Below are 57,671 nucleotides of genomic sequence, written 5' to 3' on the forward strand. Positions count from 1 at the left end.
TCGGGGTGGCAGGATTCGAACCTGCGGCCTCCTGCTCCCAAAGCAGGCGCGATAACCGGGCTACGCTACACCCCGAGATCAACTAACGTTGATAACTTACATTAACTTGTAAGCGGCTGCAAATATAAGAAAGAACTTTAGTTTCCGGTTCAATTCTACTTCTTTTTTGAAATTTTTTAGCCTGGGCGAATTTACCTCAAAAAAGTATTATTTATTTTAATCAGTAAATTTTTATCAGATAGTAAAAACCCCGCAACTGCGGGGCTTCAAAAATGTCATTTCAGACACACTATTTTTCTAAAATCTATTGCTTCTTGAATTCAGCGTCAACGTCGATGACCACTTTGTCGCTCAAGACAGCTTCAGGAAAATCTGGTCCCAGGTTAAAATCCGATCTACTCACATCGCCAGTAATCTCGAACCCGGAAACTAGTTCCCCATTTTGATTTGTAATGGTGCCCCGATGCCAAACATCAAGCGTTACAGGTTTTGTGATTCCGTGGAAAGTCAGATCTCCCTTTACTTTATATTTCCCTTCTCCCACTTTTTTTGAAGAAGTACTCACAAATGTCATTTTTGGATACTTTTCAGCATCAAAAAAGTCGCCACTTTTTAAGTGACTGTCTCTTTTTTCAACTCCGGTGTCAATAGAAGGCACCTGAATTTCTACCGTATATTTTGCATCACTAAGATCTTCTTTTGAAGTTTCTATAGTAGCATCAAATTCATTGAAACGGCCTTCCACTTCCGAAATTCCAAGGTGAGTGATCCCGAAAGAAACCTGAGAGTGGGCCTTATCGGCTTTCCAGGTGGTTTGAGCAGAAATAGTTGTGCTTAAAAAAGCGATAAATAGAAAAGAAAATATTTGTTTCATTTTGTTGGGTTTAATTGTTAATGGATTTATTGTTTGTCATTCATTGCCTTTTCGAGGGTCTGTAAAAAAGCTTCTGTGGGTTGTGCTCCCGAAACAGCGTAGCGATCATTAAAGACAAAGAAGGGAACGCCTGTTACCCCAATATTTCTCGCCTCCATTTCATCCTGCTTAACCTCATAATCAAAATCATCAGATTCAAGCATCTGTTTCACTTCAACAGCATCCATCCCAATAGAAGCAGCTATTTCAACCAGAACTTCGGGATTATCAATATTTTTTGCATCTTCAAAATGTGCTTTAAACAAAGCTTCTTCTATTTCGTCGCCCAAACCTTCAGATTTAGCCATCTGGATCAACTTATGCGCTCTAAAAGAATTTGCCAGCACAGAATCTTCGAGGTTAAAATCCAGCCCCACTTCCTTAGCCATTTGAGTAGCCCCGCTAAACATTTGTCTCGCCTGCTCTTTGGAAACACCTTTTGCTTCGACGAAATAATCGATAGAATTCATATCTGCACGTGTTTCCAGCGTCGGGTCTAACTGAAAACTTTTCCAGGTGATCTTTACCTTATCTTTTTCGGGAAATTGCTCCAGCGCAGCCTCAAATTTTCTTTTGCCAATGTAACAGAAAGGACATCTAACGTCCGACCAAATTTTTACTTCCATAATTACTCTTTTCGATGATAACCTGCAGTTTCAAAAAATTTCTGCACGGCTTCTTTTGCTTCTTTGTTCCTCCCAAAAATATGAAAATCTGAATCTATTATTTCCAACTCTACCACCCTGGAATAGAGCAGCAAGTCCTGAAAACATAGTTTTTCATTCCCCAACTTCCCGTAATGAGAGATTACCAGAACAATTTTTTGCGTGGAAACCTGCTTTATCCTTTCTAAAAGTTTGGGTTCGATATCCCAGGGTTGGATAAAAACGATAGCATCGGCCTCCCAGCAACCTTCTTTTTCACAAGTTGTGAATTCAACTTCGGCCGGTACATCCAAATCCCGCAGCCGGTTCTTTAATATTGATTTTTTTGTTTCATCGCGGGAGATGAACAGCAGGCGCAAGTCCTGCTGCACAGCTGCTTTTAACAAAGCAGGACAAAATTCCCCGCTTTCTCCAATAATTGCCACTGTCTTCTTCCCCATCTTACTAATTTCTTTCAGAAAGAAGTTTTCTCCCTCTGCGATGTGAACTTATGCTACTTTTACGAACTGTACCTCAACATTTATTTTGATCTGGTCTCCCAAAACCACGTTTCCTGCTTCGGTAACTGCATGATAGGTCAAACCGAATTCTTTTCGGCTAATTTTCCCCGATACAGTAAGTCCGGCTTTGGTTTGTCCGTAAGGATCTACAACTTCCCCTCCATATTCAACATCAAAAGAGACAGTTTTTGTTACGTCCTTAATTGTAAGCTGTCCTTCAACTGTATCGTCATTCACATTGAAACTGTCGGCTTTAAAAACAAGGTAAGGATGGTTTTCCACCTCAAAGAAATCCCCAGATCTAAGGTGCTCATCTCTTTGATCATTGCTGGTGTCTATAGATTTTACATCTGCCTTAAACTCAATGTCATTAACCTTTTTAAATTCCTCTCCTTCACTCTCGCCCGATCCTTCAAAAACCTTGAATTTCCCGGTAACAGTTGAGATCATTAGGTGCTTAACTTTAAAAGTCACTTCACTGTGAGTTGGATCAATATTCCATTTTGTACTTGCCATATTCTGTGTTTTATATGTTAATGATTAATTACAGGACAAATTTACAAGCACAGTTTCCCGTGGCCAATGACCTATGATAATAAATGAATGTGATCTATGTCACGGTTTCAATAAAAATTACTGATATACAATGGTTTGGATTTTCTTCGGAAGGAGAGGTGCCAAAAATGGCTTTTTCAAGAGGTTTTTTACGAGCCTGAAGTGATCTGGCTGCGAATACGGCTAAGAGTCTCCCGTGTTACCCCAAGATAGGAAGCAATCATATGAAGCGGCACCCGCTGAATAACATCGGGGAATTCTTTGAGCATTTTTTGATAGCGCTCCTCGGCCGTAGCACTAAAGGTGCCCATCAACCGGCGTTGCGTGGCGATAAGATTATTTTGTATGAGGATTCGAAAGTAACGTTCAAAGGCAGGAACTTCTTTAAGCAGTTGATCCCAGGACTCTTTGGTAATGAGCAGCAATTCACTATCCTCCAAAGCTTCAATATTATATTCTGAAGGTTCTCCGGTTAAAAAACTGTAGAGATCCCCACTCCACCAGCCCTGCATGGCAAACTGCAAAATGTGCTCACTTCCCTTTTCATCAATTGTATAGCTCCTTAGAAGACCTTTTTCGACAAAAGTGGTATAAATACAAGGTTCCCCCTCTTCAAATAAAAAACGTCTTTTTCGCAGTTTCTTCGGAAGGAATAGCGTTTTAGCATATTCAAATTCCTCCTCACTAATTGAGATAGTTTCATTGACTTTTTGCTGCAGAAAATCGAACATGGAAAAAGAAAAATTTAGATCATAAAGATATCTATTATTTCCGAAGACTTTTAACCTGCTTATCTCTTCCTCTTATTGAAGAATAAGCTTCTCAAATGGTTTTTTAAGTCTTTAATGCCGCACTTACACCCGGGTATTTTAGAGGAAGGCACCTAAAGTTAAGGAAGTTATCCAAATGAGTAAACAATCTTGAGATCAGAATATTATTTCACTTCAATTTTCTCCTTCAAAGTCACCCCTTTCCCGGCAGAAGTGAATCCTTCAAGAACTATTTCAAATTCCCCTTCAACATCTGAAGTGTAAAACTCGATGCTTCTGCTTTCAGGATCGAAAACCGGGTTCCATAATAATTGTCTTCTAAAGTCTGGAATGCGTTCATTCCTTTGCCCTTCGCTATACTTTTGTTGAAAATATTCTTTTTCTGGTTGCGGCCTCATCAAATGAGTCTTAAAGAAATCTTTACCATTTTTTTCGAGGAAATCTTTCTCTACTGTTTCCACATTGATTATTCCTTGGAAAACTTCAGGTCCATAAAAATATTTATCGCGCAATACCCCAATACTCTGAATACGACGGGCAGGAAAATTAATAAATTTCGAATGATCCTGTATTATAACTCCGTCAACGATCAACAAAGGTGGCATCCTGGAATCCACAAGGGAGTTGTAGCCTCTAATCCTCAACATGTCGCCCGAGGTGGTAATTTCACGCACAATCTCGACAAAAGTCTCCTTAAGAGTATTGAATCGCGTATAATCGTCGAGATCATAGGTCAATATCCTTTTTCCGTAAAAGGGCAATTCCTGTTCAGGAAGCTTCACCGTATCAGGCTTTATAGAAAAATATCCATTCTCGATCTGGTTATAAATACTTTCCTCAACGAGCAGATCTTCCATATCACGGGTTAGCTGAAAATTTCCGAAGTCAAGATCTGCAATCTGTAATTCAGGATGAGGATCTATAACAATCTTAAACTTTCCTTTTTCTTCGTTTAAAACCTGAAGGATCACTTCTTCGGCCAGGTTTTGCTTCTCCACATTAAAGAAGAATTCCCCATTGGCATTGGTCCTGGCGATCTTAAAGATAAAATTTTGTCCGGGAATGGAAAGTGCTACTTTTTTGTTTTCTACAGAAGTTTGTTGATTACCTTTTGCATCTCTAAGTTTTCCTGAAAAGAGTTCACCTCTTAATTCCGGAAGATAAAATCTTTTCCCCGGCTCAATTTTGAAAAATTTGCCTTTTCCCGAAATATCTTCTGAAACTACCATTTTTGGAACCTGAATATTATGAAGCTTCCTGACCGAAACCGAGTAATTACCTTTAGGATCCATTTCTTGCATTCCGTCTATGTTCAACGCCACCCGCTCTCTTTTACCGTAAGTCGGGAGGTTTTTGGAATTACCGGGCCTGTTTGCAATAGTTGAAGTACTTTTTAAAGTATCCTTAAGCATTCCCGCCGACCCTTCTTTATCGACAGAAGCTAAAAGCCCTTCATTATTCCTGGTGTATGGATTTACTATGACTACATCGGCCTGGAAGAAGTTATTCAATTCCCCATTCAGCATCCAACGGGTGTAGCCGAATAACTTATAATTTCCGGAAAGAACATTGGTAGAAATAAAAAAATCCCCTTCGCCTGTACCATTTTCAAGGGCAATTTTATGCCTAAAAATAACTTCTCCATCCTTACCTCGCAGTTCTACATACGCTACGCTGCTAAGGTCACCGGGTACCAGAGTTTGATGGTCAAGAACGTAAATCTTGTAATACAGGTACTCCCCGGCCAGAAGAAAGGAGCTGTTGAAATGAACAAACACTTTTTCCTGCGGACTCTCATTTACAACGGCAATTTTTTCTTTGTCCTGGATCACAATTTGACCACTGCAAATAAAAGGCAGAAAAAAAAGCAGGCCCAAGAGTAGAATATTTTTTGTTTTCATCATTAACTGCTTATCTCTTCGTTTATTCCTCCCAGAACTCCGGTACCTCATTTGTTCCATAGACTGTGCAATCCATACATCGTGTTGGGACCACCCGGTAAGGACCGGAACCTTCATCATCGGGTGCTGCAGGAGCCTGTATTCGCTCAAGGAATTTTACACTTCCATCTTCCACCAGTTGGATTAATTTTGATAATTCAGGTCTTTGAATTATACAATTCTTCGCCAAAGAGCCTTTCCCTTCTGTAGGATCAAAGAATTCTTCAAAGCTAAAAAAAGTCCTTTTTGAAGTTTCAGAAGCAACACTAAAGAAACCAATAACAGGCTCATCTGGATTACTCACAGAGTAAATATTCCCATTTAGAAAACCAGGCTGGTTCTGTGAAAACAGGCTCTCCGATTGCGAAAGCTCCTTCAAGGTGTTGTAAAAGGCGTAAGCCTGCTGCGAAATCACAAACTGTTTTACAAGCATACTGTAGCGGTGGGCAATTTTTGGATCCTCCCTTTCAAAAAATTTGATCACATGACCATCAACTCTATTTTGACTAAAGGAAGAGGTATTCACAACATTTATATCTATAGATTGGTCCTGCCCAAAACAGATATACTCTTGTTCGACCTTGGGAATCATGGTTATTTCTCCATCTACAATCTCCAGATTATAACCTGCAGTCATAGGAGACTGGATCTTGAAATCCTCCTCATATTCATATCTGAAGAAGGACGCCTCTCCAGGTAATTCATTGCTGTACACCTGAAGCGCAACTCCTGTCTCCCCTTGGTTGTTTATTACTTTTGTGGCGGTAATTTCTTCTATTTGAGACTCTTTTGTAAGCATTTCCGGTTCAGATTCATATAATTTCCCTCCTGCTGTCTCGATCTTTAACTGATATTCAGAACCAGGTGAGGCTCTAAATTCCTCACTGGAGAGATAAAGTCCGGGCTCTGTTTCTTCAAAGAGATACTCTTGTTGGCCGGTCAGCACGCTTACCCGTGCATTACTTTCGGCTGTTGGGTCATTCTCTTCAAACCTGTAAGTTCTGGTGAGGCTTACGCTGTGTCTCTTTAATTGATTTGTAATCCTTCCATCCACCACCAAAGCACTTTCAAAAGTCTCTGCCTCAAACTCGTAAGGTTCGATACAGGATTGTACCCATAAGACAGACAACAGCACTAAAGTTAATTTAGTAAATTTCCCGATCTTCATTCCTAATGTAATTTTATTTTTCCGCATTAGAATTTCAAGTTATAGGTAATGGTTGGTACCGGAATGGAAAATATGGAGCTCTGCAGAGCCTTCACCTCTCCGCCTTCGGTTATGAAAAAGACCGAGTAAGGATTATTCCTTCCAAGCACGTTATAAACCGAAATATTCCAGAAGCTATGAGCCAGTTTCGCGATCTTGTGGTTTCCTTCAATGTTTAGGCTCAGATCCAAACGGTAATAATCTGGAATACGGAATTCGTTTCTATCGCTGTAGTGCACATATTCGGACCCGTTAAATATGTATTTCCCAACAGGAAAGGTAACAGGCCGCCCTGTTTGATACACGAAATTGGCAGAAAAACTAAACCTCTTGGTCATCTTGTAATTACCTACAAAACTGAAGTCATGCGGTTTATCAAAATTGGAAGGAAAGTATTCCCCGCCATTTACCTGTTCTTCATTAAAGTCTCCATCGAGTTTTAAAAGCGACCTGTTATAACTGTAACCAACCCAGCCGTTAAGTGCTCCCCTGGATTTCTTGAGTAAGAATTCAATACCATAAGCTCTTCCTTTTCCCTGCAGGACTTCGGTTTCAATGTCTTCATTTAAAAAAAGCTGCGCCCCAACTTTAAAATCGAGAGTGTTCCTGGTAGTCTTATAGTATCCTTCAACGCTAAGCTCGTAGAGGTTGCTATCAAAATTTTTGTACAAGCCAAGGGTATATTGGTTTCCCCTTTGAGGTTCAATGTTAGCATCAGACAATTTGTAAGTATCTGTGGGTGACATTGTGGTATTATTGGTAAGCGTATGAATGTATTGGTAGGTGTTGTTAAAACTCGCCTTTGCCGATAGGTTGGGAAGTAGAAAATACCGGGCAGAAATTCTTCCTTCAAGACCTCCATAGGTTTCCATTACTTCATTGGCACCATATTCTTCCCGGTCAATAAGGCTGGCCTCACTTTTTGGAACACCTTTCTCGTATACATTCACTATTCCTTCTCCAACGGCAGCATAAAAGGAATATCTTACTCCTGTATTGATAAGCAACTTTTCATTTACCGTAAAATTATCGGTAAAATATGCTGCCGACTCGACGCCTTTTTCCTGCGGAATAGAAAGCGCCTGCACCACAGATTCCTCATCCAGTGGTTCCACGTCTCCCGGACTCACTATGTAAAGCTTTGAGGAAACCCCGTAATCAAATCGATGTGCAGCACTGTAAAGGTGAGTCAGGTTTATTTTTAATTCCGTTTCATTGATCCTGTAACCCGAGGAAAAATTATTATTCCCCAAATAACCTGCATAATCAATGTTGAATTGATAATCGCTATTACTTAGAATGATACTTCCGCGGTTCTTTTCATTCAGGCTGCGGTTATACCTTAGAGTAGCAAGTCTGTTGTTATAGCTGAACAAAGAATCTGATGTGATACTAAACTTGTCCCGGCTAAAATAGCCTGTCGCCTCAAATTCATTTTTATTATTAATTATATGGTTGTATTTGGCAATTACATCAAAAAATGTAGCTGTACTGTTCTTAAGAGACTCCTCATCCAAGGATCGCAGGATCCAGTCTGAATAGGTACTACGTCCTCCCACCATCAATCCTGCCTTGTCTTTAATAACCGGCATTTCCAGAGTAAGGTTACCGGTAACAGGACCTATAGAAGCCTCCCCCCCAAACTTCTGTGTGCTTGCATCCCTTGTTCTAATATCGAAAACCGAAGATAGACGTCCACCGTATTCTGCGGGCATGTTACCCTTGTAAATCTTCACATCTCCCGAAGTAAAAGGGTTTAAAGCTGAAAATAATCCAAAGAAGTGAGAGGGGTTATAAATCACCGCATCATCTAATAAGATCAGGTTTTGATCTGCCTTTCCGCCTCGAACATTAAATCCTGAAGAGCCTTCCCCTGCAGTCGATATACCCGGTAAGGTTGTGGCCACTTTAAGAATATCGCGTTCCCCCAGTACAAGAGGAATATTTTTTATCTCCCGTACGTTGATCTGTTCCACTCCCGTATTTGCCTCTTTTACATTGCTGCGGGCATTGGCATCCAACATTACCTCTCCCAACATCTCGAGACTTTCTCCAAGGGCAATGTCCATTTGACCATCATTGAATACAATAACCCTTTTCTTATAAGACTCGGTCATAATGGACTTTGATTCCAGAATATTTTCCCCGGCAGGAAGTCTAATTTCATAATTCCCTTCCACATCGGTTACAGCTCCAAGATTTGGTTTCCCTTCTACTACAAGAGCTACCCCAGATAAAGGATCGCCCGTCTCCTTATCTGTGATCTTTCCGCTTAAAGTGAAGAATTTCCTGCGGTTTTCCCGGGTCTCTTTTCCAATACGCACAGTTCCCAGCTCTTTGCTTTCACTGGCTTTTTTGGCTCCCGAGAAAACAGGTGTAGCCTCCTCCTCACTTTCATAGGCTTGCACAACTGCATTCTGAATTTCAAAATATCCTTCCGGCAATTCACCATAAATGAGCACATTACGAATAAGAACAACCCTTTCGCCCTGCATAAAGAAATAATTTATAAGGGTGTTTTCAAAGATCTGTTCCAAGACCTTTTCCACTGCAACCTGTTCAAAGTTTCCAGAGATAGTAAGATCACTTACCCATTCTTCAATAAAAAAGAAGTGAAGACCTGTTTGTCTTTCAATTTCCTCTAGGGCGTCGGGGACTGGTGTGTTTTGTAAGTTTAGAGTAACAGAAGTATCGGATTGTGCTGTGATCAACTGAAAAGTCAGGAGAAACATCATAAGAAGTAATTTCCTCCTCATATTTCAATATTTTGTTTTTGAATTAGTTGAGAAATTTCCTTGAATAGGCTGATCATAAATTCATCTGGATTGGATCTTCTTAAAGCTCTCTCTGAAGAATATATGTCCCTGATTTCCTTTTTGAGGCCGGAAAAAATCTTCATTACATCTCTTCGAGAGCTTATTTCATAGTACTCGTTGTTGTACTTTATCTCGTAATCCTTATTCTGCGGCTTAAATTCATAATGAACAAATTTCCTGTCCTTTAATTCATTCATATATCGGGAATGTTCCTTTAGGACTAATATTTGCTCATTTTCAAAAAGCACCTCGTAAAAACCTTGTACTCTTGAATGAGACCCGCTCCTGACATTTATAAACTTGTGACCTCCCAATTCAAAACCGTCGACTTTATTATTAATAAGCTGAAATAAAGATTCCTTTGAATTCACAATGAGCACTTCATCAAAGACATTGTATTTTAAAAGCTGGGAAAAATATGGCTGCCCGTCGTAATAAAGCGTACCCAATATGAAATCCCTGCTAAGGAAAAACTTATGATTTTCATTAATGTTACGGTGTTGTTCAACGTATTGCACGCCGTTATACAAACTTGTGTTAGTTACTCCTACGGCTTCATCAAACCAGGAATATGTTTTGACCTCCTGGGCTGTGAGGCTTTGGGAGAGAAAAAGACAAACCAGAATTGACGTAAAGCCTGATTTTAAATTTTTGGGAAACCTCATGAGCAATTGAAGTAGAGTTTTTAATATTCCTGCACCTAAAATTTCCAAAACTAAAACAATTAACACATTTAACAATTTATTAGTAAGAATTTTTTGAACGGTCTGAATATATTTTTACCCAAATCTGTGCTTTAGAATCTTCATTAAATTCTTATTATCTTTGAATTTCCCTTTTTGCGAGGGTCTCAATCCATGATAACATTTTTAAGATGAAAAAGCTTTTTATACTTAGTCTTGGCCTTAGCCTTGTCGCCTGCGGAGAAAATGGCAAACAAGCCGAAAATATCGAACAGGTAACAGAAAACGATACTGTAGTACAAAATTCTCCTGTTACCATTCCCGAAGAGGAATTGACCACAGAAGAATATGAATATGAAGTGGTAGTGCCCGATCTTGAGATCGCCTGGGGGATGGACTTCCTGCCCGATGGCAGCATGCTCATCACAGAGAAAAACGGAGATCTTATCCACTTTCACAACGGTCAAAAGCAACAGGTAAAAGGAGCTCCTCAGGTTTACAACCGTGGCCAGGGAGGATTTCTTGATGTAGCCGTAGGTCCTAATTATGAGAGTGACGGCTGGATCTATTTCACTTACTCCTCTGAAGAAGGTGAAGGTGAAGGCGGAAACACTGCTTTAATGCGTGCAAAACTTGAGAACAATGAACTTATTAATAAGGAAGTTCTTTATAAAGCCACTCCCAACTCCACCCGTGGACAACATTTTGGTTCCCGCATTTCTTTTGACGGGCAGGGGCATTTATTCTTCAGTATTGGGGACCGTGGGGACCGCGATGTGAATCCACAGGACCTCACCCGTGACGGCGGAAAGGTTTACAGGCTCAACCTTGACGGCAGCATCCCGCAAGACAATCCTTTTGTGGGAAGGGAAAATGCAGTAGAAGCAGTTTATTCTTATGGACATAGAAATCCACAGGGTATGATCTACAATGAAGAGACCGGCGAGGTTTGGGTGCATGAACATGGTCCACAGGGAGGTGATGAGATCAATGCTATAAAAAAAGGAGCTAACTACGGTTGGCCCCTGGTAAGCTACGGAATTAACTACGATGGAACTTCCTTTACAGATGAAACTTCAGGACCAGATTTTGAAGATCCGCTTTATTATTGGGTTCCTTCTATTGCTCCAAGTGGTTTTGTGCACGTAACCTCAAATAAATATCCCGAACTACAGGGAGACCTTTTGGTAGGCTCTCTTAAATTCCAGTATGTTGAACATTTAAAACTTGATGGCAAAACTGTAATTGCACGGGAGAAGATCCTGGAACAAATAGGCCGCGTACGGGATATAATTCAATCGCCTGCCGGAGACATTTACGTTTCAGTTGAAGGTAAAGGTATAGTTAGAATTCTTCCGAAGCAGTCGTAATGAAGAAACTTTTAATGGCTTGCCTGCTTGTATTGATCTTGAGCTGCAAGAATAAATCCGAAGAGAAAACAACAGCGATCTCACAGCAGGAATTTGCACCCGAAATGAAAGAGAGTATTTCCAGGGGAGCACAGCTCTATAACAACTTTTGCGCTTCCTGCCATCTCTCAAGTGGTGAGGGAATTAAAGGCGTATTTCCACCCCTGCAGAACTCAAACTGGCTTGCAGAGAAGCGGAAAGAATCCATACATGCGGTAAAATATGGACTTCGCGGCCCAATTGAAGTTAACGGGGAGGAATATGACAACCTCATGCCTCAACTGGGGCTTAGCGATCGTGAAGTTGCCGATGTGATGAACTACATCAACAATGCCTGGGGCAACAGTTTGAGAGAGCCTGTGACAGAAGAGGAAGTAGCTGCCATAACAAAATAAAACATATTTTTTACAACGGTAAATAATTACCTTTGCCGAAAATTTAGAATATGTTGATCATTGGAATCGCCGGTGGCACCGGTAGCGGAAAAACAACTGTAGTTAATCAGATCATCGAAGAGCTGAAAAACGAAGAAGTAGACGTTATATCCCAGGATTCTTACTACCAGGACACCAGCCATCTTAGCTATGAGCAGCGTACTAAAATAAATTTTGACCACCCTAAATCGATAGATTTTGATCTTCTGGTGTCCCATCTAAAAGATCTAAAAGCAGGAAAGAATATTCAGCAGCCGGTTTATTCCTTTAAGCAGCACAACCGCACTTCAGAAACTATTACTATCGAGCCGCGCAAGGTGATCATTGTGGAAGGAATCCTTATCCTTACCCATCCCGATATTAGGGAAATGTTCGATATAAAGATCTACGTGCATGCCGATAGTGATGAGCGGCTCATTCGTCGTCTCAAACGCGACATCGCCGAAAGAGGTCGTGATCTGGAAGAGGTCCTAAACCGCTACCAAACAACCTTGAAACCCATGCACCAGCAGTTTATAGAACCTACAAAGGAGTTTGCCGATATTATTATTCCTACAAATCGTTACAACACTGTGGCTGTTGATATTGTTCAAACGATCATACGCCAGCGTTTACTGTAATTTTGTATATTTCGGGATATGAAATGGAAAGACATCCGCAATAATAGATGGGTACGCATCATCGCCAATAAATATACGTTGGTGCTATTGGCCTTTAGTTTTTGGATGCTCTTCCTGGACAGCAACTCCTGGCTTATTCACCGTGAACTCGATCTTGAAATCGAGGATCTAAAAAAGAACAGGGAATATTACCTCAACGAGATCTCGGGTGACCAGGCCATTATGGAAAATCTCAACGATTCCCTTGAACTTGAGAAATTTGCCCGGCGGGAATATTTTATGAAAAGGGATAATGAAGAGATCTTTATCATTGAGTATAAGGAGGCAGAAGAATAGTTTCTAAAAATTCGATTTTGAGGTCCTTTTAATTTTATGAATATGACAGAGAATTTATTCAAGGAATTTGAAGAAGTATCGGCCAAACAGTGGAAACAGAAGATACAATATGATCTGAAAGGTGCCGATTATAATGAAACGCTGGTTTGGAAATCGCTTGATGGGATTAATGTAAAACCATTTTACCACCCCGATGAATCTCCCGAACCCGTACAATTAAGCACTCCGCTTAAATGGAATATCACCGAGCAGATTTATGTCACTTCTGCTGAAAAAGCAAATAAAAAGGCACTTGAGGCTCTCAAGAAAGGAGCAGAAAGCATCTGGTTCATTCTTCCGTCAGAAGAGGTTGATGTAAAAGACCTTTTTTCGAACCTTAATCTATCCTTGTTTCCGGTCTACCTGAAGCCTGAATTTGCTTCGGAAGATTTTTTTCTTCGTTTGGATGAGCAGTTAACGCCAGAATCCCGGGTTTTCCTTCAGTTTGATATCATAGGAAATCTTGCACGCAGCGGCAACTGGTATAAAGACATTAAGGAAGATCACAAAGTGTTCGATACCCTGCTCCAAAAATGTCAAAATTTGAAATCGTTTCTTTCAGTTGACATGGCGCTTTATCAAAATGCCGGGGCGACAATTCCGCAGCAATTGGCCTACGCATTGGCACATGTAAATGAATACTTCAATCACATTGCCCAAAAACCTGAAGTGTCAAAAAAGGCCAAATTCCAGTTCGTTGTTTCGGTGGGGCCAAATTACTTTTTCGAGATCGCCAAACTACGGGCCCTTAGACTTCTTTTTTCAACGCTAAGCAGCGAGTACGACTTTGAAACCGAATGTGACATACTTGCACAGCCGTCCCGTCGTAACAAAACCTTATACGATTTTAATGTCAACCTGCTGCGCACCACTACCGAATGTATGAGTGCAGTACTAGGCGGAGCAAACAGCGTTTGTAATATGGCCTATGATGCCATTTATCACAAGAACAACGACTTTGGGAGCCGAATTGCCCGTAACCAGCTACTGGTACTTAAGCACGAAAGTTATTTTGAAAAAGTCGCCAATCCAGCAGAGGGCAGTTATTATATCGAAACGCTTACCCACGAAATGGCAGACAAGGCTTTAGACATTTTCAAGAACATTGAAAATGGTGGAGGATTTGTTACTCAGTTAAAGCAAGGAATCATTCAAAAAAAGATTTCTGAAAGTGCGGCCAGGGAGCAGGAAGAGTTTGATGCCGGGAAGCTGGTACTGGTTGGTACGAATAAATATCCAAACCCACAGGATAAGATGAAAGATGAATTGGAGCTGTATCCTTTCGTCAAGCAAAAGCCGCGAAAAACTTTGCTGCAGCCAGTAATTGAGAAAAGATTGTCAGAAAAAACAGAACAAAAAAGACTTAAGGAAGAGGAAAGTATTAACAGCGAAAAATAGAATATGAGCAGAAAGGATCTTCAGCATTTAAAGCTAAAAACTAAGGTAGAAAACTCAGTTAAACCTGAAAATTCTTATTCCTTTCAAGATCTGCCTCATTTAAAATTTGCTGCGGGTATTCCGCCATATTTACGAGGGCCATACAGCACAATGTATGTTACCCGTCCCTGGACCATTCGCCAGTACGCCGGATTCTCAACGGCTGAAGAAAGCAACGCCTTCTACCGCAGGAATCTTGCTGCCGGTCAAAAAGGACTTTCTGTAGCCTTTGATCTCCCCACTCACAGAGGATATGACAGTGACCATGAAAGAGTTGTGGGTGATGTTGGGAAAGCAGGAGTTGCCATAGATTCGGTGGAAGACATGAAGATCCTGTTTGACCAGATCCCGCTGGACAAGATGTCGGTCTCCATGACTATGAACGGTGCCGTATTGCCCATTTTGGCTTTCTATATAGTAGCAGCCGAAGAACAGGGCGTAAAGCCCGAACAACTTTCAGGAACTATTCAAAATGACATTTTGAAGGAGTTTATGGTACGAAACACCTACATCTACCCTCCTACTCCTTCTATGAAGATCATTTCGGACATTTTTGAGTATACTTCCAGGAACATGCCTCGCTTCAATAGCATAAGTATTTCGGGATATCACATGCAGGAAGCCGGTGCCACTAGCGAAATAGAACTGGCATATACCCTTGCGGACGGCCTGGAATATATTCGCAAAGGCCTTAAAGCCGGGATGGATATCGACAGCTTTGCTCCAAGACTTTCCTTTTTCTGGGGAATAGGACTGGATCATTTTGCCGAAATCGCAAAAATGCGAGCTGCAAGAGCACTTTGGGCAAAAATGGTAAAGCAGTTCAATCCCAAGAATGAAAAATCTCTCGCACTAAGGACCCACTGCCAAACCAGTGGCTGGAGCCTTACCGAGCAGGATCCTTTTAATAACGTAGCCCGCACCTCCATTGAAGCCGCAGCGGCAGCCTTTGGGGGCACTCAAAGTTTACACACAAACGCCTTAGATGAAGCCATTGCTTTACCAACTGATTTCTCTGCGAGGATAGCAAGAAATACGCAGTTACACCTGCAACAGGAAACCCAGATCACAAAAACTGTTGATCCATGGGCAGGAAGTTATTATGTTGAAGCTTTAACCGATAAAATTGCTCACAAAGCCTGGGAACTTATTGAAGAAGTAGAAAACCTGGGCGGCATGACCAAAGCAATTGAAGAAGGTATCCCAAAGCTAAGGATAGAAGAAGCAGCGGCAATTAAACAGGCCCGAATAGACAGTTCACAGGACATCATTGTGGGGGTCAACAAATTCCGCAGGGAAAAAGAAGATCCTATAGTAACCCTGGAAGTGGATAACCAAACTGTACGCAGGCAACAAGTAGAGCGCTTAAAACAATTAAGAGAAGAAAGGAACCAGGAAGAAGTAAGCTCTGCCCTGGAAAAATTAACTTCTGCAGCAAAATCTGGTGAAGAAAATTTATTGGCACTGTCTGTAGATGCTGCAAGGAAGAGAGCCACTCTTGGAGAGATAAGTGATGCCCTTGAAGAAGCTTTCGGCAGGTATAAAGCACAAATAAAATCATTTAGCGGCGTGTATTCAAAAGAGATAAAAGACGACTCTGCTTTTAAAAAGGCAAGAGAAATGGCTAATCAATTTGCCGAGCAGGAAGGCCGCCGGCCAAGGATCATGATCGCCAAAATGGGACAGGATGGTCATGACCGCGGCGCAAAAGTTGTGGCCACAGGTTATGCCGATGTAGGTTTTGATGTGGATATAGGTCCGCTGTTTCAAACCCCTGCCGAGGCTGCAAAACAAGCTGTAGAAAATGACGTACATATCCTGGGGGTTTCTTCCCTGGCTGCAGGTCATAAGACTTTAGTGCCGCAGGTGATCGAAGAACTAAAGAAATATGGAAGGGATGATATCATGGTGATCGTGGGCGGAGTGATCCCCTCCCAGGATTATCAATACCTTTTCGATGCCGGTGCAGTTGCGGTATTTGGCCCGGGCACAAAAATAAGCGAGGCAGCCATTCAACTATTGGAAATACTTATTGAGTAAGGTTTAAGGTTTAAAATCTATACAAACCGTCCATAACGTAAAACAAATTATTTTTTTTGAACAGAAAAAGAGCAACCGGCTTAAATGCAGATTGCTCTTCTTGTTTATTGATCATTGCTAATTGATAATTGTTATTTCGATCTTCTCTGAGATTTTACCATTTCTTCGGTCACTTCAGTTCCATTGTTACCCCAATTGTTGTAAATATAGGTAAGAACAGCAGCAGCTTCTCTGTCAGTGATATTCTGGGCGGTCATTACACTATTATAGGTCTCTCCATTGACCTCGATCTCTCCGGTCAAACCATGGAGCACTACATCAATAGCACGATCTACATCCGCGTTAAGGTAGTCTGAATTTGCTAACGGTGGAAAAGCGTTAGGTATTCCCTGTCCGTTGGCTTGATGACATGCCACACAGGTTCTTCCGTATACATTTTTACCCATTTCTATTTTTTCCTGTTTTGAAAGATTTTCAGGTGGCCGGGATGCAGCGATCTCTTCTTCAGAAATTGGCATACTCTGTATTTCTCCTCCTTCGGGCAGGTATATTCCTTCCTGGGTTTTCCCTGCAAAAACAATTTCATTTTCGGGTCCGGTAGCTTCAAGTACACCAAGAGCTCCTTTATTAAAAGCCCTGAAAATTGAATGATCTACAAGTATATATTCGCCGGGCACCTCAACTTCAAATTCTACAATAGCGGCACCACCGGCAGGAATTAAAGTTGTTTGTACGTTTTCATTTATTGCAGCCCCACCTTCTATGTAAACTTTGTCAAAGATCTCCCCAATCACATGGAACGAAGAAACCAGGTTTGGACCTCCATTACCTACATAAAGTCTCACGGTCTCTCCTACTTCTGCATGAAGTTTCCCTTCTCCGGTTAATGCGCCAACGTGGCCATTGAACACTACATAATCGGCGTCTTCTTCAATAGCTTTTTTCATGTCGAAAGGCTGAAGCCCGGGTTCTCCAAAATCTCCTTCGGTATAAAAATCTCCCTGCATTACATAATATTCCTTGTCAACCGGTGGCAGACCTTCTTCGGGCTCCACCAGGATCAACCCATACATCCCGTTTGCTATATGCATGCCTACAGGAGCGGTAGCGCAGTGATAAACATACAATCCAGGATTTAATACTTTGAAATTAAAAACCACTTCATGACCGGGCGCGACAAAAGAAGATTCTGCTCCTCCCCCGGGACCGTTAACCGCATGTAAGTCAATATTGTGCGGCAACTTACTATCGGGATGATTTTTAAGATGGAATTCTATTTCATCTCCTACTTTCGTTCTTATAAAACTACCGGGAACAGACCCATCAAAGGTCCAGTAAACATAAGATACACCATCGGTCATCTGCATTTCCTTTTCAATAACCTCCATTTCCACCACCAGCTTCTTGGCAGCCCTTTCGGCCGTAGGCTTGGGAACCAGGGGAGGCGGCGTCAATTCGGCCTCCATTGTTTGTGAAACTTTTATTTCTTCGGCAGGTCTTTGTTCTTTCTCTTCTGCTCTGAATTCACAAGAGGAAAGGGTAATTAGGAAAACAGAAAAAGAAAAAAAACTGAAGACTTTTTTAAAAGAGTTGAAGATTTGCATATGTTATAAGAATTAAACGATTTATCTTAGATTTCGTAAAAAGTTTACTTAAAGTTTAGGCTTTTTTGCTTGCTTATAAAAATATTAACTAAACATTAAGAATTATCCTTAAATTTTTTAAAATTATTATTATATGAACTACACAGAAAAAATGCTTAGGGACGATGCTCTCAAAGGAAAAAACATAGTTGTAACCGGGGGCGGTAGCGGCCTTGGTAAGGCCATGACCAAATATTTTTTGGAACTGGGCGCTAAAGTTGCCATTACCTCAAGAAACCTGGAAAAACTTCAGAACACTGCTAAGGAGCTTGAAGAAGAAACAAAGGGGGAATGCCTGCCCCTTCAGTGCGACGTTAGGCATTATGATCAGGTTGAAAAAATGCTGCAGCAAACCGTTGAAAAATTTGGTTCTGTGGATATCTTGCTGAACAACGCTGCCGGAAACTTCATTTCTCCCACAGAACGGCTAAGTGCCAATGCCTTTGATACCATTATTGATATAGTTTTAAAAGGCAGCAAGAACTGTACATTAGCTTTTGGAAAGCATTGGATAGACAAAGGAGAAAAAAATAAAACGGTTTTAAACATTGTCACTACTTACGCCTGGACAGGCTCTGCTTATGTAGTGCCAAGTGCCACGGCTAAAGCCGGGGTGCTGGCAATGACCAGATCTCTGGCCGTGGAATGGGCAAAATATGGCATAAGAATGAATGCTATTGCTCCCGGGCCTTTTCCAACTAAAGGTGCATGGGACAGGTTACTGCCGGGTGACCTTAAAGAGAAGTTTGACCTTGCAAAAAAGGTTCCTCTCAAACGGGTTGGCGAACACCAGGAACTGGCTAATCTTGCTGCTTATCTTGTTTCAGATTTTTCAGCTTATGTAAACGGGGAAGTAATTACCATCGACGGAGGAGAATGGCTTAAAGGCGCAGGACAGTTCAATCTCCTTGAAGCAATTCCGGAGGAAATGTGGGATATGCTGGAGCAAATGATAAAGTCTAAAAAAAGTAATTAACACAGCAGTATTTTTAGAGAAAATCCTCCTTAAAATCAGCTTTCTAAGACCCTTTAAAAATGACATTTTTGGAGGGTTTTTTTATAGCTCATTATGCTAAAAACCTGTTAACAAATTACCTTTCGTAAACCTATAATAAATTGTATTTTTACCCTTTAAATCCAAAATAATTGAATGGGTAAGATCATTGCCGTTGCAAATCAAAAAGGAGGTGTAGGGAAAACTACAACTTCGGTAAACCTGGCTGCATCCCTAGGGGTGTTGGAAAAAAAAGTTTTGCTCATCGATGCCGATCCTCAGGCGAATGCCACTTCGGGATTGGGAATAGATGTGGAGACAGTCGAGCTGGGCACTTACCAGTTACTGGAGCATTCCTGCAAGGCCGAAGAAGCCATCATGAAAACAGAATCTCCCAATCTTGATATCATCCCCGCGCATATTGACCTTGTTGCTATAGAAATTGAACTGGTTGACCAGGAAGAGCGGGAATACATGCTTAAAAAAGCCATTGGACACCTTCGGGAGAAATATGATTATGTTATTATCGATTGTGCGCCCTCTCTGGGTCTTTTAACTCTAAATGCCCTTACAGCCGCCGACTCTGTAATTATACCAATTCAGTGTGAGTACTTTGCTCTGGAGGGTTTGGGAAAGCTGCTTAATACGATAAAAAGTGTCCAAAAGATCCACAATGCCAGGTTGGATATTGAAGGCTTACTATTAACCATGTATGATTCACGTTTAAGACTGTCCAACCAGGTGGTAGAAGAAGTTCAGAAGCATTTTGACGAGATGGTATTTAAGACAATCATTCAGCGAAATGTACGTTTAAGTGAAGCCCCCAGCTACGGGGAAAGTATAATAAACTATGATGCCGGTAGTAAGGGTGCGAGTAATTACCTTAGCCTGGCACACGAGATCATAAAGAAAAACTCATAGGAGAAGATGGCGAAGGCGACAAAGAAACAAGCTTTGGGACGGGGACTTTCAGCATTGCTGAAGGATCCTCAAAATGATATTAAATCGGCTGAAGATAAGAATGCCGATAAGCTGGTGGGGCATATTGTGGAATTGGAGCTGGACGCCATTGAGGTAAACCCTTTTCAACCCCGAACGAGTTTTAATGAAGAGTCTTTGCGCGAGCTGGCATCTTCCATTAGGGAATTGGGAGTCATCCAGCCTATTACGGTAAGAAAGCTGGATTACAACAAGTACCAGCTGGTATCGGGAGAAAGACGTTTTAGGGCTTCCAAACTTGTTGGACTGGAAACAATTCCCGCGTATATCAGGATTGCCAATGACCAGGAATCTCTGGAAATGGCTCTTGTTGAAAATATACAGAGGCAGGATCTCGACCCCATCGAAATTTCACTTTCATACCAAAGGCTCATTGATGAGATTAATCTTACCCAGGAGCAGTTAAGTGAACGTATTGGAAAAAACAGGTCCACTATTGCCAATTATCTAAGGTTGCTAAAACTCGATCCCATTGTACAGACGGGAATGCGCGACGGCTTTCTTAGTATGGGGCATGGAAGAGCACTCATCAATATTGAAGATCCACAGGTCCAGCTGGAGGTCTATGAAAAAATTCTCGCTAACTCCCTTTCTGTTAGAGAGACCGAAAAACTGGTAAGAAATCTTCAGGAAGGAAAACCGGAACCGAAAACCACAACCTCCACTCCCGCAGTTTCCAGGGATGTCAAAAAAAGCATCAAAGAGTTTTCAGAAAAACTTGGAGCAAAGGTGGATGTAAAGGTGTCAAAAAAGGGAAATGGAAAGCTAATTATTCCCTTTACTTCTGAAGAAGACCTAAATCGTATTAAAAAGATCATACAGGGTGAAGATTAAAAATCTCATACTACCCATTATATTTTTCCTGTTTTTCCTGAAGCTTTCTGCACAGGACGATTCCCTGCTCATAGACCCGCAGCTGGTCATTGAGGAACCTGCGTATAAACCTTACGATCCACTCTCCCCTGCCCGCGCCGCGTTTTATTCGGCAGTACTTCCGGGTTTGGGACAGGCCTACAACGGGAAATACTGGAAAATCCCTATTGTTTACACTGCTTTAGGAGTGGGAGTATATTTCTATCTTGAAAATGACCGGCAATATGACCGGTATCGCAGCGCTTATAAAAGCAGGCTTGCAGGAAATACCGATGACGAGTTTTATGATGAGAATGGGCAACAAAGGGTTTCGACAAGTGCCCTTATTGAAGCCCAACGTTTTTACCAACGAAATAAAGAGGTTTCTGTAATGGTGACCCTGGGACTTTACGCACTTAATATAATTGATGCAAACGTCGACGCTCACCTGCAACAATTCAATGTGAGTGAAGATCTTTCACTCCGGCCAAACCTGGATTACGATCAATTTACCGGCACTACAGGTTATGGCCTTACTTTAAATTTTAATTTTTAATGAAAATAGCTCTTTTAGGCTACGGAAAAATGGGTAAGACCATTGAAAGATTGGCTGTAGAACGTGGTCACGAGATTGTTCTAAAGATAAGTGACGACGTTGAAAAAGCAGATCTTCAAAAAGCAGATGTCGCCATTGATTTTAGTGTGCCCGATGCTGCTTTTAAGAACATTACGACCTGCTTTGAAAAACAGGTTCCGGTAGTTTCGGGAACTACAGGCTGGTTAAAACAGTATGATAAGGCCGTGGAAATATGCAATGAAAATGAGGCTGCTTTTATTTACGCCTCCAACTTTAGCTTGGGTGTAAACCTGTTTTTTGAATTGAACAGGAATCTGGCTAAGCTAATGAACAAATTTCCTGAATATAAAGTTGCTATTGAAGAGATCCACCACACTCAAAAACTGGATGCTCCAAGTGGTACCGCCATTACTCTGGCAGAACAGATCATGGAAAATTCAGAAAAAACCGGATGGCAGCTGGATAAAGCGGCGGACAATGAAATTCCTGTTACCGCTAAAAGAATTGAGAATGTTCCAGGCACCCACACAATTTCCTATAATTCTGAAGTTGACACGATTAAAATTGAACATATAGCTCACTCCCGCGATGGTTTTGCACTGGGCGCTATTATAGCTGCCGAGTGGCTTCAGGATAAAAAAGGGGTTTACAGCATGAAAGATGTGCTGTTTAATGTAACAGAATAGCCATACGGTATACCAATAAATAAACTACGCTCATGACTTTTACAAACTGGATCCTGTTTGTCGCTCTAATTCAGCTAATTCATTTCGCAGGAACCTGGAGACTCTACAAAAAAGCAGGACGCAAAGCCTGGGAAGCAGCTATACCTGTATATAACGCCGTTATTTTGATGAAGATCATTAACCGGCCATGGTGGTGGGTTCTCCTGCTATTCATCCCTATTGTGAATCTTATCATGTTTCCTGTTATTTGGGTGGAGACAGTACGCAGCTTTGGCCGAACTTCCACTACAGATACGGTACTGGCGGTGATCACCTGTGGGTTTTACATCTATTATCTTAATTACGTAAGTGATGTAAAATACCGTGAGAACCGAAGCCTCCAACCGGGTAGTGCTGCAGGTGAATGGATAAGTTCGATTTTGTTTGCCATTGTCGCTGCAACCATAGTTCACACTTATGTGATGCAGCCTTTTACAATTCCCACCTCCTCCCTTGAGAAAACTTTACTTGTGGGAGATTACCTGTTTGTGAGTAAATTCCATTACGGAGCCCGCACCCCAATTACCTCGGTAGCGTTTCCTATGGTTCATGACACCATTCCTGTTCTTGGAATAAAATCCTATTGGAACAGGCCTCATATTCCCTATTTTAGGATACCAGGCTTTCAGGATATAGATCGCAACGATATCGTGGTTTTCAACTGGCCGGTGGATACCGTGCGCCAGTTTAGAGACACTTCCGGAGAGCGTTACGATAAACCGGTAGACAAAAAATCTAATTATGTAAAAAGAGCAGTTGGTCTTCCCGGAGACTCTCTGGAGATCATTGACGGCAGGATCTATATAGATCATCAACCCCTGGAATTGCCTGACCGCGCCAAGCCGCAGTATTCATACACAGGAACTACAAAAGGCCAGGGATTTGATCCTTATACCCTGTACAAGATGTACGACATTACGGATGCTTTTTACCACGATCCAAACACCAATCAATTCTATATCCAGGCCCTAACCGAAGAAACTTACGAAAGACTTAAGAATCATCCTAATGTAGCATCAATCGAAAGGATCGTTAATCCTTTGGGACAGAAAGACGCAGGTATCTTCCCAAATAACAAAAGGTTCAACTGGAACCAGGATAATTTAGGTCCAATATATATTCCTAAAAAAGGAGCTACCGTAGAGATCACTCCCGAAACGGCAGGTTTTTACAGGCAGATTATCGAAACCTATGAAGGCCTGGAAATGGATAGACAGAGAAAACTCACATTTAGTGGAGACCAGGTTCTGCTCAATGGCGAAGAATTGGATTCCTATACCTTTGAGCAGGATTATTACTTTATGATGGGGGACAACCGCCATAATAGTGAAGACAGCCGTTACTGGGGATATGTTCCCGAAAACCACATAGTAGGAAAACCGGTTTTCATTTGGTTAAGTCTTGATCCCAATGCTTCAGGCCTTAGTAAGATTAGATGGGATAGGATGTTCACAACAGTAGGCGGCCAGGGAGAACCTGTTTCTTACTTGCCTTACTTTCTGGTAGTGTTAGTTGGATTATTTGGATATAGTTTCTTCAGAAAAAAGAAGACCAAAAAATAACATTTTTGATGCAGAAGCTCCTGTTACATCCCTCCTACTTTGGACCTGTTTCTCAATTTGTAGCAATGGTCAATGCAGAAAAAATTATTTTTGAGAACGAAGATAATTATCAGAAACAGACCTACCGTAACCGCATGTACATCTATGGCGCAAACGGTAAATTATTGCTTAATATCCCTATTAAGCATACCGGTGATAAATCTGGCCATCAAAAGTACCGAGATTTAAAAATTGAAAATGATTTTCCATGGCAAAAACAACATTGGAAATCAATAGAAACCGTTTACCGTACCTCCCCCTTCTTTGAATTTTATGAAGATGAATTCTACCCGCTATACCATCAAAAGTTCGACTTTTTAATGGATTTTAATTACCAGAGCCTTCATCTGGCTATGGAGTGTTTGCAAATGGAATTATCCTATCAAAAAGCCCGGGAATATATTAAAACACCTTTAGAAGTAAAAGACGCACGTTTTCTTATTGAAGCCAAAAATAATCAAATTCAATCCTTCGAACCGTATAACCAGGTATTTCAGGAAAAATATGGCTATCTAAATGATTTGAGTATCGTGGATCTCATCTTTAATGAAGGTCCAAATGCATTGAACTATCTACAGCGACAGGAAATTTCATTCCCCTAGTCTAAGAGTAGCAGTGATTGGAAAATGATCTGAATATGGCACCTCATAATTACTAAAAGTGAGGATCTCCAAAGATTCATCTGGCAGAATAAAATCGATGCGAAGCGGAAATATCCCGTATAGCTCAAAGGTCTTTCCAAAGCCATTTCCCGCTTCTTTATAGGCATCATTATGCCCAATATCCCTAAGCTCCTGGTAAATGTATGAATAAGCCGTATTATTAAAATCTCCAAGTATTATAGTGGGATATGGGCTGGAGAGCACAATATCTTTAACAAGTCTCATTTGTCGCTCCTGTCTCACAAAGGTTTGTCCCATACCAAGAAACACTTTTTTGGAATGCTCCTTCTCAATAGTTCCCAGATCAGGCTTAATTCCGAATGACTGGAAATGAACATTTACCACCCTAATAGTATCCCCGTTTTTAACAATATCGGCAAATGCAGCATTATTATTACTCTTTGTGGGGAAGTCAAGTGAACCGGAATTTATAATAGGAAATTTTGAAAATATTGCCAGACCAAACTCGGCATTATTTTCTTTTAGTTTTATATACTTGTGAGGGAAGCTGTTGGCAATATCTAACTCTCCTTTATAGTACTCCTGCATTGCCACCACATCTGCATCCTCCTTTTTTATAAAAGCTGCTATCTTCTGCGGAATATCAACATCTTCTGCCCAGCCATATTGATTGAACTGCCGCACGTTATAGGTAAGGATCTTTAGCACATTGTCATCCACCAGCCCATCTTCATCTGAAGAAATTTCATATACCGAAGTAACGTGGTTAAAACCTATCAAAAGGACCAAAAAAGAAAGAAGCGCCTGAGGCTTTAATCTAAACAACCAGAACAGCAGGCAAATAATATTGATAATGATCAAGAGTGGTACACCCAGGCTAAAGACCGAAAGCAGGGCAAAGCTACTGGGAGGAATGAAAGGCAGTAAATAAGCAAACAAAAGTGCAACTGCGAAAAGTATGTTAAGCAAGAATAAGAACCTGTCAAACCAGTTGAGACCTTTCATCAATTGTCTTTTCCTGCGTTGAATAAATAATCCTTTTCCTGTTTAGTAAGGCTGTCATAACCACTTTTACTGATCTTGTCTAAGATGGCATCTATTTTTTCCTGTTCCTCTCTTTTATTTCGTGCGCGAGTATTATACCCGGTTGAAGTATTCCCTGTAGATTGCTTTTTGTGTACAGTCTTAAGATTGCTCTTATTCCTTTGAGCACTGTTAAAAGAAAAAAGAGAACCTACCCAGTCGAGGAACTTTTCAAATCCTGCGGCAATATTATTGCCTTTTCCCAATTGTTTGGCATAGAGATAACCAAAGCCTGCTCCTCCCAGGTGAGCCAGGTGGCCTCCGGGATTGGAGATAGGGATTTGAATAACATCCAGAACCACCAGAAAAGCCGCTATCCACCAAAGCTTGATACTACCAAGCAATATAAGTCTAACCCTCATGTGAGGAATATGAGTTGCAATACCCACCAAGATGGCCATAACAGCCGCAGAGGCTCCTATAAGATAAGATCTTCCTGTTCCCTGGAAAGCGGGAAACAAATTATAACTCGCCATGTAAACCAGGGCACCAAAAATACCTCCCAGGAAGTAAAAGTTCAGTAGTTTTTTTGGAGAAAAGTAATTGAGAAAATAAATTCCCGAAAAATACAGGATCAACATGTTTGACAGCAAATGCCATATCCCACTATGAAGAAAGGCGTACGTTATGATGGACCAAGGCTTAAAAAGGAATTCTCCCGGTTCTTTAGGAAAAACCAGCCACTCTAAAATAAAGTCTGTTTCAAAATTGAACAGAAAAGCCAGGGTTTTAAAAAAGAAAAACAGCACAAAAGCAAGAACATTGACAGCAATGAGCTTTTCGCTCACTGTAGCCATCTCGATCTTTGCTCTTATATTATTATTTCTCCTCATTAATCCCAACGGTTTTGGTTGAACTGGTTCTTTTTCCAGTACCACATCATTATAAATCCAAACAGGGCTCCTCCAATATGTGCAAAGTGAGCGATCCCTCCTCCAAATATAGAATATCCAGTCAACCCGGAAAAGAGGTCAAGTGCAATTAATGCCGGAATAAAAAACTTTGCCTTAATAGGTACCGGTACAAACAGCAGAAACAGCTCTACATTAGGAAACATCATCCCAAACGCTACCAATATACCATATATTGCGCCCGATGCTCCTACTGCCGGGGTAATATAGGTTTGGAACATGGTCCTCAAAACATTTTGGTCCACACCCTGTGGAATACTAAACTGGCCGTTCCTGACTATTGAAGCATAAGATTCACGCAAATATTGCTCTACCTCTCCTGCACCAAGTCCGGCATCCAGCAGGGCACTGTATCCCGCCTGGAAATGATAATAATTTACCAGGGTATGGATTATGGCCGCCCCTATTCCTGCCGAAAAATAGAAAAACAGGAACCTGTTCTTTCCCAGCACCTGTTCAATGGGACTTCCAAATGCCCATAATGCATACATATTGAATAATATATGAAATATGCTGCTGGGGTCATGCATAAACATATGGGTGATCACCTGCCAAAATTGGAAATTATCATTTTCAATGAACCATAAGGAAAACAGCTCATAGGCCTTATCTCCCAAAACCTGGCTCCCTATATAAACTATGACATTAATAATTAAAAGAACCTTTACGGTTTCGGTCATTCTTCCCATTTACATGAACTTTTTATCTAATTCGTCTACAGTTAAGGTAATAAATACAGGTTTATTAAACGGCGATAAAGTAGATTCTTTACAGGCGAAAAGACTATTTACAATATTCTGTTGTTCTGCACTGTTTAAAACTGTACCCGACTTTACTGCCATTCCCCTTGCGAGGGATTTTGAAAGTGTGTCTACTTGTGAAAAACCCGATCCCGGTACTTCATTTTCCAGGTCCAAAAGCAGCTGTTCCAACAAGATCTCCACCTCACTTTCTGAAATTAAAGTAGGGATTCCACTAATTTCTACTGAATCTTTTTTTACTTCGGAAAATATAAATCCCGCTTGCTCCAGGGAATCCTTGATCTCCTTGAGAAGCTCCATTTCATTGGTAGAAAACTGAATTTTTAACGGAAACAACAACTGTTGACTAACCGCCGAAGTAACTGTAATATTCCTAAGTAATTCCTCATAAAGGATCCTGGTGTGTGCCCGTTGTTGATCGATTACCAGAATTCCGCTTTTTAAGGTAGTAACTATATACTTTTTGTTTAGCTGAAATGTAGTACTTCCGGTTTCTCCTGCATCTCCCAATCCAAATAGATTACCGGTGACCTCATCGCTTTCAAATTCCACCTGGGTAATTCCTGAAGCAGTTTCATTCCCTTCCCCCTGTAAACCATTATAGAGACTTTGCCAGCTACCTGCAGCTTTTTCTCTACGGAAATTTGAGGAGTTATATCCGCCTCCCGATCTTTCTGTGCGAAAAGGGTTAAAATTTGGGTCCACCTCTACTTTGGGAGGGGTTATTCCTTTTTGAGAAAACTCATAAGGGGTATCCAGGCTGGAATCCCTGTCAAAGTCCAGAACAGGCGCAACATTAAATTGCCCCAGGCTATGTTTTATTGAACTGCGCAAAATGGTATAAAGCGCATGCTCATCATCAAATTTGATCTCTGTCTTTGTGGGATGAATATTGATGTCGATACTCTTTGGATCAACATCCAGGTACAGGAAGTAACTTGGATAAGCTCTATCTTTTAACAGTCCTTCAAAAGCCGCAGTTACGGCATGATTGAGGTATGGACTTTTAATAAACCTTTCATTTACAAAAAAGAATTGCTCGCCCCTGCCTTTTTTGGCAAATTCAGGTTTACCCACATATCCGTGGATTTTCACTATTGCGGTATCCTCTTCTACAGGCACCAATTTTTCATTGGTCTTCCCGCCAAAAATATTGACTATGCGTTGCCGGTAATTGGCTTCGGGCAATTGGAATAATTCACTTCCATTATGAAAAAGAGAAAACTGGATTGATGGATGCGCTAGGGCTACTCTTTGGAATTCATCAATAACATGTCGTAATTCTACAGTATCACTTTTAAGAAAGTTTCTGCGGGCAGGGATATTGTAAAAAAGGTTCTTTACACAAATTGTGGTTCCTACCGGAGTTACGCAAACTTCCTGCGACACGACCTCACTACCCTCTATTTTTATACAGGTTCCTACTTCATCATCTTCCTGCCGCGATTTGAGTTCCACATGGGCAATCGCCGCAATAGACGCAAGGGCTTCCCCTCGAAAGCCTTTAGTTTTAAGACTAAAAAGATCCTCGGCTGTATTTATTTTGGAAGTTGCATGTCGCTCAAAACAGAGTCGGGCATCGGTAACACTCATTCCATTCCCATTATCGGTAACCTGGATGAGCGTCTTTCCTGCTTCCTTAACTAAAATTTTAATGTTGGTGCCACCTGCATCGATGGAGTTTTCGAGTAGCTCCTTAATTACCGAAGCCGGCCTCTGTACCACTTCACCTGCTGCTATTTGATTGGCGACATGGTCGGGCAGGAGATGAATAACATCTGTCATTTAATAAGGATTGCTAAATATTGATAAATCAAAGTCTATGAACCAAAGGAAAATAAGAACCAGGATGGCAATAATTATGAGTACCGTCTTATTGATCTCCCTGTTTCCACGGTGACGGCTATTTTCACGAGCCTGCTTCCATTGGCTGCCAAAATCTATGGCATTGGTAGCTTCTCTATACTTATTGAATTTGGAATCAAAATTAAAAACATTTCCGGTGTCCTTACCTTTGTAGTAACGCGGCGTATAGTTATACCGGTTGTTTTTCTTTCGAGCTGAAAAAATGTTGAGTTTAAGCATTACTGTTCTTTATTTCCCGGAAACATCAAATTTACTCAAAATGCTCAAAATTTCCGAAGATTAGGCGAGCAAACTCAACAACACAAAAACAGTGCCTTGATAAAAGAAGGATTATAACCGGGAATCTTTTCGAAGTTGTGCCATTTTAATAGCCGCTACAGCTGCCTCTGCACCTTTATTTCCGTGCTTTCCTCCCGAGCGGTCGATGGCCTGCTGCATATTGTGATCTGTCAAAACACAAAAGATCACAGGAATATCACTTTGCACATTGAGATCTTTGATCCCCTGGGATACAGCATCACAAACAAAATCAAAATGTTTGGTTTCCCCCTCGATCACACTGCCAATGGCAATAATAGCATCGAGCATGTCGTAGGACTCCTGCATTTTTTTACACCCGTAGATCAATTCAAAACTTCCGGGAACATTCCAGCGAACAATTTTTCTCTCCAACACCTCATTTTCCAGAAGCACCTTTATAGCGCCCTGGCACATGTTCTCTGTGATATTCTCGTTCCATTCAGAAACAACAATCCCAAACCTGAATTCCTTCGCGTTTGGGATTTTGTTCTTATCGTAATTTGAAAGATTTTTTCCTTCTGTTGCCATAGTATTTTTTACTCTTGCATTGCCTGTGCCTGTCCCAGATAAACCGCTACTTTGTTTGCTTCAACAGAATCGGGATACTCATTCTGTATTCTCTCAAGATATTTTACAGCAGTTGCACCATCCCCAAGTTTGATTGCTGTAACTGCAGCTTTCATAAGAAATTTAGGAGTAGTGAAATTATTGTCTCTCATTGTGGCAGCCTCTTCGTAATATCCAAGAGCTTCTTCCGGCTGATCGAGCTGCAGGAATGCATCTCCAATTCCGCCTTTTGCAAGAGGAGCAAGGATCTGGTCGTCACTCTCATAATCATCAAGAGCTTCGATCGCCTGTTGGTACTGGTTGGTATGAAGGTAAGCCATACCCGCGTAATAATGAGCTAAATTACCCGCATCTGTAGAACCGTAATTCTCAATAATATCTTCAAAACCGTATTTACCCTGTCCTCCTGTCAAAGCCAGGTTGAAAAGAGAATCACTTTGTGCGCCAGATGCCTGCAGGGCATTGTCAAAATACTGCTGTGCCATGAACATCTCATTGGCAGCTTCGGCTTCTTTAGGTTCCTGGATGAATTCTTCATAAGCAAGATATCCAAGGATCGCCGCAGCAGCAACTCCAATAATTATAAAAATATATTTTTGGTTGCGAGCTACCCATGCTTCGGTCTTACTGGCCCCTTCATCAAGCGTATTAAATACTTCTGCAGTTGTCGATTCTTCTTCAACAGCAGTTTGTCGCTCTTCCTTGTTATTGGGCTTATATCCTCTTTTCTTGTACGTTGCCATAAATAAACGTTAAATGAAGGGCAAAAATAGAATATTTCTTTAAAACTAAAAGGGAAATAAATTGTTTATTTATGCTAATTTGCACTGTCTAAAGCCGCATCCGGTTTATGTATTTATTCTTCTGAATAGCAGTATCTTATGTTTCTCAAAACCCTTTCTTTACTCAACTATAAGAATTTTGACGCGGCCGATTTTGATTTTGACCCCAAGATCAATTGTATAGTAGGAAATAATGGAATGGGAAAAACGAATGTTTTAGACAGTATTTATCATCTTTCCTTCGGAAAAAGCTATTTCAATCCTATTACCAGCCAAAACATAAAACACGACGCCGATTTTTTTGTTGTGGACGGCATTTTTGAGAAGCAGGAGAGAGAAGAACAAATTATTGTAAGCGCCAAACGCGGACAAAAGAAAGTTATTAAGCGCAATAACAAACCTTACGAGAGATTCAGCGAACATATTGGTTTTATTCCTACGGTGATAATTTCCCCGGCAGATCGTGACCTTATCATTGAAGGCAGTGAAACCCGGCGCAAGTTTCTCGACGGTGTCATTTCACAAAGTGACAACAAATATCTCAATAGCCTAATTGACTACGGAAAGATCCTCGCCCAGCGCAATTCCCTGCTGAAGTATTTTGCGGCCAACAACAGCTTTGACCGCGACACACTTTCAGTTTATGATATGCAGCTGGAAGAACTGGGAAATAACCTGCACAAAAAACGAAAGGCTTTTCTTGAAATCTTTATTCCAATATTTCAGAAGCGATATGCGGTTATTAGCAATGGCCGGGAAGAGGTTACCATCAGCTATAAAAGTCAGCTGGATGATGGAGATTTTAGAAATCAGCTTGAACAGAATCTTCAGAAAGACATGGCCCTGCAATATACTGGCGTGGGCACTCATAAGGATGATCTTATTTTTGAAATTGAGGGCCATCCCATCAAAAAATTTGGTTCCCAGGGACAGCAAAAGTCTTTTCTTATTGCTTTAAAACTTGCACAGTTCGATTTTATAAAAGAATTGAGTAAAGTCTCCCCTATCCTGCTAATGGACGATATATTTGACAAGCTGGATGAGAACCGAGTAGCTCATATTGTAGACCTGGTTGCTACAGATGAGCTGGGACAGATCTTCATTAGCGACACCCACGACGACCGCACCGAAAAAGTTGTAAAAGGAACCGGACAAACCTATAAAATGTTTAACCTGTGAAAAAGGCCATTTTCATTCTCTTTTTGGGGATCAACTTAATATCATGCAATAAATCCCCTCAGGAAAAGATCGACAACCTCAACGGATACTGGGAAATCACAAAGGCAGAACTGCCTGAAGGAATCACAAAAGAATTCAAATATTCCGAAATAGTAGATTATATAAAGGTAGACAGTACTTCTGGCTTCCGTAAAAAAGTCCGTCCACAAATTGATGGCGGTTTTATTACTTCAAATGATGAAGAAATCTTTCGGGTAAAGCTTGAAAATGACAGTATTAATTTGTACTATTCTACTCCCTACGCAAACTGGAAGGAAACCTTACTTACTTCCGAAGAAGACAAACTGGTGGTTCTAAATCCCGATGGGATCATCTACACTTACAAACGATTTACCCCCTACTCTGGAAACTATGGCAAAGAGAATTAACGATCATATTAGCATAAGTGAAGCTCTCCAGGAATTTGTGAGCGACAACAAACTGCAAAAAGGCCTGGATAAGGTGCACGTTCGGGAGGTTTGGAACAGCCAGATGGGTCCTGCCATAGAAAAATACACCACCTCTATCAAATTAGATCGCGACACTCTTCATGTACAGCTTAGTTCTTCTGTGCTTCGCGAAGAGTTAAGCTACGGAAAAGAAAAGATTGTAAAAATGCTCAACGAAGAGCTGGGAAAGGAGCTTATAAAAAAACTCATCCTGCGCTAGGAATTCATGGTTTAGTATATAAATAGTTCCAGGAAAGACTTCTCCCAGGAAGACTATAGTTTATATCCCAATTATATTGAGTTAAATATTTTGTTAACCACATTTTCTGATCACTGATCACCTAACACTGAGCCCTGAGTAAAATTGCCAGCTCTATAACTGCAGACTTCCCTTTTTCGTTGTCGTGTTTCCTCTCAAAAGAAATTCCTTAATTCTTTCCAAAAAGGCTATTTTTCACTAACTTATTAAGCCACTGTGAGATAAGGAAAAATGGCTACCAAACAAGATATGATAGAGCATCAATTGAAAGGCCGCGGCATTTCAGACCCCAGGGTGCTCCAGGCAATGATAGAGGTTGATCGTTCTCTTTTTGTTCCCGAAGACCAACAGGATAGCATCTATGAAGACAGGCCGCTTCCTATAGGAAAAAACCAAACCATAAGTCAGCCGTACATTGTAGCTTACATGGCCGAACAGTTACAGTTGAAAAAAGATGAAAAAGTATTGGAAGTCGGTACCGGTTGTGGCTACAATGCCGCTGTAATCTCCAGACTCGTAAATCATGTGTATAGCATTGAGATCATTAAATGGCTGGCAGATGTAGCCAAAGAAAACCTGGCAAAGACAAACTATGACAATATCACTACAAAACACGGTGACGGGTACTCGGGTTGGGAAGAAGTCGCTCCTTTTGATGCTATTTTTTTGACGGCCGCGCCACCGACCATTCCGAAACCTTTAAAAGAGCAATTAAAAGTTGGGGGGCGTCTTTTAGCTCCCGTGGGACGGCTAAACCAGAAATTGGTCATGCTGTACAAGACCGGCAAAAACACCTTTGAGGAAAAAAATTTGCTGCCCGTACGTTTTGTTCCCATGACAGGAAAAGTAGATAAAGGCGGGACTTACGGAAAATAAAAAACCACCCAAAAAGGTGGTTTTTCAATATCATTTTTGAAAAGGTCTTAGAACATTTCCCTTCCGGCAAAATGGAAAGCACCTTCTAATTGTGCATTCTCATCGCTATCACTTCCATGAACGGCATTTTCACCTACAGAAGCAGCGTATTTTTTTCTAATGGTACCTTCGGCAGCATCTTCAGGATTTGTAGCCCCAATAAGAGTTCTAAAATCTTCAACAGCGTTCTCTTTTTCAAGAATAGCGGCAACAATTGGCCCGCGGCTCATAAATTCAACCAATTCCCCGTAAAATGGACGCTCACTGTGCACTTCGTAGAATTTTTCGGCATCACGACTGGTCATTTGCGTTAGCTTCATCGCAACAATTCTAAATCCTGAAGCAGTGATCTGCTCTAAAATAGCTCCAATGTGTCCTTTTTCAACTGCATCGGGCTTAATCATGGTGAAAGTTCTATTTCCTGCCATTTGTTCAATTTTTTAATTCGGGTGCAAAAATAGTCAAAACAATGCCATTTACAAGGTGCTTAGCCTTTTATTCAATTTATCATAAAGAAAGGCTCTTAAAAATGTCATTTTTGGAATCGGTTCAAACTTTTCGAATCTTCAAATATTCGGTATCTTCGCCCTCTATGACAAATAAAGATATTTCACGGGTAAAGGAGTTGCTTGAGGGGAACAAAAAAATAGTCATCGTCCCTCATAAAGGACCCGATGGTGATGCTATGGGTTCTACCCTGGCGCTTAAAATCCTGCTTGAGCACCTGGACCACTATGTTCAACTAATAGCACCTAATGATTATCCAAATTTCCTGAAATGGATGCCTTACCAGGATGAGGTGCTAATCTACGACAGGGATCCTAAAAAATGTGATGATTATATTGCTGAAGCAGATGTTATCTTCACCCTTGATTTCAACCACCTTTCACGGGCAGGAGAAATGTATAAACCTCTCAAGGGAGCAAAGGCTTCTTTTATCATGATAGATCATCACCAGCAACCCGATGACTATGCCGAGGTTACTTATAGTGATGTTAGCATGTGCTCCACCTGCCAAATGGTGTACCACTTCATTGAGAATATAGGTTTAGACGAAAAGATCACTCCGCAAATAGCCACCTGTCTCTACACCGGGATCATGACCGATACCGGATCCTTTAGGTACCGCTCTACGACCAGCCTCACGCACCGCGTGATCGCCGATCTCATTGATAAAGGCGCAGACAATACTTCCATCCACGAGAACATATTTGATACAAGTTCTTACGGGCAATTGCAATTATTGGGTTGTGCCTTACAAAATCTTAAAGTAGTTGAAGGTTTGAGAACCGCATATATCACCCTGTCACAGGAGGAATTGGACAGGCATAACTTCAAAAAAGGAGATACCGAAGGCTTCGTAAACTACGGGCTTTCTTTGGAAGGAATCGTCTTTGCTGCAATCTTCATAGAAAATGAAGCCGAAAAGATCGTCAAGATATCTTTTCGTTCAAAAGGCACATTTTCAGTCAATGATTTTGCCCGGCGTTACTTTGATGGCGGCGGTCATATTAATGCCGCGGGAGGTAAAAGCGATCTCTCTCTGCAAGAGACAGTTGATAAATTTATTAGTATCTTGCCCACCTATAAAAAGAACCTGGCACTATGAAAGTGAAATTTTTAATGTTGTTGGCAGGCCTGCTGCTATTTTCCTGTAAATCGCCTGAAGCCAGAAGGCCGGTAACTCAAAAGTCGGGTTCCTATATAAATGAAGCTGTAGAACGCAATCGAAAGATCGTGGCCGAAGAGGAATCCCAAATTCAAAAGATCATTGAGAAAGATTCCACTAGAGAATATTTATCTTCACCCAACGGCTTCTGGTACTACTACAACACAAAAGATACTACCTCAACCAGGACTCCCCAGTTTGGTGAAGTGGTAGAATTCGACTATAACCTTAAGACTCTTGACGGCCAGAATATCTATAGTGATGAAGAGATCGCTCCCCGTACTTATACCATTGACAAAGAACAGCTTTTTAGTGGACTGCGGCAGGGACTTAAACTCATGAAAGAAGGTGAAACAGTTACCTTTCTCTTTCCTTCTCACAAAGCATTTGGGTATTACGGCGACAAGAACAGAATAGGAAAAGATGTGCCGGTGATCTCCACCGTGACCCTTATCGATATTTCAGAAGAACCTGAAACCAACCAGATTAATAACAACTAAATCAATAATTCAGAAATGAAAAAAATCAGTTTTTTGCTTTTTTGCAGTGCCCTTTTTGCCTTTACTTCCTGCAATGAAGAATACCCCGAACTTGAAGACGGTATGTACGCCGAATTTAAAACTAACAAAGGACCTTTTGTAGCAGAACTATACTATGAAGCAACGCCAATGACCGTTGCCAGTTTTGTTTCCCTTGCCGAAGGGGAAAGCACCATGGCCGATGAGCAGTACCGTGATAAGCCTTTTTATGATGGGCTTGTTTTTCACCGCGTTATTGGTGATTTCATGATCCAGGGAGGTGATCCCGAGGGAACCGGAACCGGTGGCCCCGGGTACAAATTTCCAAACGAGATCGTAGATACTTTAACTCATAATTCCGCAGGAATACTTTCCATGGCTAACTCTGGACCCAATTCAAACGGAAGCCAGTTTTTTATCACCCTTAAAGAAACTCCCTGGTTAAATGGACTTCACACCGTTTTTGGTGAGGTAGTAAAAGGTCAGGATGTAATTGATGCCATTGGAAAACTCGAAACAGGACCTAACGATCGTCCTTTAGAAGATGTGGTAATGCAGGAAGTGAAAATCATTCGCAAAGGTAAAGACGCCAAAAACTTTAATGCTTCAGAAGTTCTTTCTGAAGAATTACAGGTATTTAAAGCTGAAGCCGAGGCTAAGAACAAGGAGATGGAAGAGAAGCGCACTGCTAACTTTAAGCGTTATGAAGAGATAAAGGCGCAGGCAAAAGAGCTTGAAAGTGGTCTTAAGTACACTATCCTTGAAGAAGGAGAAGGTCCTCAACCACAACAGGGAGACACTGTTCTGGTTAACTATAAAGGCTATCTAAGCTCTGGTGATCTTTTTGACACGAATATCGCTGAAATAGCCGAAGAAGCGGGAACGCTTAATGAAAGAAGGCAGCAAATGGGAGGTTATGCTCCTATGCCTATGCTATACAGCAAAGATGCACCTATGATTCCCGGTTTTAAAGAAGGAGTACAGCAAATGCAGGTTGGAGATAAAGCAGTTTTATTCATTCCTTCTCATTTAGGATATGGAGACCGCGGTGCTCCCCCGGTCATCCCTCCATCTGCCGACCTAATTTTTGAAGTTGAGCTGGTAGGAGTCCAGGAATAAAAAATAGACCTGTAAAAATTTAAAAGACCTTCCAAAAATTCAATTTTGGAAGGTCTTTTAGTTTATGCTCCAGAAGAATTATTTCTTCTCCGGAATATTTTTTAAGACTTCCAGCACGTATTTCCAGTACTTCTGTGCCGAAGAAATACTCGCTCTTTCATCTGGAGAGTGAGCTCCACGAATTGTTGGACCAAAGGAGATCATGTCCATTTCGGGATAATTCTTTCCTAAGATCCCGCATTCAAGACCCGCATGACAGGCTGCGATATCGGGTTCATCTGTATTCATCTTTCTGTACAATTCATCAAGGACTTTTAGGATTGGAGAATCCATATTCGGGCTCCAGCCGGGATATGCGCCCGAAAGCTCTACCTCCAATCCTGCCAGTTCGAATCCTGCCCGCAGGCTGTTAGCAAGGTCATCTTTGGACGAATCAACAGAAGAGCGGGTCAAACAAAGAATTTCAATTTGCCCATTTTTGACAGTCACCCGGGCTACATTGTTGGAAGTTTCAACAAGCCCCTCAATATCTGGACTCATCCTGTACACCCCATTGTGAGCGGAGTAGATAGACTTTAGAAGTAACTCCTGAACTCCCAGCTCCATCACATTTTCTGGTGCTTCAGTTTCAGAAACTTCTATGAGCAACTTTGGCTCCAGCGACTTGTATTCCTGCTGAATCTCCTGAATAAGCTTACCTATTTCTGAAGTAAAATCCTTCTCCTGGATCTTCTCTACAACCACAACAGCTTCACTTTCCCTCGGGATTGCATTGCGGAGTCCGCCGCCATTGATCTCTGCGATCCTCATTCCGAATTTTTCAAAGCCTTCGAAGAGGATTCGGTTCATTAATTTATTGGCATTTCCAAGGCCTTTGATGATATCCATTCCCGAATGTCCTCCCTGCAAACCTTTTACAACTACTTTATAAGCAATAGTATCCTCGGGAACAGGCTCTTCCCGGTATGTTCTGGAGGCGGTGATATCCACTCCGCCGGCACAACCTATACCTATTTCGTTATCTTCTTCAGTATCGAGATTCAGCAGAATATCTCCGTTAAGAACACCGGGTTGCAATCCCATGGCTCCGGTCATGCCGGTTTCTTCATCAATTGTAAACAGTGCCTCGAGAGGAGGATGCTCAATATCTTTGCTTTCCAGGATGGCCATCATAGTAGCTACTCCAAGACCGTTGTCGGCTCCCAAAGTTGTTCCTCTAGCACGAACCCAGTCGCCATCAACGTACATATCGATTCCCTGATTTTCAAAATCAAAATCTATATCATTGTTCTTTTGATGCACCATATCGAGATGAGACTGCAAAACCACTGCTTTTTTATTCTCCATGCCTGGAGTTGCCGGTTTTCTAATGATCACGTTCCCTACTTCATCTACTTCAGTTTCCAGACCCAGATCATTTCCAAATTTCTTGATGAATTCTATCACCCTTTCCTCCTTTTTGGAAGGTCTGGGCACAGCATTAAGGTCAGCAAATTTATTCCAGAGTGGCTTTGGCTCCAAAGCTCTTATTTCGTCATTCATTGTTGTATTTTTTTTGTTTGTACACAAATATAAGTGATGCAATCGGGAAAAAAGAAAATGCGTAGTAGAAGCTTGAGTGGTCTTAAAAACTTCAGATTATAAGATAATATTTATATTGGAGCCTAAAGCTCATAAATATCTCTCAAAAATGACATTTTTAAGACCTATTATTTTCTTTTCCCTTCTGCTTCCGCAGCTTTCATGGGCCCAGGAAAGTCAATTTATGGAGGCCGATGGAAACCTGCTACATTATCGCATTTTTGGGACCGGATCACCGCTGCTCATTATCAACGGCGGACCCGGAATGAGCAGCGAAGGCTTTATACCGCTGGCAAAAGAACTTTCAGCCAATAATAAGGTCATTCTTTACGACCAGCGCGGAACGGGACATTCAAAAATGGCAAAAATCGATGCTTCTTCCATGAACATAGATCTCCTGGTGAATGACCTGGAGCTCCTTAGAAAGCACCTGGAACTCGAGGAATGGATCATTTTAGGGCACTCGTTTGGCGGAATGCTGGCTTACGCCTATGCTGCAAAATTTCCTGAAAGAGTGAAGGCCATGATACAATCATCCTCTGGAGGGATGGACCTTACTTTGTTCTCACAGTTCGATATAACAGCTGCATTGACAGCAACAGAAAGAGATTCCCTGCGTTTCTACAGCGAGAAGATCGCGAGTGGAGATACCACCCGGGCTACCCAGCTTAAACGAGCGGAATTTCTTGCACATGCTTATGTATACAACAAAAAACATATTCCTGTTATAGCTAAACGGCTTACTCAGGGCAATAGAACCATAAACTCTTTGCTGTGGAATGACATGAGACAAAGAAATTTTGACGCGAAATCAGGTTTGCAGAATTTCCAAAAACCTGTGTTGATCCTTCACGGGGAAAATGATGTGGTCAATCCTGAGCTTTCACACCAGGCACATCAACTACTACCCGGGTCGCGTTTAGTACTGCTCCCTAATACCGGCCACTACGGGTGGCTTGATGCTAAAGAACTATATTTTTCAGCTATTTCTAAATTCCTTTCCGGTTTATAATATTCTTCCTTTACTCTTACAGCATTTTTTGCCGGCTAACTATGTTTTAAGTGCTCTGAATAAGAACTGGCGATTGGCAACAACTTCTTTTTACAAAATTCTTGGCTCTTGTCTCTAGCATCTTCATTTTAAAATAAGCTATTTTTGAGAGGTGAAGCAAAAAATAGCAATTGTCCTGGCGATTTTTCTCCCCCTGCAAATCCTGTTGAACAGGATATTGGCTAATAATCCTTTGCTGGTAGAGAAATGGTATAGTAACGGGATTTACCCTGTTACCTCTGCCCTACTGCGAAGAACCATCGGCTTTTTGCCCTTTTCATTAGGAGATTTCCTGTATGCTTTACTGGTGATTATGACCATACGCTGGTTGTATTTTAGAATTAATCAAAGATTTCGCGATCCAAAACGATGGATCCTTAATTCTGTAGCAATGATTTCCCTAATCTATTTTTCTTTTAACCTCTTCTGGGGGTTCAACTATTACCGGTTGCCCCTGCATGCCGCTTTAAAAATAGATAATGAATACACCACCGAAGAACTTATAGAACTCACCCGGGACCTTATTGCCACCTCAAATGAATTTCATTTATCCATAACCGGTAATGATTCGGTTAAAGTAGATATTCCCTACTCAAAGTCGCAGATCCTGGAGCTTTCGATCCTGGGCTATGAAAATATTGAAGATGATTTTCCTGAGCTGGACTATGAAATACCGAGCCTTAAAAGATCGGTTTACAGCATACCTCTTACATATATGGGATTTAACGGCTACCTCAACCCTATCACCAACGAAGGCCAGGTGAATACGCAGATAGTACCCTACAAGATCCCGACAACGGCCAGTCATGAAATAGGCCACCAGCTGGGTTTTGCAAAAGAAAATGAAGCCAACTTTCTGGCCTGTCTCACCACCATGAACCATCCCGATAAATATTTTAATTACTCCGGCTATACTTTTGCCTTGAGTTACTGCCTTAGTGAACTTTATCGCCGGGACCCTGAGCTTACCGAGGAGCTGGTAGAAAAATTAAATTTTGGAGTGAAGGAGAACTACCGGGAAGTAAGGGAATTCTGGGAAGGTCATAAAAATCCGTTCGAACCCATGTTCATGTCAATTTATGATTCTTTTTTAGTAGCTAACAATCAGCCCGAAGGTATGAAAAGCTACAGCTATGTAGTGGCGCTACTGGTGAACTATCATAAAAGCCGGGGGCAATTATAGAGCCTCTTTCATTTTTAATTTTTTATTAACTTACTCACTCAAAATTCCAATCCTAAACTATTTTATGAAAATCAGATTATTGTTTTGCCTGCTGCTTAGTGCCGTAACCGGGGTGCAGGCGCAGGAGTATTTTCCAAAGAACGACGCCGTTAAGGCCCAGGAGAATACCAACTTTACTGTTCTTAAGAACGCCAATATTTATGTTGACCCAACAAATTTCATTGAAAATGGCATGCTAGCCATACGCAATGGAAAAGTCACGGCTGTTGGAAACAACATTAAAGTTCCCGCAAATGCAGTGGTGATCGATCTTAAAGGGAAAACCGTTTACCCATCATTTATTGATCTCTATACCAATTTTGGAATTGAAAAGCCTAAAGGCAGTTCGGGCAGCCCATACGGCGGGAATCCGCAGTATGACCCTGGTCGTGAAGGTTATTACTGGAATGATCATTTGAGGCCGGAAACTTCGGCTTTGGAAAACTTCAAGTACAACAAAGAAGAAGCCGAGAAGCTAAGGAAACTTGGTTTTGGAGTGGTCAATACCCACATGCCTGACGGAATTGTGCGCGGTACCGGAATGCTGGTAGCGCTTAATTCTGAAGGAACTGAAGGAGACAGAATACTCGACCAGGAATCGGCTCAGTATTTTTCCTTTGAAAAAAGTGCAAAATCGAAACAAGTCTATCCTTCTTCAAAAATGGGAGCCATGGCTTTGCTGAGACAGGCTTACCTTGATGCCGACTGGTATGCGAAAGGCAATGCAGACAATAAAGATCTTGCACTTGAAGCTTTTAATGAGAACAAGAACCTGTTGCAGATCTTTAAGACAGACAATTTACTGGATGAATTGCGTGCCGATAAGATTGGAGACGAAGTGGGAGTGCAGTACGTCATTCTTGGCAGCGGAAAAGAATTTGAACGACTTGACGCAATTAAAGCAACGAATGCAACTTTCATAGTTCCTTTAAATTTCCCGGAGCCGTTCGACATGGAAGATCCTTACATGGCAGGATATGCTACTCTTGGAGATATGAAAGAATGGAATCAGGCACCTGCAAATCTCAAAATGCTTTCGGAAAAGAAGGTTCCTTACACCATTACTACTTATGATGCCGAAAAGAACTTTAGGGAGAACCTAATCAAGGCAGTGGCTTACGGGCTGGATAAAAAAGATGCCCTTGCAGCGCTTACCACAGTACCTGCAAAACTCATAGGTCACGAAAATCAACTGGGAACATTAAAAGAAGGGGCCTGGGCGAATTTCATTGTGACTTCGGGAGATTACTTTGATAAAGAAACTACCATTTACGAAAACTGGGTGCAGGGAAACAGGGAAGTCTATGAAGATATCGACCTCGTAAATCTCAACGGAACTTACAAGCTGGAAGTTGGAAATAATACTTACGAGATGAAGATCTCGGGAGAACCAACAAAGCCTCAAGCTGAAGTCACCACTAACAGCAGCAAAGTTGGTTCTAAGATCAACTACAAGAACAATTGGGTGAACATCCTGCTTTCAGCTCCCGATACGACTAAAGCTGAATACACAAGACTGAGCGCAAGAATTGCCGACGATCCAAAAAACTTCAGCGGAAAAGCCATTTTAGGAGATGGTACAGAAACCACTTTTACTGCAATTCAAACTGCTGCAGCTTCAGATAAAAAAGATGAAAAAGCTACAGAATATCCTGAAGTTCTGCCGGTAACTTTCCCGAACATGGCCTATGGATTTCAAGAGCTTCCGAAGCAACAGGACATCCTTTTCAAAAATGCCACTGTTTGGACGAATGAAGAACAGGGGATCATGGAAAATACAGATGTACTGGTGCGTAACGGAAAAATTGCTGAAGTAGGAAGAAACCTTGGCGCCCGCGGTGCGACTGTGATCGATGCTACTGGAAAACACCTCACCACCGGAATCGTTGATGAGCATTCTCACCTTGCGGCATCGGCCGTAAACGAAGCGGGACACAATTCCTCTGCCGAAGTTCAAATGGAAGACGTGGTAGATCCCGATGATATTGGAATTTACCGCAACCTTGCCGGGGGAGTGACTACAATGCAACTGCTTCATGGCTCTGCTAACCCCATAGGCGGACAATCGGCAATCCTGAAAATGAAGTGGGGAGTTAGTCCGAAGGAAATGCTAATAGAAAATTCACCCAAGTTCATCAAGTTTGCTCTGGGAGAGAACGTAAAGCAGGCCAACTGGGACAGCAATTCACGTTTTCCACAAACGCGAATGGGAGTGGAACAGGTATTCGTTGATTATTTCACCCGCGCCCGCGAATATGAAGAGCTTAAAAAGAGCGGCAAACCTTATCGCAAGGATATTGAAATGGAGACCATCCTGGAGATCCTTAACGGCGAGCGTAAAGTAACTGCCCACTCTTACGTACAAAGTGAGATTAACATGTTAATGAAAGTGGCAGAGGAATTTGGCTTTAACATCAACACCTTTACACACATTTTGGAAGGTTATAAGGTAGCCGATAAAATGGCCGAGCACGGAGTAGGAGGATCAACTTTCTCCGACTGGTGGGCTTACAAATATGAAGTAAAGGATGCGATTCCACAAAATGCTGCAATTATGCACAACGCCGGAGTGACAGTTGCCATAAACAGTGATGACGCCGAGATGAGTAGAAGATTGAATCAGGAAGCGGCAAAAAGTGTGAAGTACGGAGATATTTCGGAAGAGGAAGCATGGAAATTTGTAACGCTGAATCCGGCCAAACTACTTCACATTGATGACCGCGTGGGAAGTATCAAAGAAGGTAAAGATGCAGATCTAGTTCTTTGGAATGCCCATCCCCTATCAGTTTACGCAAAACCTGAAAAAACCCTCATTGAAGGAGTGGTGTATTTTGATATCGAAAGGGATGAAGAACTGCGCCAGGAAGTTGAGAAGCAGAAAAACCTCCTAACTTCTCAAATGCTAAAAGCCAAGAACAACGGTTTAAAGACGCAGCCGGTAAAAGATTCCAAGAAAGAAGAAATGCACTGTGACACTCTTTAAAATTTCGAAGTATGAAAAATTTGAATAAATATATTTTGCCGGTACTGCTCTTTTTTACAGGCACGGCGATCGCACAACAAACTCCGGCGCCACCACAAGATGAGGCGATAAGCATAATAGGTGGCACTGCCCATATTGGCAACGGGGAAGTAATCGAGAACAGCGTCATCATATTTGAAAACGGAAAACTCACCACAGTGAGCGATGTGAGTTCTACCAACCGGCAATATCCCGGGAAGATCATTGATGCAAAAGGAAAGCACGTTTATCCCGGCTTCATAGCGCCAAATTCCACCCTTGGTCTGGTAGAGATCGATGCCGTGGTACAATCTGATGACGAAGATGAACTGGGAGAACTTTTACCGCACGTTCGCAGTTTGATTGCGTACAATGCCGAAAGTCAGGTAGTGGAAAGTATGCGTCCCAACGGCGTCCTGGTTGCACAGATCACTCCTCGAGGAGGAAGAATTTCGGGCACCTCTTCAATCGTACAATTCGATGCATGGAACTGGGAAGATGCAGTTTTGAAAGAAGATGACGGCTTACACATCAATTGGCCAAACAGCGTTCGCAGAGGCCGGTGGTGGGAAGGAGAGGATCCTGGGATCAAACCTAATGATGATTACGCAAAAGATCTTGAGGAACTAAACACCTTTTTCAGGAATGCAAAAGCATATCTGGCAGGGCCGATGGAAGAAGCAAACCTTCCATTTAAGGCAATGGAGGATGTTTTTAACGGCAACAAGAGAATCTATCTTCATGCAGATTCAGAAAAGGAGATTATAGATGCAATAGCTTTTAAGCAGGAGCACGGACTGGACAAAGTAGTACTGGTAGGAGGATACGATTCCTTTAAAATTGCCGATGAAGTCAAGGCTGCAAATATGCCGGTTTTGGTAGCTCGCGTGCATGAGACCCCTCAAATGGAAGATCAGGATTATGATCTACCCTACAAACTTGCTTACCTGCTTAACAAGGAAGGAATCTTAGTAGGACTTGAAACCAGCGGCGGCATGGAGAGAATGAACAGCCGCAATTTGCCATTTTACGCAGGTACAGTAACCGGGTATGGTGCCGATAAAGAGGAAGCTTTAAAAATGATCACTTCCAATACTGCAAAGATCCTTGGGATTGATGACAGCCTTGGAACCCTTGAAGCAGGAAAAGACGCCACGCTGTTCATTAGTGAAGGTGACGCGCTTGATATGCGCACCAACAAGGTTTCGCAGGCTTTCATCCAGGGCCGTGAGATTAGTCTCGAAAGTCACCAGACAGAACTTGCAAAAAGATATACCGACAAATACGGACAACAGGAAAAGAAATAGTTCCCGAAAATGCCATTTTAAGAGGAGAGGTTGTCAAAAAAGCTGATTCCCGTCAACCTGAACTTGTTTCAGGTTCTAATTAGCCACTAATGCAGGTAATTAGATTCTGAATTAAATTCAGAATGAGGCGATTTAAATCTTTTTTGACAACCTTTTTTTATACCTGAAATTCTTCCGAATTGAGCACTACCTGTGTAGAAGGCAGGACCGGTTTATCATCGTCTTCGGCGGTAATAAAAATACGAATAGGCTCGTATGCGGTACTGGTTTGTAATTCCCCATTATTCTTACGGTTAATTTTGAGATTCCCAATATTTATGGTACCGTGCTTTTTAGTTACCATCCAGACGACATAATACCGGCGCGAGGGAGTAAGCCTGTTGGGGCTTGCAAGATTGCTCACCTCCAGGTCGATCTCATAATTTTTGTTGTCATCCTTTTCCACCTTTACAACAGCCTCGGCCGCAGGCACAACCTCAGAAACAGGAAAAACCACCTTTTTACTACAGGCGCTAATCATAATTGCAGCAAATATGAAACTAAGGACCCTAAAAGCATCTTTAATAACGAGAGACTGCTTCTTTTTATTCTTCTTTTCCATAGCGCTGATTTTTAGATAATTTACCTCTTTTTTTCCATTTTTAAAAATCAGCAACGGTGTCCGGGAGAAAATCCGGCGTTCAACCTCAAGTTTTCTATCTTTGCCCCATGCACAAATTCGTAAGCAGTTTGCAAAATTCCGCGGTAAAAAGGATCCTCCAGCTACAGGAGAAGGCCCGCGCGCGAAAAAAGGAAAATGCCTTTGTTGTAGAAGGGGTCCGGGAAATTAGCCTGGCTCTAAAGGGCGGTTATAAAGTGCTGGAAATCTATTACAATGCCGATCTTTTTCCTGCGGAAAAACTTAAAGAACTGTATCCCGAGACTTCGGAAGTTGAACTTACTAAACTTTCTGCGGAAGTTTATGAGAAGATCGCTTACCGCGGAAGTACCGAAGGCGTAATGGCTATTGTAGCAACTAAAGAACTTTCCTTGGACAAGCTGAAATTCAGGAATGAGAATCCGCTTATCCTGGTTGCCGAAGCGCCCGAAAAACCGGGGAATATAGGAGCTTTACTTCGAACAGCCGATGCCGCTGCGATAGATGCTGTACTAATAGCGAATCCCAAAACTGATATCTTTAACCCAAACATCATACGCAGCAGTGTAGGATGCATCTTCACCAACAGGATCGCTACCGGCACTACTTCAGAAATTATTGAATTTTTAAAGCAGCATAAAATAGCCATTTTTGGAGCTGCATTACAGGCGTCTGTTCCATACCACACTGCAGATTTCACCGGTGGCAGCGCTATTGTTGTAGGCACCGAAGCCACGGGACTAAGTGACGAATGGCTGGAAAATACAACCAAGAATATTGTTATTCCCATGGAAGGGGAAATAGACTCCATGAATGTATCGGTAGCAGCGGGGATCTTGATCTTTGAAGCGAAGAGGCAAAGGCGCTGAAGCGCTATTCCGGGTTCAAAATTTAAATTTAAAATTTTTTGTTGCAGGTTGCAGGTTGCGGGTTGTGGGTTGTGGGTTGTGGGTTGTGGGTTGTGGGTTGTGGGTTGCGAAAAAGATAATTCGTGGATTCGTGGCCTAGTGTTTTTTCTGTTCTCTGGCCACTTCATTCAATACTTAATTCATTTAAAAATCTTGATTCTTGACACTGGTTTCTCCATTATTTCAGACATCTCTGATTCAAAACCAAAAAAACTATCTTAGGATATGGCTAAAAGGAAATCAAATATTTCTTCTGAAAAGCCCCCTCCCTCGGAGGGGTGGCCGAAGGACGGGGTGGGAAGTAACGAACATATTCTAACCTTCATTGATTCTATTCCAATTAGACCCAAGCAACTTGCTTTCCTACCTGCAGAAAAAACTTAAGAGGCAGAGCAAGAGCTTTACGTAAAATGGGTAATCTTCCTGAAATTGTCATTTGGCAACAGGTTCATAAGGGAAAATTCTACAAAATTGATTTCGACCGGCAGAGAGTAATAGGTAATTACATCGTAGACTTTTATATTAAAGGCCTTGGTTTAGTTATAGAAATTGACGGTTCCAGTCATAATAACAAGCACCAATATGATGAACGCCGGGAAACTTACTTGAAGAACCTGGGACTTCAGGTGTGGAGAATAACAACAACTGAAGTTATGACGGATGTTGAACTGGTAATGGAACACCTGAAAATTTATATTTTAGAGAATTTTTCATGAAGCAAAACCCACCCCGCCTTCCAGGCACCCCTCCGGAGGAGGGGACGGTTTAAGAAAAATTTAATTAATTCCAGACATCCTGCTACCATGAGAACTACAGGATAATGATCGTTAACTCAATTGCTCCTCCGCCTGCGCCTTTCAGGCATCCCGGAACAAGTTAACTGGCTAAGAGGCAAAGGCGCTGAAGCGTGATTCCGGGTTTTAAATTTAAATTCAAGATTTATTGTTGCGGGTTGCGGGTTGCGGGTTGCGGGTTGCGAAAAAAATAATTTGTGAATTCGTGGCAAATTTTTCTGATCACTGAGCAGTGACCACTGAACACTTTTTCTTCTTGCCTCTCCAAGACAGATTCTGCTTATATTAGCTTTTTAAAATAATAAAAAATTGACCGCAAGTACTCTCTTTTTCATCATAGTTGGAATAATTCTTATAGATTTTCTAATTGACAAGGTGCTGGATGCATTGAATGCAAAGCATTATAATGATCCTGTGCCCGATACCCTACAGGATGTGTTTGATGAAGAAGAGTATGAAAAATCACAGCGATATAAGAAGGCGAACTACAAATTCGGGATTGTTTCCTCAACATTTTCTGTAGTCGTTCTTTTACTTTTTCTTTTCCTTGATGGCTTTGATTTTGTTGATGATATTGCGAGATCGGTTTCAGATAATGCCATAGTGATTGCGCTTATTTTTTTTGGGATCATCATGATTGGAAGCGACCTGCTTTCACTTCCCTTCTCCTGGTACCACACTTTTGTAATTGAAGAACGGTTTGGATTTAATAAAACAACTCCTAAAACATTCTTTTTTGACAAATTAAAAAGCTGGGGAATGATGATCATACTTGGTGGCGGAATTCTTGCACTTATTGTGTGGTTCTATCAATTTGCGGAAGATGATTTTTGGTGGTATGCATGGATACTCGTAGCACTTTTTAGCATTTTCCTAAACATGTTTTACGCAAGGCTTATAGTTCCGTTATTCAATAAGCAGACTCCCCTTCCTGAAGGTTCTCTTCGGGATAAGATTGAAGCTTATGCACAAAAAGAAGGATTTACCCTGGAGAAGATCTTTGTGATCGACGGTTCTAAAAGAAGTACGAAAGCAAACGCTTATTTTTCAGGCTTTGGGAATGAGAAGAGGGTGACCCTCTATGATACTCTTATTAATGATCTTGAAGAAGAGGAGATTGTAGCAGTACTGGCCCATGAAGTGGGACATTACAAGAAAAACCACATTATCATCAACCTCATCATTAGTATACTTACCACCGGACTAACCCTCTGGATCCTTTCCCTTTTTATTGGAAACCCGCTCCTTTCAGCAGCACTGGGTGTGGAAAAACCTGGTTTTCATATTGGTCTTGTTGCCTTTGGGATCCTGTACAGCCCAATTTCGGAAATTACAGGGATCATCATGAACTACCTCTCCCGAAAGTTTGAATACCAGGCCGATAATTTTGCAAAGCATACGTATAAGGCACAACCTTTGATTACTGGTTTAAAGAAACTGTCAAAAAACAGCCTGAGCAATCTTACCCCGCACCCCGCATATGTTTTTGTACATTATTCTCATCCACCACTGTACAAACGTTTCAGGAATTTGCTGGGCTAATTAAATTGCCTTTTTTCAATCTTAATTGTAATTTTAATTCATGATGACGGAAGCTGCTATAGAAAAAGAAAACAAGGAGATTGCCCAGCAATACAAGAAACTGCTGCGCATTAGCTACCAAACTCTATCCGAAGAAGACAAAAAATTAATTCGGAAGGCTTTTGATGTGGCGGTAGACGCTCATAAGGACCAGCGAAGAAAATCGGGGGAGGCTTATATTTTTCATCCTATTGCTGTGGCCAAGATCGTGGCTTCAGAAATTGGATTAGATGCGACCTCTATTGCTGCTGCCCTGCTTCACGATGTGGTTGAAGATACCAGCTATTCTCTTGAGGACATTAGAAGCATGTTTGGAGAGACTGTAGCTCGTATTGTTGATGGTTTGACCAAGATCTCACACCTTGAGCACGACAAGGATGTTTCTTTACAGGCAGAGAACTTCAGAAAGATGCTGCTTACCCTGAACGATGACGTAAGGGTAATAATCATCAAGATCGCCGACCGCCTGCATAATATGCAGACGATGGATTCCATGCGCACAGACAAGCAGGAGAAAATAGCTTCAGAAACCCTCTATATCTACGCTCCCCTCGCCCACCGGATTGGCCTGTACAACATCAAAACCGAACTTGAGGACCTGGGTCTTAAATATACAGAACCGGAAGTGTACAACGAAATCCTGCAAAAAATACGAGAGAGTAAAGAACAGCAGGATAAATATATTGATGAATTTACCCAGGTGATCAAGGACTCCCTGGATAAAGAAAACATGAAGTACACCATCAAGGGACGGCCTAAATCCATTTTCTCCATCAGGCGAAAAATGAAGAATCAAAATGTCACTTTTGATGAGGTCTACGATAAATTTGCCGTTAGGATTATCTATGGCAGTGATCCTGCCAATGAAAAGTTCCTGGCCTGGAAGATCTATTCTATAGTTACAGACCACTTTCGACCTAATCCAACCCGTCTTCGGGACTGGATATCCTCTCCAAAATCTACCGGATATGAAGCCCTGCACATAACCGTAATGGGACCAAAAGGCCGATGGGTAGAGGTGCAAATTAGAAGTGAACGCATGAATGAGATCGCCGAGAAAGGTTATGCGGCCCATTATAAATATAAACAGGGAAACGGGGAAGATGGACTGGAGGAATGGGTGAACAAACTTCAGGAGGCACTGGAAAATTCAGAAGTCAATGCTGTAGATTTTGTAGAACAATTTAAACTTAACCTCTATTCAAAGGAGATTTTCGTTTTTACGCCACAGGGGGAATTAAAATCTCTTCCCAAGGGAGCGACCCCGTTGGATTTTGCTTTCAGTATTCACACAGAAGTTGGATTACGTACCCGGGGAGCACGAGTTAATGGGAAATTGGTTCCACTTAGTACTACGCTTAACAGCGGGGACCAGGTGGAGATAATAACTTCAGAAAAAGCCAAACCCAATTCCAACTGGCTGGATTATGCAACTACGGCACGGGCCCGCGCCAAGATCAAATCTTCTCTTAAAGAGGAAAAAAAGGATATTGCCGAAGAAGGGAAGGCTATTCTCACAAGAAAACTGCGGGCACAAAAGATACCGTTCAATGAGAAAACGGTAAACGAGCTGGTCATATTTTTCAAATTAAAGACAAGCCTGGATCTATTTTACAGGGTTGGAGCCGGTATTATTGATAACCAAAAATTAAAAGACTATGCCGCTTCCAGAAGTAATGCCCTGGTAAGTTTCTTTAAAAACAAGATAAGAAAACCCAATACTGTTGAGGATATTGACAGAGATGAAATCACGGCAAAATATGATCAACTTGTTTTTGGTCGTGATGAAGAGGTGCTTGATTATAAACTTGCGAACTGTTGTAATCCCATTCCCGGAGACAATGTCTTTGGATTTATAACGGTAAGTGAAGGTATAAAAGTCCACAAAAAAGATTGTCCCAATGCCATACAGCTACAGAGTAATTTTGCCTACAGGATTATACAGGCAAAGTGGAAAGATTCAACGCAGGAAGAGTTTAAGGTAGTTATAAAATTGACGGGTATAGACAACATTGGACTTGTTAACGATGTGACCCGGGAAATCTCCAGTAATATGAATGTCAACATTAAAAACATTAATTTTGACAGTAGAGACGGGATATTTACCGGCAGGATAACCGTGGTCGTTAAGAATAACATTATCCTTAAAAAATTAATGGAGCACCTTAAAAAAATAAACGGTATAGATAAGGTCTCACGTGAATAATCTTATACCTTTGCACCCATAATATGAGCAAGAAATCTATTAGTAAAAACGACCAGGCTGTTGTAAAAAATGTCTTTACAAAATACCTGGAGGAGAAAGGACATCGCAAAACTCCCGAACGTTTTGCCATTCTGCAGGAGATCTATAACAGTGATGAACATTTTGACATAGAGTCTCTGTACATCAAAATGAAAAATAAAAAGTACAGGGTAAGCCGGGCGACTCTGTATAATACCATTGAACTTCTTCTGGAATGTGGCCTTGTGCGAAAACATCAGTTTGGAAACAATCAGGCTCAGTACGAAAAATCTTATTTTGACCGTAATCACGATCATATTATCTTAACCGACACCGGGGAAGTAATAGAATTTTGCGATCCACGTATTCAGTCGATCAAACAAACCATTGAGGAGGTCTTTGATATCGAAATAAGCACACATTCTTTATATTTTTACGGAAACAAAAAAACAACCGAATAACCTGAATTTTATGGCAGTAGACTTACTTCTTGGATTACAATGGGGAGATGAAGGAAAAGGAAAAATAGTAGATGTATTTACCAAACAATATGACATCATCGCCCGCTTCCAGGGAGGCCCAAACGCAGGACATACTTTAGAGTTTGATGGCCAAAAACACGTGCTTCACACAATTCCCTCGGGCATCTTTCATGCAAATGCTATTAATCTTGTTGGGAACGGCGTTGTAATAGACCCGGTAATCTTCAAGAGGGAACTTGACAACTTAACCAAGTCGGGAGTTGATTACACGAAAAAACTTATCATTTCCAGGAAAGCACATTTGATCCTGCCTACGCATCGCTTGCTGGATGCAGCAAGTGAAGCTTCAAAAGGAAAAGCGAAAATTGGTTCCACCCTTAAAGGAATTGGTCCAACTTATATGGACAAGACCGGCAGGAATGGAATTCGTGTTGGCGACCTTGAGCTAAGCGACTGGAAAGAAAAATACCGCAACCTTGCCGATAAGCATGAAGCTATGATAAGCTTCTACAATGTTGATATACAATACGACCTGGGGGAGCTGGAATCGGAATTCTTTAAGGCAATCGAAACCCTTAAATCCCTGCAGTTCATAGACAGCGAGGAATATTTGTACCAGGCTCAGAAAAACGGAAAATCCATCCTGGCCGAAGGTGCACAGGGATCATTGCTCGATATCGACTTTGGAACCTATCCTTTCGTTACTTCTTCCAATACTACAGCGGCAGGAGCCTGTACCGGTTTGGGTGTAGCTCCAGGACAGATCAAGGAAGTCTTCGGGATTTTTAAAGCTTACACGACCCGTGTAGGTAGCGGCCCCTTCCCTACCGAGCTTTTTGATGAAGACGGTGAAACTATGGGACGTGTGGGAAAAGAATTTGGCGCAACTACAGGAAGAGCCCGCCGCTGCGGATGGCTTGACATGGTGGCCCTTAAATATGCCGTGCAGGTAAGCGGGGTTACTCAGCTTATCATGATGAAAGCTGATGTTTTGAGTGGCTTTGACACTCTTAAAATATGTACCGCCTATAATTATCGTGGAGAAGAGATCACTCACCTACCATATAATATAGAGCATGAAAATGTAACTCCTATATACACACATTTTAAAGGTTGGGAAAAAGATCTTACTCAGCTTTCATCACCAGATGAATTGCCACAAGAGCTTAAAGAGTACATATCATTTATTGAAAAAGAACTTGAGATCCCGATAAAGATCGTGTCTGTAGGTCCCGACAGGCTTCAGACCATCGAGCTTTAAGAGGTTCCAAAAATGTCATTTTTAAAAGGTGTTGCGAGAGCAACACCTTTTTTTGTTATTAGAAAGAAAACCTTCTTCATCTCTAATTGAGACATTTGGCTATCAAACATCATTCTGAATTTATTTCAAAATCTTAGATTGATCTTTCCACCTCATTTTAGAACCTGAAACAAGTTCAGGTTGATGATTGGCTTGTAATTATGGTTATTTTTCCTGAAGAGAAATAGCTACCTCATCAATAGAAAAGGGATGAACATAAATTATATAGGTTTTACAAATCGATCCAGTGCCATTTTCTGTTTTACCCCTGCCCAAAAGGAGCCGGAAAATGAATTGAAAACATGAAATTCAAATTAGCTTCTGGAAAATTAACGTCAAGATCTTCTGATCGAGTAGAAAAAAAGTTTTGCACCATGGGCATTATTTTTTACTGCACCAAAAAAAATTTTTGCACACAAAAATTAAATTATTAACTTTGAATTGCAAAGTACTTTCTAAATGAAGAGAAAAGAAGAAGATTACATGCAGGACCTTAGGGAGATACGATCCATTATGGAACGCTCCACCAAGTTCCTCTCTCTTAGCGGAATATCGGGGGTCCTGGCAGGGCTCTACGCTTTGGCAGGAGCTTACCTGGCCTTCAATATCTTTGATGATACCGAAGCACTGGTTTACGGGATACCTTCAGGCGAGAACGTGTGGGACCTGCTGCTCATAGGGACAGTGGTGCTCCTCCTCGCAGTCTCCACTGCCGTGGCATTTTCGGTAAACAAAGCCAGAAGGAAAGGGGAAAGAGTGTGGAATCCTGCCGCCAAAAGGATGCTGGCTAATATGGCGGTTCCCCTTGTGGCCGGTGGTTTGCTAGCCCTGGTCTTTTTAGCAAAAGGGCTCATCATGTTGATGGCCCCGGTTACACTGATATTTTACGGGATAGGTCTATACAATGCAAGTAAGTTCACTTATGAGGATGTAAAATATCTGGGTTTTATTCAAATGGTGCTCGGATTGTTTGGAGCCTTCTTTACCGAATATAGTCTCCTGTTTTGGGCCTTTGGATTTGGGGTGATGCATATTATTTATGGGATCTATGTGAACTATAAGTACGAAAGGTGAAAATATCTATAGATGGTTTGCATAAGGCATTTGAGAGCAGGATTAGGCTGGGAATTATGTCTGCCCTGGCTGTAAATGATACGCTGGATTTCTCATCGCTAAAAGATTATCTCAACGTGACCGATGGGAACCTGGCAAGTCATTTAAAAGCTCTTGAAAAAGAAAAATTTGTTGCTGTGACAAAGTCTTTCATCGATAGAAAACCTAATACGAGATACACCATGACAAAACAGGGAAGAAAAGCTTTTGAGGAACACCTGGCAGCACTGGAAAATTTAATAAAGTCACAAAAATAATTTTTTTATACATCTACTTTGAATTTCAAAGTACTCTTTAAAATTATAACATTCACTTAATTAACTCATTATGGAATCCAGCACACATCTATTTAAGAACAGCTTTACCGCAGCCCTGTCAAGGAGGATCCTCATAGGGGCAGCCTTCGCTTTTGTCCTCATTACCCTTTTTGTAATGGGGGTAGACAATCCCGATCCCGAATGGCCAAAATACTGGAAAATACGGCCAATTGTGGTGACCTCTATTGCCGGGGGAATTGGAGGTGCTTTTGCCGATTTCATGCACCTAATGAGGCGAGAAGGAGGCATCTACAGGGGGCTTGGCATTGTTCTGAGCCTGGTGGGATATGTGGTCATTCTTTGGCTGGGAAGTGTTTTCGGACTCGCCGGAACTCTGTGGAATTAGACCTAAAACCCGAAGTCATGAAAGAAAACATCTTAGCTGCAATTAATGATCCGGGGCAATTGGAAAGGTATTACCGGAGCAACAAAAGCGAATTCAGGCGGGATTTCAATTCGGTTTATACCGAGATCCAGGGAAGTTCGCTGGCGCAATTCTGGTATGAGAGACTTAATTTTGAGAAAGAAGAAGTAAGCTGGGGAAGCCGTAAGGAGATCCTGTTCGTTCTTTCTTCTGCCCTTTTGGCCGGTCTTATAGCCAAAATCCCGCATCTCTTAGGAGTAAGCGAGGACTTCTTTTATCCACGGAATATTGGTTTTATTTTCCTTCCGTTGCTTACGGCCTATTTTGCCTGGAAAAGTGAGCTCAACCTAAAGAGGATTGTAACAATTGGAGCTGTTTTCATCGCCTGCCTCCTCTATATCAATCTCTACCCTGCCTCCTCTCCCGAAAATGATATTTTTATTCTCATTTGTATCCACCTGCCTTTATTGCTTTGGATACTCCTGGGTTCAGCTTTTGTGGGAAATGATCTTAGTAACAACTCGCGCCGACTTTCATTTTTAAGCTACAATGGCGACCTGTTGATCATTACTGGCCTTATCCTCATTGCCGGCGGAATTATGACCGGGGTAACCATAGGTTTATTTTCGGCTATCGGTTTAAATATTGAAGATTTCTATTTCAGGAATGTAGTAATATTTGGGCTCCCCGCGGCACCCATCATAGGTAACTATCTAATTCAGAAGAACCCGCAACTGGTGGGAAAGGTTTCACCGGTGATCGCCAGGATCTTTTGTCCGCTGGTGCTCGTCATGCTGGTGATCTATCTGGCAGCCATGCTTTTTGCAGGAGGAGATCCTTACAATGACAGAGACTTTTTGCTGGTTTTCAATGTGCTGCTCATCGGGGTAATGGCGATCATCTTCTTTTCGGTCGCGGGGGCTTCAGAAAATACCCACCTTGAGAAATGGATGTTGTTCCTGCTTTCTGTAGTTACCATCATTGTAAACGGTATAGCTCTTTCGGCAATCATGTTCCGTATTGCAGCGTGGGGAATTACGCCCAACAGGCTGGCCGTGATGGGCGCAAATATTTTGATCCTCACGCATCTATTGCTGGTGGCTACCAACCTTTATAAAACAGCTTCAGGAAAAGGAACCTCTGCTCAACTGGAGCGCTCCATAGCCGGTTACATACCTGTTTATGTGATATGGCTGCTCATTGTTGTTTTTCTTTTTCCTTTATTATTCAGTTTTACCTAAACCTAAATATCAACCTTTAAAAACAATCATTATGAAAATTACAAGACTTACAGGACTAATGCTTACTGCAGCCTTAATTTTACTCCTGCCGTTGGTAGGGATGATCTTCACTTCGGAAGTTGATTGGGGACTTCTGGACTTTGTTGTTATGGGAATTTTACTCTTTGGCACCGCATTCATTATTGATCTTATCTTCAAAAAAGTAAGAACTACAGAAAAGCGTATCATTTATGCGGCTATTGTACTTGGGGTACTTTTCCTGGTCTGGGCCGAACTTGCCGTGGGCATTTTCGGAACGCCATTCGCCGGTAGTTAATTTATTACAATCAATCATTATGAAAAATAGAATTAGTATATCCGAAACTGTGAGCTGGTTTCTGGGATTGATCATTTTTACCCTTGGAATTCTGAACCTCATTTTGATCCATCCTGTCCCAGGGCTCACTTATGTCTTGTTTTCGCTGCTTTTCTTCCCTCCCGTAGAAAGGTTTTTTAGGCGGAAGTTTGGTATTTCAATTCCTTTTGCCGCTCTGTTAGTCTTTGCACTGGTGATCTTCTGGTTTACACTTGGGGTGAGCGACCTGGGGGAAATGTACGGTCTGTAAATTAGCTGAAGACCTACTGCTGAAAGAGCAAAATTTGGACTGGCAATGGCGGGATTATTGCATAATCCTTCTAAAATGAAAAGTTTAAGCTAATGGAATATTTTGTTGATGAAGATTCGATAGTGCGTAAGATATGGGGAAAGAGTGATACCATTCTTTTCATTTTTGCCGGTGCCTCTGCCGAATTTGCTCTCAACAAGGCCGTGGACTGGCTCTACTTTACCGGAAGACTCCCTGCCGATCCTCTGGGGAGGTTGTTCTCCACCGTATCTTATGCGAGGCAGATCGTTTTCCTGCCAAAAAAGGATGCGCTGGCGGCGATTAACAGCATCAATACTGTGCATGCTAATGTGGAGAACAAGCGCGGCAGCCAAATCCCCCAATGGGCTTACCGCGATGTGCTGTATATGCTCATTGGGTATTCCATTCGTGCCTATGAACTGCTGGAACACAAACTTACTGAAGCCGAAAAAGAGGAAGTCTTTAATGTTTTTTACCGTATTGGCCTGGAAATGGGAATCAAGGATCTTCCGGTAAACTACAGGGACTGGCTGCCCGACCGGAAAGAACATTTGTACCGCGACCTAGAAAAAGGCGAATACAGTGTAGATCTCTACTTGCAGTATCGCAAGCATCTCGGTCCAGTTCGTTACTGGTTTCTCATGCAGGTACAGGAGTTGGTTTGTCCTTCGAGGGTAAAGGAGTTGCTCGACCTAAAACCCAATGCAGTCATCCCACCGGCTTTGACTGCCTACAAAGCGAGCCGAAATTTTAAAATGGATTACTTCATAAAATCCCTGCTCCTCCCGTCAGATTACAAAGAAGAGATCAGGGAACTGGACAGGTTTGGAGAAAAAAAAGGTAGACCCGCCGAAGTGTAAATTCTGTTCTGAAGAGGACTCCAAAAAAGGCATTTTTGGAACACCTTATTTTTGCCGCTGAAGACGTGCAGCAGCTTGAAGGTAATCCCAAAACCTTATTCTAGCTAAGAAAAGTTTCAGAAATTTTAATAAATTCTGAAATATTACCACTTCGTTGATCAAAATTCAGGTGAACCTGAAGTAAAATCTTAAGAATTCTCTTTCCGAACAGGAAACATACTTACAAAAAACAAACTCAGCTTTAAGTTTAGCATTAATCTCTTCAAG

Annotated in this window: 56 protein-coding genes, 1 tRNA gene and 1 pseudogene; 37 read left to right on the forward strand and 21 right to left on the reverse strand. The window is 41.6% G+C overall.

Going from position 1 to position 57,671, the window contains the following annotated elements; all coding sequences use genetic code 11:
• From OU683_RS08995 to OU683_RS09040, 10 genes are all read right to left on the reverse strand, one after another.
• A tRNA-Pro gene (locus OU683_RS08995) sits at positions 1–75 on the reverse strand.
• Between the two features lie 229 nt (positions 76–304).
• The gene (locus OU683_RS09000; RefSeq protein WP_268137392.1) at positions 305–874 is read right to left on the reverse strand and encodes a YceI family protein; all 570 of its coding nucleotides are present in this window, start codon (positions 872–874) and stop codon (positions 305–307) included.
• 26 nt (positions 875–900) lie between these two features.
• Positions 901–1,539, reverse strand: coding sequence for a DsbA family oxidoreductase (locus OU683_RS09005; protein ID WP_268137394.1), 639 nt, complete (start codon positions 1,537–1,539; stop codon positions 901–903).
• A gap of 2 nt (positions 1,540–1,541) precedes the next feature.
• Positions 1,542–2,018, reverse strand: a complete 477-nt coding sequence (locus OU683_RS09010) for a hypothetical protein (RefSeq protein ID WP_268137396.1) — start codon at positions 2,016–2,018, stop codon at positions 1,542–1,544.
• Between the two features lie 48 nt (positions 2,019–2,066).
• Positions 2,067–2,594 (reverse strand): YceI family protein, encoded by a 528-nt coding sequence (locus OU683_RS09015; protein ID WP_268137398.1) that lies wholly within the window; start codon positions 2,592–2,594, stop codon positions 2,067–2,069.
• A gap of 188 nt (positions 2,595–2,782) precedes the next feature.
• Positions 2,783–3,364, reverse strand: a complete 582-nt coding sequence (locus tag OU683_RS09020) for a Crp/Fnr family transcriptional regulator (protein WP_268137400.1) — start codon at positions 3,362–3,364, stop codon at positions 2,783–2,785.
• 203 nt (positions 3,365–3,567) lie between these two features.
• Entirely contained in the window at positions 3,568–5,307 is a 1,740-nt protein-coding gene (locus OU683_RS09025) for a hypothetical protein (protein ID WP_268137402.1), read from the reverse strand.
• A 19-nt stretch (positions 5,308–5,326) separates the two neighbouring features.
• Entirely contained in the window at positions 5,327–6,511 is a 1,185-nt protein-coding gene (locus tag OU683_RS09030) for a DUF4249 domain-containing protein (RefSeq protein ID WP_268137404.1), read from the reverse strand.
• Between the two features lie 26 nt (positions 6,512–6,537).
• Positions 6,538–9,306: a carboxypeptidase-like regulatory domain-containing protein gene (locus tag OU683_RS09035; RefSeq protein WP_268137406.1), complete on the reverse strand. Its 2,769-nt coding sequence runs from the start codon at positions 9,304–9,306 to the stop codon at positions 6,538–6,540.
• A complete protein-coding gene (locus tag OU683_RS09040) occupies positions 9,303–10,031 on the reverse strand; it encodes a hypothetical protein (protein ID WP_268137408.1) in 729 nt (242 codons plus the stop codon). Before OU683_RS09040 ends, OU683_RS09035 begins: the two co-directional genes overlap by 4 nt.
• Before the next feature lie 209 nt (positions 10,032–10,240).
• Here OU683_RS09040 and OU683_RS09045 point away from each other — a divergent pair, with 209 nt between their 5' ends.
• The 6 genes from OU683_RS09045 to scpA are packed head-to-tail and all read left to right on the forward strand — an operon-like array spanning position 10,241 to position 16,364.
• Positions 10,241–11,419, forward strand: a complete 1,179-nt coding sequence (locus OU683_RS09045; RefSeq protein WP_268137410.1) for a PQQ-dependent sugar dehydrogenase — start codon at positions 10,241–10,243, stop codon at positions 11,417–11,419.
• Positions 11,419–11,853 (forward strand): c-type cytochrome, encoded by a 435-nt coding sequence (locus tag OU683_RS09050; RefSeq protein WP_268137413.1) that lies wholly within the window; start codon positions 11,419–11,421, stop codon positions 11,851–11,853. The genes OU683_RS09045 and OU683_RS09050 overlap by 1 nt, the downstream gene beginning before the upstream one ends.
• A 50-nt stretch (positions 11,854–11,903) precedes the next feature.
• Positions 11,904–12,512, forward strand: a complete 609-nt coding sequence (gene udk / locus OU683_RS09055; protein WP_268137415.1) for a uridine kinase — start codon at positions 11,904–11,906, stop codon at positions 12,510–12,512.
• A gap of 18 nt (positions 12,513–12,530) precedes the next feature.
• A complete protein-coding gene (locus OU683_RS09060; protein WP_268137417.1) occupies positions 12,531–12,848 on the forward strand; it encodes an FtsB family cell division protein in 318 nt (105 codons plus the stop codon).
• A 42-nt stretch (positions 12,849–12,890) separates the two neighbouring features.
• Positions 12,891–14,285 (forward strand): methylmalonyl-CoA mutase subunit beta, encoded by a 1,395-nt coding sequence (locus tag OU683_RS09065; protein WP_268137419.1) that lies wholly within the window; start codon positions 12,891–12,893, stop codon positions 14,283–14,285.
• A gap of 3 nt (positions 14,286–14,288) precedes the next feature.
• Positions 14,289–16,364 (forward strand): methylmalonyl-CoA mutase, encoded by a 2,076-nt coding sequence (scpA, locus tag OU683_RS09070; protein WP_268137421.1) that lies wholly within the window; start codon positions 14,289–14,291, stop codon positions 16,362–16,364.
• A 131-nt stretch (positions 16,365–16,495) separates the two neighbouring features.
• Here scpA and nirK read toward each other — a convergent pair whose 3' ends face one another.
• Positions 16,496–17,968, reverse strand: coding sequence for a copper-containing nitrite reductase (gene nirK / locus OU683_RS09075; RefSeq protein WP_268137423.1), 1,473 nt, complete (start codon positions 17,966–17,968; stop codon positions 16,496–16,498).
• A gap of 133 nt (positions 17,969–18,101) precedes the next feature.
• Here nirK and OU683_RS09080 point away from each other — a divergent pair, with 133 nt between their 5' ends.
• The 7 genes from OU683_RS09080 (at position 18,102) to OU683_RS09110 (ending at position 24,357) form a co-directional block, all read left to right on the forward strand.
• On the forward strand, positions 18,102–18,983 hold the full coding sequence (locus OU683_RS09080; protein WP_268137425.1) for an SDR family oxidoreductase: 882 nt from the start codon (positions 18,102–18,104) through the stop codon (positions 18,981–18,983).
• Positions 18,984–19,157: 174 nt separating this feature from the next.
• On the forward strand, positions 19,158–19,922 hold the full coding sequence (locus OU683_RS09085) for a ParA family protein (RefSeq protein ID WP_268137429.1): 765 nt from the start codon (positions 19,158–19,160) through the stop codon (positions 19,920–19,922).
• A gap of 6 nt (positions 19,923–19,928) precedes the next feature.
• Entirely contained in the window at positions 19,929–20,834 is a 906-nt protein-coding gene (locus tag OU683_RS09090; RefSeq protein ID WP_268137431.1) for a ParB/RepB/Spo0J family partition protein, read from the forward strand.
• A complete protein-coding gene (locus tag OU683_RS09095; RefSeq protein WP_442800849.1) occupies positions 20,824–21,408 on the forward strand; it encodes a DUF5683 domain-containing protein in 585 nt (194 codons plus the stop codon). The genes OU683_RS09090 and OU683_RS09095 overlap by 11 nt, the downstream gene beginning before the upstream one ends.
• Positions 21,408–22,115 (forward strand): 4-hydroxy-tetrahydrodipicolinate reductase, encoded by a 708-nt coding sequence (dapB, locus tag OU683_RS09100; protein WP_268137432.1) that lies wholly within the window; start codon positions 21,408–21,410, stop codon positions 22,113–22,115. The genes OU683_RS09095 and dapB overlap by 1 nt, the downstream gene beginning before the upstream one ends.
• A gap of 32 nt (positions 22,116–22,147) precedes the next feature.
• Positions 22,148–23,716: a signal peptidase I gene (lepB, locus tag OU683_RS09105; RefSeq protein WP_268137434.1), complete on the forward strand. Its 1,569-nt coding sequence runs from the start codon at positions 22,148–22,150 to the stop codon at positions 23,714–23,716.
• Between the two features lie 8 nt (positions 23,717–23,724).
• Positions 23,725–24,357, forward strand: coding sequence for a WbqC family protein (locus tag OU683_RS09110; protein ID WP_268137436.1), 633 nt, complete (start codon positions 23,725–23,727; stop codon positions 24,355–24,357).
• Here the strand turns inward: OU683_RS09110 and OU683_RS09115 are convergent.
• The 7 genes from OU683_RS09115 to OU683_RS09145 form a co-directional block, all read right to left on the reverse strand.
• Positions 24,346–25,383, reverse strand: coding sequence for an endonuclease/exonuclease/phosphatase family protein (locus tag OU683_RS09115; protein WP_268137438.1), 1,038 nt, complete (start codon positions 25,381–25,383; stop codon positions 24,346–24,348). The genes OU683_RS09110 and OU683_RS09115 overlap by 12 nt on opposite strands.
• Positions 25,383–26,294: a rhomboid family intramembrane serine protease gene (locus tag OU683_RS09120; RefSeq protein WP_268137440.1), complete on the reverse strand. Its 912-nt coding sequence runs from the start codon at positions 26,292–26,294 to the stop codon at positions 25,383–25,385. The genes OU683_RS09115 and OU683_RS09120 overlap by 1 nt, the downstream gene beginning before the upstream one ends.
• Complete coding sequence (locus OU683_RS09125; protein ID WP_268137442.1) at positions 26,294–27,061, reverse strand: rhomboid family intramembrane serine protease; 768 nt, start codon at positions 27,059–27,061, stop codon at positions 26,294–26,296. Before OU683_RS09125 ends, OU683_RS09120 begins: the two co-directional genes overlap by 1 nt.
• Positions 27,062–28,918 (reverse strand): DNA mismatch repair endonuclease MutL, encoded by a 1,857-nt coding sequence (mutL, locus tag OU683_RS09130; RefSeq protein ID WP_268137444.1) that lies wholly within the window; start codon positions 28,916–28,918, stop codon positions 27,062–27,064.
• Positions 28,919–29,218, reverse strand: a complete 300-nt coding sequence (locus OU683_RS09135; protein ID WP_268137446.1) for a hypothetical protein — start codon at positions 29,216–29,218, stop codon at positions 28,919–28,921.
• Between the two features lie 111 nt (positions 29,219–29,329).
• Positions 29,330–29,827, reverse strand: coding sequence for a 6,7-dimethyl-8-ribityllumazine synthase (gene ribH / locus OU683_RS09140; protein ID WP_268137448.1), 498 nt, complete (start codon positions 29,825–29,827; stop codon positions 29,330–29,332).
• Between the two features lie 8 nt (positions 29,828–29,835).
• A complete protein-coding gene (locus OU683_RS09145; RefSeq protein WP_268137450.1) occupies positions 29,836–30,609 on the reverse strand; it encodes a tetratricopeptide repeat protein in 774 nt (257 codons plus the stop codon).
• A 138-nt stretch (positions 30,610–30,747) separates the two neighbouring features.
• Here OU683_RS09145 and recF point away from each other — a divergent pair, with 138 nt between their 5' ends.
• From recF to OU683_RS09165, 4 genes are all read left to right on the forward strand, one after another.
• Positions 30,748–31,827 carry a DNA replication/repair protein RecF gene (gene recF, locus OU683_RS09150; protein WP_268137452.1) on the forward strand — a complete coding sequence of 360 codons (1,080 nt, stop codon included), beginning with the start codon at positions 30,748–30,750 and terminating at the stop codon, positions 31,825–31,827.
• Positions 31,824–32,255 (forward strand): lipocalin family protein, encoded by a 432-nt coding sequence (locus tag OU683_RS09155; RefSeq protein ID WP_268137454.1) that lies wholly within the window; start codon positions 31,824–31,826, stop codon positions 32,253–32,255. Before recF ends, OU683_RS09155 begins: the two co-directional genes overlap by 4 nt.
• Positions 32,239–32,535 (forward strand): DciA family protein, encoded by a 297-nt coding sequence (locus OU683_RS09160; protein WP_228916813.1) that lies wholly within the window; start codon positions 32,239–32,241, stop codon positions 32,533–32,535. Before OU683_RS09155 ends, OU683_RS09160 begins: the two co-directional genes overlap by 17 nt.
• A 270-nt stretch (positions 32,536–32,805) precedes the next feature.
• Entirely contained in the window at positions 32,806–33,450 is a 645-nt protein-coding gene (locus OU683_RS09165; protein WP_268137460.1) for a protein-L-isoaspartate(D-aspartate) O-methyltransferase, read from the forward strand.
• Positions 33,451–33,497: 47 nt separating this feature from the next.
• On the opposite strand, the gene OU683_RS09170 is transcribed toward OU683_RS09165, so the two are convergent.
• A complete protein-coding gene (locus OU683_RS09170; RefSeq protein WP_228916817.1) occupies positions 33,498–33,917 on the reverse strand; it encodes a nucleoside-diphosphate kinase in 420 nt (139 codons plus the stop codon).
• Between the two features lie 164 nt (positions 33,918–34,081).
• Here OU683_RS09170 and OU683_RS09175 point away from each other — a divergent pair, with 164 nt between their 5' ends.
• From OU683_RS09175 to OU683_RS09185, 3 genes are read left to right on the forward strand one after another with little or no spacing between them, the layout of a single operon-like run.
• Positions 34,082–35,098 (forward strand): DHH family phosphoesterase, encoded by a 1,017-nt coding sequence (locus tag OU683_RS09175; protein ID WP_268137938.1) that lies wholly within the window; start codon positions 34,082–34,084, stop codon positions 35,096–35,098.
• Positions 35,095–35,658 (forward strand): gliding motility-associated peptidyl-prolyl isomerase GldI, encoded by a 564-nt coding sequence (gldI, locus tag OU683_RS09180; protein WP_268137463.1) that lies wholly within the window; start codon positions 35,095–35,097, stop codon positions 35,656–35,658. Before OU683_RS09175 ends, gldI begins: the two co-directional genes overlap by 4 nt.
• 15 nt (positions 35,659–35,673) lie before the next feature.
• Entirely contained in the window at positions 35,674–36,795 is a 1,122-nt protein-coding gene (locus OU683_RS09185; RefSeq protein WP_268137465.1) for a peptidylprolyl isomerase, read from the forward strand.
• A 78-nt stretch (positions 36,796–36,873) separates the two neighbouring features.
• Here the strand turns inward: OU683_RS09185 and OU683_RS09190 are convergent, their stop codons facing one another.
• Positions 36,874–38,337: an aminoacyl-histidine dipeptidase gene (locus OU683_RS09190; RefSeq protein WP_268137467.1), complete on the reverse strand. Its 1,464-nt coding sequence runs from the start codon at positions 38,335–38,337 to the stop codon at positions 36,874–36,876.
• A gap of 148 nt (positions 38,338–38,485) precedes the next feature.
• Between OU683_RS09190 and OU683_RS09195 the strand changes: the two genes are divergently transcribed.
• From OU683_RS09195 to OU683_RS09210, 4 genes are all read left to right on the forward strand, one after another.
• Complete coding sequence (locus OU683_RS09195) at positions 38,486–39,388, forward strand: alpha/beta fold hydrolase (RefSeq protein ID WP_268137469.1); 903 nt, start codon at positions 38,486–38,488, stop codon at positions 39,386–39,388.
• 151 nt (positions 39,389–39,539) lie between these two features.
• The gene (locus OU683_RS09200; protein WP_268137472.1) at positions 39,540–40,610 is read left to right on the forward strand and encodes a DUF3810 domain-containing protein; all 1,071 of its coding nucleotides are present in this window, start codon (positions 39,540–39,542) and stop codon (positions 40,608–40,610) included.
• 64 nt (positions 40,611–40,674) lie between these two features.
• Positions 40,675–43,632 carry an amidohydrolase family protein gene (locus OU683_RS09205; protein WP_268137474.1) on the forward strand — a complete coding sequence of 986 codons (2,958 nt, stop codon included), beginning with the start codon at positions 40,675–40,677 and terminating at the stop codon, positions 43,630–43,632.
• 11 nt (positions 43,633–43,643) lie between these two features.
• A complete protein-coding gene (locus tag OU683_RS09210) occupies positions 43,644–44,957 on the forward strand; it encodes an amidohydrolase family protein (RefSeq protein WP_268137476.1) in 1,314 nt (437 codons plus the stop codon).
• A gap of 157 nt (positions 44,958–45,114) precedes the next feature.
• Here the strand turns inward: OU683_RS09210 and OU683_RS09215 are convergent, their stop codons facing one another.
• Entirely contained in the window at positions 45,115–45,558 is a 444-nt protein-coding gene (locus OU683_RS09215) for a hypothetical protein (RefSeq protein WP_268137478.1), read from the reverse strand.
• Between the two features lie 107 nt (positions 45,559–45,665).
• Here OU683_RS09215 and OU683_RS09220 point away from each other — a divergent pair, with 107 nt between their 5' ends.
• From OU683_RS09220 to OU683_RS09280, 13 genes and pseudogenes are all read left to right on the forward strand, one after another.
• On the forward strand, positions 45,666–46,463 hold the full coding sequence (locus tag OU683_RS09220; RefSeq protein WP_268137481.1) for a TrmH family RNA methyltransferase: 798 nt from the start codon (positions 45,666–45,668) through the stop codon (positions 46,461–46,463).
• Positions 46,464–46,891: 428 nt separating this feature from the next.
• Positions 46,892–47,218, forward strand: a pseudogene (locus OU683_RS09225) (endonuclease domain-containing protein); the annotation flags it as partial.
• 387 nt (positions 47,219–47,605) lie between these two features.
• Positions 47,606–48,838, forward strand: coding sequence for a M48 family metallopeptidase (locus OU683_RS09230; RefSeq protein WP_268137483.1), 1,233 nt, complete (start codon positions 47,606–47,608; stop codon positions 48,836–48,838).
• A gap of 43 nt (positions 48,839–48,881) precedes the next feature.
• Positions 48,882–51,083, forward strand: a complete 2,202-nt coding sequence (locus OU683_RS09235; protein ID WP_268137940.1) for a RelA/SpoT family protein — start codon at positions 48,882–48,884, stop codon at positions 51,081–51,083.
• Positions 51,084–51,106: 23 nt separating this feature from the next.
• Positions 51,107–51,562: a Fur family transcriptional regulator gene (locus tag OU683_RS09240; protein ID WP_228916839.1), complete on the forward strand. Its 456-nt coding sequence runs from the start codon at positions 51,107–51,109 to the stop codon at positions 51,560–51,562.
• A gap of 10 nt (positions 51,563–51,572) precedes the next feature.
• Positions 51,573–52,844 carry an adenylosuccinate synthase gene (locus OU683_RS09245; protein WP_268137486.1) on the forward strand — a complete coding sequence of 424 codons (1,272 nt, stop codon included), beginning with the start codon at positions 51,573–51,575 and terminating at the stop codon, positions 52,842–52,844.
• Positions 52,845–53,342: 498 nt separating this feature from the next.
• Positions 53,343–53,957, forward strand: coding sequence for a hypothetical protein (locus OU683_RS09250; protein ID WP_268137488.1), 615 nt, complete (start codon positions 53,343–53,345; stop codon positions 53,955–53,957).
• Positions 53,954–54,253: a winged helix-turn-helix domain-containing protein gene (locus OU683_RS09255; protein WP_268137490.1), complete on the forward strand. Its 300-nt coding sequence runs from the start codon at positions 53,954–53,956 to the stop codon at positions 54,251–54,253. Before OU683_RS09250 ends, OU683_RS09255 begins: the two co-directional genes overlap by 4 nt.
• Before the next feature lie 70 nt (positions 54,254–54,323).
• A complete protein-coding gene (locus tag OU683_RS09260; protein WP_268137492.1) occupies positions 54,324–54,659 on the forward strand; it encodes a hypothetical protein in 336 nt (111 codons plus the stop codon).
• Positions 54,660–54,676: 17 nt separating this feature from the next.
• Positions 54,677–55,918 carry a hypothetical protein gene (locus OU683_RS09265; protein ID WP_268137494.1) on the forward strand — a complete coding sequence of 414 codons (1,242 nt, stop codon included), beginning with the start codon at positions 54,677–54,679 and terminating at the stop codon, positions 55,916–55,918.
• A 31-nt stretch (positions 55,919–55,949) separates the two neighbouring features.
• Positions 55,950–56,234, forward strand: a complete 285-nt coding sequence (locus OU683_RS09270) for a hypothetical protein (protein WP_268137496.1) — start codon at positions 55,950–55,952, stop codon at positions 56,232–56,234.
• Positions 56,235–56,253: 19 nt separating this feature from the next.
• A complete protein-coding gene (locus tag OU683_RS09275; RefSeq protein WP_268137498.1) occupies positions 56,254–56,523 on the forward strand; it encodes a hypothetical protein in 270 nt (89 codons plus the stop codon).
• A gap of 92 nt (positions 56,524–56,615) precedes the next feature.
• A complete protein-coding gene (locus OU683_RS09280; protein ID WP_268137500.1) occupies positions 56,616–57,404 on the forward strand; it encodes an oxygenase MpaB family protein in 789 nt (262 codons plus the stop codon).
• Positions 57,405–57,671 lie beyond the last annotated feature (267 nt).

The sequence above is a fragment of the Salinimicrobium sp. TH3 genome (assembly GCF_026676115.1).
In the GTDB taxonomy this organism is placed as follows: domain Bacteria; phylum Bacteroidota; class Bacteroidia; order Flavobacteriales; family Flavobacteriaceae; genus Salinimicrobium.

Coding starts and splice junctions, on each gene's coding strand:
- OU683_RS09000 (WP_268137392.1), bottom strand. CDS start 874: ATGAAACAAATATTTTCTTTTCTATTTATCGCTTTTTTAAGCACAACT.
- OU683_RS09005 (WP_268137394.1), bottom strand. CDS start 1,539: ATGGAAGTAAAAATTTGGTCGGACGTTAGATGTCCTTTCTGTTACATT.
- OU683_RS09010 (WP_268137396.1), bottom strand. CDS start 2,018: ATGGGGAAGAAGACAGTGGCAATTATTGGAGAAAGCGGGGAATTTTGT.
- OU683_RS09015 (WP_268137398.1), bottom strand. CDS start 2,594: ATGGCAAGTACAAAATGGAATATTGATCCAACTCACAGTGAAGTGACT.
- OU683_RS09020 (WP_268137400.1), bottom strand. CDS start 3,364: ATGTTCGATTTTCTGCAGCAAAAAGTCAATGAAACTATCTCAATTAGT.
- OU683_RS09025 (WP_268137402.1), bottom strand. CDS start 5,307: ATGATGAAAACAAAAAATATTCTACTCTTGGGCCTGCTTTTTTTTCTG.
- OU683_RS09030 (WP_268137404.1), bottom strand. CDS start 6,511: ATGAAGATCGGGAAATTTACTAAATTAACTTTAGTGCTGTTGTCTGTC.
- OU683_RS09035 (WP_268137406.1), bottom strand. CDS start 9,306: ATGAGGAGGAAATTACTTCTTATGATGTTTCTCCTGACTTTTCAGTTG.
- OU683_RS09040 (WP_268137408.1), bottom strand. CDS start 10,031: ATGAGGTTTCCCAAAAATTTAAAATCAGGCTTTACGTCAATTCTGGTT.
- OU683_RS09045 (WP_268137410.1), top strand. CDS start 10,241: ATGAAAAAGCTTTTTATACTTAGTCTTGGCCTTAGCCTTGTCGCCTGC.
- OU683_RS09050 (WP_268137413.1), top strand. CDS start 11,419: ATGAAGAAACTTTTAATGGCTTGCCTGCTTGTATTGATCTTGAGCTGC.
- udk (WP_268137415.1), top strand. CDS start 11,904: ATGTTGATCATTGGAATCGCCGGTGGCACCGGTAGCGGAAAAACAACT.
- OU683_RS09060 (WP_268137417.1), top strand. CDS start 12,531: ATGAAATGGAAAGACATCCGCAATAATAGATGGGTACGCATCATCGCC.
- OU683_RS09065 (WP_268137419.1), top strand. CDS start 12,891: ATGACAGAGAATTTATTCAAGGAATTTGAAGAAGTATCGGCCAAACAG.
- scpA (WP_268137421.1), top strand. CDS start 14,289: ATGAGCAGAAAGGATCTTCAGCATTTAAAGCTAAAAACTAAGGTAGAA.
- nirK (WP_268137423.1), bottom strand. CDS start 17,968: ATGCAAATCTTCAACTCTTTTAAAAAAGTCTTCAGTTTTTTTTCTTTT.
- OU683_RS09080 (WP_268137425.1), top strand. CDS start 18,102: ATGAACTACACAGAAAAAATGCTTAGGGACGATGCTCTCAAAGGAAAA.
- OU683_RS09085 (WP_268137429.1), top strand. CDS start 19,158: ATGGGTAAGATCATTGCCGTTGCAAATCAAAAAGGAGGTGTAGGGAAA.
- OU683_RS09090 (WP_268137431.1), top strand. CDS start 19,929: ATGGCGAAGGCGACAAAGAAACAAGCTTTGGGACGGGGACTTTCAGCA.
- dapB (WP_268137432.1), top strand. CDS start 21,408: ATGAAAATAGCTCTTTTAGGCTACGGAAAAATGGGTAAGACCATTGAA.
- lepB (WP_268137434.1), top strand. CDS start 22,148: ATGACTTTTACAAACTGGATCCTGTTTGTCGCTCTAATTCAGCTAATT.
- OU683_RS09110 (WP_268137436.1), top strand. CDS start 23,725: ATGCAGAAGCTCCTGTTACATCCCTCCTACTTTGGACCTGTTTCTCAA.
- OU683_RS09115 (WP_268137438.1), bottom strand. CDS start 25,383: ATGAAAGGTCTCAACTGGTTTGACAGGTTCTTATTCTTGCTTAACATA.
- OU683_RS09120 (WP_268137440.1), bottom strand. CDS start 26,294: ATGAGGAGAAATAATAATATAAGAGCAAAGATCGAGATGGCTACAGTG.
- OU683_RS09125 (WP_268137442.1), bottom strand. CDS start 27,061: ATGGGAAGAATGACCGAAACCGTAAAGGTTCTTTTAATTATTAATGTC.
- mutL (WP_268137444.1), bottom strand. CDS start 28,918: ATGACAGATGTTATTCATCTCCTGCCCGACCATGTCGCCAATCAAATA.
- OU683_RS09135 (WP_268137446.1), bottom strand. CDS start 29,218: ATGCTTAAACTCAACATTTTTTCAGCTCGAAAGAAAAACAACCGGTAT.
- ribH (WP_268137448.1), bottom strand. CDS start 29,827: ATGGCAACAGAAGGAAAAAATCTTTCAAATTACGATAAGAACAAAATC.
- OU683_RS09145 (WP_268137450.1), bottom strand. CDS start 30,609: ATGGCAACGTACAAGAAAAGAGGATATAAGCCCAATAACAAGGAAGAG.
- recF (WP_268137452.1), top strand. CDS start 30,748: ATGTTTCTCAAAACCCTTTCTTTACTCAACTATAAGAATTTTGACGCG.
- OU683_RS09160 (WP_228916813.1), top strand. CDS start 32,239: ATGGCAAAGAGAATTAACGATCATATTAGCATAAGTGAAGCTCTCCAG.
- OU683_RS09165 (WP_268137460.1), top strand. CDS start 32,806: ATGGCTACCAAACAAGATATGATAGAGCATCAATTGAAAGGCCGCGGC.
- OU683_RS09170 (WP_228916817.1), bottom strand. CDS start 33,917: ATGGCAGGAAATAGAACTTTCACCATGATTAAGCCCGATGCAGTTGAA.
- OU683_RS09175 (WP_268137938.1), top strand. CDS start 34,082: ATGACAAATAAAGATATTTCACGGGTAAAGGAGTTGCTTGAGGGGAAC.
- gldI (WP_268137463.1), top strand. CDS start 35,095: ATGAAAGTGAAATTTTTAATGTTGTTGGCAGGCCTGCTGCTATTTTCC.
- OU683_RS09185 (WP_268137465.1), top strand. CDS start 35,674: ATGAAAAAAATCAGTTTTTTGCTTTTTTGCAGTGCCCTTTTTGCCTTT.
- OU683_RS09190 (WP_268137467.1), bottom strand. CDS start 38,337: ATGAATGACGAAATAAGAGCTTTGGAGCCAAAGCCACTCTGGAATAAA.
- OU683_RS09195 (WP_268137469.1), top strand. CDS start 38,486: ATGACATTTTTAAGACCTATTATTTTCTTTTCCCTTCTGCTTCCGCAG.
- OU683_RS09205 (WP_268137474.1), top strand. CDS start 40,675: ATGAAAATCAGATTATTGTTTTGCCTGCTGCTTAGTGCCGTAACCGGG.
- OU683_RS09210 (WP_268137476.1), top strand. CDS start 43,644: ATGAAAAATTTGAATAAATATATTTTGCCGGTACTGCTCTTTTTTACA.
- OU683_RS09215 (WP_268137478.1), bottom strand. CDS start 45,558: ATGGAAAAGAAGAATAAAAAGAAGCAGTCTCTCGTTATTAAAGATGCT.
- OU683_RS09220 (WP_268137481.1), top strand. CDS start 45,666: ATGCACAAATTCGTAAGCAGTTTGCAAAATTCCGCGGTAAAAAGGATC.
- OU683_RS09235 (WP_268137940.1), top strand. CDS start 48,882: ATGACGGAAGCTGCTATAGAAAAAGAAAACAAGGAGATTGCCCAGCAA.
- OU683_RS09240 (WP_228916839.1), top strand. CDS start 51,107: ATGAGCAAGAAATCTATTAGTAAAAACGACCAGGCTGTTGTAAAAAAT.
- OU683_RS09245 (WP_268137486.1), top strand. CDS start 51,573: ATGGCAGTAGACTTACTTCTTGGATTACAATGGGGAGATGAAGGAAAA.
- OU683_RS09250 (WP_268137488.1), top strand. CDS start 53,343: ATGAAGAGAAAAGAAGAAGATTACATGCAGGACCTTAGGGAGATACGA.
- OU683_RS09260 (WP_268137492.1), top strand. CDS start 54,324: ATGGAATCCAGCACACATCTATTTAAGAACAGCTTTACCGCAGCCCTG.
- OU683_RS09265 (WP_268137494.1), top strand. CDS start 54,677: ATGAAAGAAAACATCTTAGCTGCAATTAATGATCCGGGGCAATTGGAA.
- OU683_RS09270 (WP_268137496.1), top strand. CDS start 55,950: ATGAAAATTACAAGACTTACAGGACTAATGCTTACTGCAGCCTTAATT.
- OU683_RS09275 (WP_268137498.1), top strand. CDS start 56,254: ATGAAAAATAGAATTAGTATATCCGAAACTGTGAGCTGGTTTCTGGGA.
- OU683_RS09280 (WP_268137500.1), top strand. CDS start 56,616: ATGGAATATTTTGTTGATGAAGATTCGATAGTGCGTAAGATATGGGGA.